53 protein-coding genes (2 of these 53 running past the window's edge) are annotated in these 57,671 nt (G+C 52.5%); 28 read left to right on the plus strand and 25 right to left on the minus strand.

Annotated elements, in window-relative coordinates:
• Nucleotides 1-37: the beginning of a type 1 glutamine amidotransferase domain-containing protein gene (locus KNP86_RS11555; RefSeq protein ID WP_034780515.1), read on the minus strand. 623 nt of this gene lie to the left of the window's left edge; the window shows 37 of its 660 coding nt (coding positions 1-37); it begins with the start codon at nucleotides 35-37; its stop codon lies off the left edge, out of view.
• A gap of 373 nt (nucleotides 38-410) precedes the next feature.
• Between KNP86_RS11555 and KNP86_RS11560 the strand changes: the two genes are divergently transcribed.
• Complete coding sequence (locus KNP86_RS11560; protein ID WP_034780513.1) at nucleotides 411-1,517, plus strand: glycerol dehydrogenase; 1,107 nt, start codon at nucleotides 411-413, stop codon at nucleotides 1,515-1,517.
• 17 nt (nucleotides 1,518-1,534) lie between these two features.
• On the opposite strand, the gene KNP86_RS11565 is transcribed toward KNP86_RS11560, so the two are convergent.
• On the minus strand, nucleotides 1,535-2,005 hold the full coding sequence (locus tag KNP86_RS11565; protein WP_214754370.1) for a hypothetical protein: 471 nt from the start codon (nucleotides 2,003-2,005) through the stop codon (nucleotides 1,535-1,537).
• Nucleotides 2,006-2,066: 61 nt separating this feature from the next.
• Nucleotides 2,067-2,285 carry a hypothetical protein gene (locus tag KNP86_RS11570; protein ID WP_034780509.1) on the minus strand — a complete coding sequence of 73 codons (219 nt, stop codon included), beginning with the start codon at nucleotides 2,283-2,285 and terminating at the stop codon, nucleotides 2,067-2,069.
• 200 nt (nucleotides 2,286-2,485) lie between these two features.
• On the opposite strand from KNP86_RS11570, the gene KNP86_RS11575 reads away from it, so the two are divergent.
• On the plus strand, nucleotides 2,486-3,325 hold the full coding sequence (locus KNP86_RS11575; RefSeq protein WP_214754372.1) for a M15 family metallopeptidase: 840 nt from the start codon (nucleotides 2,486-2,488) through the stop codon (nucleotides 3,323-3,325).
• Nucleotides 3,326-3,403: 78 nt separating this feature from the next.
• The gene (locus KNP86_RS11580; RefSeq protein WP_034780505.1) at nucleotides 3,404-3,739 is read left to right on the plus strand and encodes an antibiotic biosynthesis monooxygenase; all 336 of its coding nucleotides are present in this window, start codon (nucleotides 3,404-3,406) and stop codon (nucleotides 3,737-3,739) included.
• Here KNP86_RS11580 and KNP86_RS11585 read toward each other — a convergent pair.
• Nucleotides 3,722-4,423 carry a CBS domain-containing protein gene (locus KNP86_RS11585; RefSeq protein ID WP_214754374.1) on the minus strand — a complete coding sequence of 234 codons (702 nt, stop codon included), beginning with the start codon at nucleotides 4,421-4,423 and terminating at the stop codon, nucleotides 3,722-3,724. The two genes, KNP86_RS11580 and KNP86_RS11585, sit on opposite strands and share 18 nt — an antisense overlap.
• A gap of 112 nt (nucleotides 4,424-4,535) precedes the next feature.
• Here KNP86_RS11585 and KNP86_RS11590 point away from each other — a divergent pair, with 112 nt between their 5' ends.
• Together KNP86_RS11590 and KNP86_RS11595 are read left to right on the plus strand one after the other, a co-directional pair.
• Nucleotides 4,536-5,264, plus strand: coding sequence for an AzlC family ABC transporter permease (locus tag KNP86_RS11590; RefSeq protein ID WP_214754376.1), 729 nt, complete (start codon nucleotides 4,536-4,538; stop codon nucleotides 5,262-5,264).
• Nucleotides 5,261-5,563 carry an AzlD domain-containing protein gene (locus KNP86_RS11595; RefSeq protein WP_138860152.1) on the plus strand — a complete coding sequence of 101 codons (303 nt, stop codon included), beginning with the start codon at nucleotides 5,261-5,263 and terminating at the stop codon, nucleotides 5,561-5,563. Before KNP86_RS11590 ends, KNP86_RS11595 begins: the two co-directional genes overlap by 4 nt.
• Nucleotides 5,564-5,601: 38 nt before the next feature.
• On the opposite strand, the gene KNP86_RS11600 is transcribed toward KNP86_RS11595, so the two are convergent.
• Both KNP86_RS11600 and KNP86_RS11605 read right to left on the minus strand, forming a co-directional pair.
• Nucleotides 5,602-7,080 (minus strand): HD domain-containing phosphohydrolase, encoded by a 1,479-nt coding sequence (locus KNP86_RS11600; protein ID WP_214754378.1) that lies wholly within the window; start codon nucleotides 7,078-7,080, stop codon nucleotides 5,602-5,604.
• Nucleotides 7,081-7,193: 113 nt separating this feature from the next.
• Nucleotides 7,194-8,981, minus strand: coding sequence for a mechanosensitive ion channel (locus KNP86_RS11605; protein WP_214754380.1), 1,788 nt, complete (start codon nucleotides 8,979-8,981; stop codon nucleotides 7,194-7,196).
• A 225-nt stretch (nucleotides 8,982-9,206) separates the two neighbouring features.
• On the opposite strand from KNP86_RS11605, the gene mgsA reads away from it, so the two are divergent.
• The 4 genes from mgsA to KNP86_RS11625 all read left to right on the plus strand — a co-directional run bounded on the left by mgsA (nucleotide 9,207) and on the right by KNP86_RS11625 (nucleotide 11,935).
• Nucleotides 9,207-9,620 carry a methylglyoxal synthase gene (gene mgsA, locus KNP86_RS11610; protein ID WP_138860155.1) on the plus strand — a complete coding sequence of 138 codons (414 nt, stop codon included), beginning with the start codon at nucleotides 9,207-9,209 and terminating at the stop codon, nucleotides 9,618-9,620.
• A 129-nt stretch (nucleotides 9,621-9,749) separates the two neighbouring features.
• Nucleotides 9,750-10,520: a hypothetical protein gene (locus KNP86_RS11615; protein WP_251130509.1), complete on the plus strand. Its 771-nt coding sequence runs from the start codon at nucleotides 9,750-9,752 to the stop codon at nucleotides 10,518-10,520.
• Nucleotides 10,521-10,632: 112 nt separating this feature from the next.
• On the plus strand, nucleotides 10,633-11,148 hold the full coding sequence (locus KNP86_RS11620) for a YflT domain-containing protein (RefSeq protein WP_029596367.1): 516 nt from the start codon (nucleotides 10,633-10,635) through the stop codon (nucleotides 11,146-11,148).
• 13 nt (nucleotides 11,149-11,161) lie between these two features.
• Entirely contained in the window at nucleotides 11,162-11,935 is a 774-nt protein-coding gene (locus KNP86_RS11625) for a YflT domain-containing protein (RefSeq protein WP_214754382.1), read from the plus strand.
• Nucleotides 11,936-11,981: 46 nt separating this feature from the next.
• On the opposite strand, the gene KNP86_RS11630 is transcribed toward KNP86_RS11625, so the two are convergent.
• From KNP86_RS11630 to KNP86_RS11640, 3 genes are read right to left on the minus strand one after another with little or no spacing between them, the layout of a single operon-like run.
• Entirely contained in the window at nucleotides 11,982-12,944 is a 963-nt protein-coding gene (locus KNP86_RS11630) for a 2-hydroxyacid dehydrogenase (RefSeq protein ID WP_214754384.1), read from the minus strand.
• A gap of 49 nt (nucleotides 12,945-12,993) precedes the next feature.
• Nucleotides 12,994-14,136 (minus strand): YcjF family protein, encoded by a 1,143-nt coding sequence (locus KNP86_RS11635; protein ID WP_214754386.1) that lies wholly within the window; start codon nucleotides 14,134-14,136, stop codon nucleotides 12,994-12,996.
• Nucleotides 14,137-14,148: 12 nt separating this feature from the next.
• On the minus strand, nucleotides 14,149-15,267 hold the full coding sequence (locus KNP86_RS11640) for a GTPase (RefSeq protein WP_138860160.1): 1,119 nt from the start codon (nucleotides 15,265-15,267) through the stop codon (nucleotides 14,149-14,151).
• 81 nt (nucleotides 15,268-15,348) lie between these two features.
• On the opposite strand from KNP86_RS11640, the gene KNP86_RS11645 reads away from it, so the two are divergent.
• Both KNP86_RS11645 and KNP86_RS11650 read left to right on the plus strand, forming a co-directional pair.
• On the plus strand, nucleotides 15,349-15,735 hold the full coding sequence (locus KNP86_RS11645) for a VOC family protein (RefSeq protein ID WP_034780480.1): 387 nt from the start codon (nucleotides 15,349-15,351) through the stop codon (nucleotides 15,733-15,735).
• 95 nt (nucleotides 15,736-15,830) lie between these two features.
• A complete protein-coding gene (locus KNP86_RS11650; RefSeq protein WP_214754388.1) occupies nucleotides 15,831-16,631 on the plus strand; it encodes a formate/nitrite transporter family protein in 801 nt (266 codons plus the stop codon).
• A 53-nt stretch (nucleotides 16,632-16,684) separates the two neighbouring features.
• Here the strand turns inward: KNP86_RS11650 and KNP86_RS11655 are convergent, their stop codons facing one another.
• The 6 genes from KNP86_RS11655 to KNP86_RS11680 form a co-directional block, all read right to left on the minus strand.
• Nucleotides 16,685-18,148 (minus strand): alanine/glycine:cation symporter family protein, encoded by a 1,464-nt coding sequence (locus KNP86_RS11655; protein WP_214754390.1) that lies wholly within the window; start codon nucleotides 18,146-18,148, stop codon nucleotides 16,685-16,687.
• Nucleotides 18,149-18,506: 358 nt separating this feature from the next.
• Nucleotides 18,507-18,674 carry a hypothetical protein gene (locus KNP86_RS11660; RefSeq protein WP_200881508.1) on the minus strand — a complete coding sequence of 56 codons (168 nt, stop codon included), beginning with the start codon at nucleotides 18,672-18,674 and terminating at the stop codon, nucleotides 18,507-18,509.
• A gap of 1 nt (nucleotide 18,675) precedes the next feature.
• Nucleotides 18,676-18,879: a YwbE family protein gene (locus KNP86_RS11665; RefSeq protein ID WP_021067949.1), complete on the minus strand. Its 204-nt coding sequence runs from the start codon at nucleotides 18,877-18,879 to the stop codon at nucleotides 18,676-18,678.
• Between the two features lie 64 nt (nucleotides 18,880-18,943).
• Nucleotides 18,944-19,276: a hypothetical protein gene (locus KNP86_RS11670; RefSeq protein ID WP_214754392.1), complete on the minus strand. Its 333-nt coding sequence runs from the start codon at nucleotides 19,274-19,276 to the stop codon at nucleotides 18,944-18,946.
• Nucleotides 19,277-19,326: 50 nt separating this feature from the next.
• A complete protein-coding gene (locus KNP86_RS11675) occupies nucleotides 19,327-21,024 on the minus strand; it encodes a glycoside hydrolase family 13 protein (RefSeq protein WP_052090254.1) in 1,698 nt (565 codons plus the stop codon).
• Nucleotides 21,025-21,164: 140 nt separating this feature from the next.
• Nucleotides 21,165-21,920, minus strand: a complete 756-nt coding sequence (locus tag KNP86_RS11680) for an alpha/beta hydrolase (protein ID WP_214754393.1) — start codon at nucleotides 21,918-21,920, stop codon at nucleotides 21,165-21,167.
• Nucleotides 21,921-22,307: 387 nt separating this feature from the next.
• Between KNP86_RS11680 and KNP86_RS11685 the strand changes: the two genes are divergently transcribed.
• The 9 genes from KNP86_RS11685 to guaC all read left to right on the plus strand — a co-directional run bounded on the left by KNP86_RS11685 (nucleotide 22,308) and on the right by guaC (nucleotide 38,213).
• Complete coding sequence (locus tag KNP86_RS11685) at nucleotides 22,308-25,814, plus strand: chitobiase/beta-hexosaminidase C-terminal domain-containing protein (RefSeq protein ID WP_214754395.1); 3,507 nt, start codon at nucleotides 22,308-22,310, stop codon at nucleotides 25,812-25,814.
• A gap of 113 nt (nucleotides 25,815-25,927) precedes the next feature.
• Nucleotides 25,928-27,133 carry an NAD(P)/FAD-dependent oxidoreductase gene (locus KNP86_RS11690; protein ID WP_214754397.1) on the plus strand — a complete coding sequence of 402 codons (1,206 nt, stop codon included), beginning with the start codon at nucleotides 25,928-25,930 and terminating at the stop codon, nucleotides 27,131-27,133.
• A 50-nt stretch (nucleotides 27,134-27,183) separates the two neighbouring features.
• Nucleotides 27,184-27,846, plus strand: coding sequence for a hypothetical protein (locus KNP86_RS11695; protein WP_214754399.1), 663 nt, complete (start codon nucleotides 27,184-27,186; stop codon nucleotides 27,844-27,846).
• 111 nt (nucleotides 27,847-27,957) lie between these two features.
• Nucleotides 27,958-30,042, plus strand: a complete 2,085-nt coding sequence (locus tag KNP86_RS11700) for an alginate lyase family protein (RefSeq protein ID WP_214754401.1) — start codon at nucleotides 27,958-27,960, stop codon at nucleotides 30,040-30,042.
• 109 nt (nucleotides 30,043-30,151) lie between these two features.
• A complete protein-coding gene (locus KNP86_RS11705; RefSeq protein ID WP_214754403.1) occupies nucleotides 30,152-32,161 on the plus strand; it encodes a catalase in 2,010 nt (669 codons plus the stop codon).
• A gap of 120 nt (nucleotides 32,162-32,281) precedes the next feature.
• On the plus strand, nucleotides 32,282-33,538 hold the full coding sequence (locus KNP86_RS11710; protein WP_214754405.1) for an MFS transporter: 1,257 nt from the start codon (nucleotides 32,282-32,284) through the stop codon (nucleotides 33,536-33,538).
• A 139-nt stretch (nucleotides 33,539-33,677) separates the two neighbouring features.
• Nucleotides 33,678-34,862, plus strand: coding sequence for an MFS transporter (locus KNP86_RS11715; protein WP_214754407.1), 1,185 nt, complete (start codon nucleotides 33,678-33,680; stop codon nucleotides 34,860-34,862).
• A 107-nt stretch (nucleotides 34,863-34,969) separates the two neighbouring features.
• Nucleotides 34,970-37,030: a PAS domain S-box protein gene (locus tag KNP86_RS11720; RefSeq protein WP_251130510.1), complete on the plus strand. Its 2,061-nt coding sequence runs from the start codon at nucleotides 34,970-34,972 to the stop codon at nucleotides 37,028-37,030.
• A gap of 199 nt (nucleotides 37,031-37,229) precedes the next feature.
• Entirely contained in the window at nucleotides 37,230-38,213 is a 984-nt protein-coding gene (gene guaC / locus KNP86_RS11725; RefSeq protein WP_214708298.1) for a GMP reductase, read from the plus strand.
• Between the two features lie 28 nt (nucleotides 38,214-38,241).
• Here the strand turns inward: guaC and KNP86_RS11730 are convergent, their stop codons facing one another.
• The 4 genes from KNP86_RS11730 to KNP86_RS11745 are packed head-to-tail and all read right to left on the minus strand — an operon-like array spanning nucleotide 38,242 to nucleotide 43,484.
• Complete coding sequence (locus KNP86_RS11730; RefSeq protein WP_214754409.1) at nucleotides 38,242-38,679, minus strand: GNAT family N-acetyltransferase; 438 nt, start codon at nucleotides 38,677-38,679, stop codon at nucleotides 38,242-38,244.
• Nucleotides 38,679-39,539, minus strand: a complete 861-nt coding sequence (locus KNP86_RS11735; protein ID WP_214754411.1) for an MBL fold metallo-hydrolase — start codon at nucleotides 39,537-39,539, stop codon at nucleotides 38,679-38,681. The genes KNP86_RS11730 and KNP86_RS11735 overlap by 1 nt, the downstream gene beginning before the upstream one ends.
• A complete protein-coding gene (locus KNP86_RS11740; protein ID WP_214754413.1) occupies nucleotides 39,526-40,287 on the minus strand; it encodes a P-loop NTPase family protein in 762 nt (253 codons plus the stop codon). Before KNP86_RS11740 ends, KNP86_RS11735 begins: the two co-directional genes overlap by 14 nt.
• Nucleotides 40,288-40,301: 14 nt before the next feature.
• Complete coding sequence (locus KNP86_RS11745; protein ID WP_214754415.1) at nucleotides 40,302-43,484, minus strand: EAL domain-containing protein; 3,183 nt, start codon at nucleotides 43,482-43,484, stop codon at nucleotides 40,302-40,304.
• 152 nt (nucleotides 43,485-43,636) lie between these two features.
• Here KNP86_RS11745 and KNP86_RS11750 point away from each other — a divergent pair, with 152 nt between their 5' ends.
• Nucleotides 43,637-43,948, plus strand: coding sequence for a hypothetical protein (locus KNP86_RS11750; protein WP_214754417.1), 312 nt, complete (start codon nucleotides 43,637-43,639; stop codon nucleotides 43,946-43,948).
• 39 nt (nucleotides 43,949-43,987) lie between these two features.
• On the opposite strand, the gene KNP86_RS11755 is transcribed toward KNP86_RS11750, so the two are convergent.
• Nucleotides 43,988-44,980, minus strand: a complete 993-nt coding sequence (locus KNP86_RS11755) for an LLM class flavin-dependent oxidoreductase (protein WP_214754419.1) — start codon at nucleotides 44,978-44,980, stop codon at nucleotides 43,988-43,990.
• 275 nt (nucleotides 44,981-45,255) lie between these two features.
• On the opposite strand from KNP86_RS11755, the gene KNP86_RS11760 reads away from it, so the two are divergent.
• Nucleotides 45,256-46,632: a YjiH family protein gene (locus KNP86_RS11760; RefSeq protein WP_214754421.1), complete on the plus strand. Its 1,377-nt coding sequence runs from the start codon at nucleotides 45,256-45,258 to the stop codon at nucleotides 46,630-46,632.
• Nucleotides 46,633-46,705: 73 nt separating this feature from the next.
• Nucleotides 46,706-47,365: a C39 family peptidase gene (locus KNP86_RS11765; RefSeq protein ID WP_214754422.1), complete on the plus strand. Its 660-nt coding sequence runs from the start codon at nucleotides 46,706-46,708 to the stop codon at nucleotides 47,363-47,365.
• Here the strand turns inward: KNP86_RS11765 and KNP86_RS11770 are convergent.
• Complete coding sequence (locus KNP86_RS11770; protein WP_214754424.1) at nucleotides 47,353-48,162, minus strand: hypothetical protein; 810 nt, start codon at nucleotides 48,160-48,162, stop codon at nucleotides 47,353-47,355. The genes KNP86_RS11765 and KNP86_RS11770 overlap by 13 nt on opposite strands.
• Nucleotides 48,163-48,257: 95 nt before the next feature.
• Between KNP86_RS11770 and rluF the strand changes: the two genes are divergently transcribed.
• A complete protein-coding gene (rluF, locus tag KNP86_RS11775) occupies nucleotides 48,258-48,968 on the plus strand; it encodes a 23S rRNA pseudouridine(2604) synthase RluF (protein WP_214754426.1) in 711 nt (236 codons plus the stop codon).
• Nucleotides 48,969-48,996: 28 nt separating this feature from the next.
• Here rluF and KNP86_RS11780 read toward each other — a convergent pair whose 3' ends face one another.
• Nucleotides 48,997-49,416: a hypothetical protein gene (locus tag KNP86_RS11780; protein WP_214754428.1), complete on the minus strand. Its 420-nt coding sequence runs from the start codon at nucleotides 49,414-49,416 to the stop codon at nucleotides 48,997-48,999.
• 115 nt (nucleotides 49,417-49,531) lie between these two features.
• Between KNP86_RS11780 and KNP86_RS11785 the strand changes: the two genes are divergently transcribed.
• The gene (locus KNP86_RS11785) at nucleotides 49,532-49,858 is read left to right on the plus strand and encodes a hypothetical protein (RefSeq protein ID WP_214754429.1); all 327 of its coding nucleotides are present in this window, start codon (nucleotides 49,532-49,534) and stop codon (nucleotides 49,856-49,858) included.
• A 50-nt stretch (nucleotides 49,859-49,908) separates the two neighbouring features.
• Here the strand turns inward: KNP86_RS11785 and KNP86_RS11790 are convergent, their stop codons facing one another.
• Together KNP86_RS11790 and KNP86_RS11795 are read right to left on the minus strand one after the other, a co-directional pair.
• A complete protein-coding gene (locus KNP86_RS11790) occupies nucleotides 49,909-52,533 on the minus strand; it encodes a S8 family peptidase (RefSeq protein WP_214754430.1) in 2,625 nt (874 codons plus the stop codon).
• A 221-nt stretch (nucleotides 52,534-52,754) separates the two neighbouring features.
• Complete coding sequence (locus KNP86_RS11795) at nucleotides 52,755-53,504, minus strand: SDR family NAD(P)-dependent oxidoreductase (RefSeq protein ID WP_214710772.1); 750 nt, start codon at nucleotides 53,502-53,504, stop codon at nucleotides 52,755-52,757.
• Between the two features lie 122 nt (nucleotides 53,505-53,626).
• On the opposite strand from KNP86_RS11795, the gene KNP86_RS11800 reads away from it, so the two are divergent.
• Nucleotides 53,627-54,253 carry a TetR/AcrR family transcriptional regulator gene (locus tag KNP86_RS11800; RefSeq protein ID WP_214754431.1) on the plus strand — a complete coding sequence of 209 codons (627 nt, stop codon included), beginning with the start codon at nucleotides 53,627-53,629 and terminating at the stop codon, nucleotides 54,251-54,253.
• A 26-nt stretch (nucleotides 54,254-54,279) separates the two neighbouring features.
• Here KNP86_RS11800 and gloA2 read toward each other — a convergent pair whose 3' ends face one another.
• On the minus strand, nucleotides 54,280-54,660 hold the full coding sequence (gene gloA2, locus KNP86_RS11805) for an SMU1112c/YaeR family gloxylase I-like metalloprotein (RefSeq protein ID WP_214754433.1): 381 nt from the start codon (nucleotides 54,658-54,660) through the stop codon (nucleotides 54,280-54,282).
• A 287-nt stretch (nucleotides 54,661-54,947) separates the two neighbouring features.
• Here gloA2 and KNP86_RS11810 point away from each other — a divergent pair, with 287 nt between their 5' ends.
• Both KNP86_RS11810 and htpG read left to right on the plus strand, forming a co-directional pair.
• On the plus strand, nucleotides 54,948-55,859 hold the full coding sequence (locus KNP86_RS11810; RefSeq protein ID WP_214754435.1) for a hypothetical protein: 912 nt from the start codon (nucleotides 54,948-54,950) through the stop codon (nucleotides 55,857-55,859).
• Between the two features lie 170 nt (nucleotides 55,860-56,029).
• Nucleotides 56,030-57,671, plus strand: partial view of a molecular chaperone HtpG gene (gene htpG / locus KNP86_RS11815; protein WP_214754437.1) — the 5' portion only. It continues 227 nt past the right edge of the window; the window shows 1,642 of its 1,869 coding nt (coding positions 1-1,642); the start codon lies at nucleotides 56,030-56,032; the stop codon falls past the right edge of the window.

Genomic DNA, 57,671 nt, shown 5'->3' on the forward strand with positions numbered 1-57,671 from the left:
TCGCAGAAGTCGTGACAATCAGTACATGTTTAGACATTGCAAATTCCTCCTTCTAAATTAAGCATACGAAAGAGTTGTTCCCGCTGTGAGTTCATTCAAACCTTGTAACCCGTAACGCTACTCTTTTTTTGACCCGGTCCTATTTTTAGAACGGCAGAAATCAATCCACCATCTATACTGGTCTCATCAGCTGGCAGGAGGGAACGACCGTGATGAAGCATGTACTCGACTGGGGATTTCTTGCCGTCGTCGCTTTGATTGTGGTACTCGTGATTATTGGCGGGTTGTGAAGGAAGTCCAAAACAGTTTCACCGAGATGTCACATGTAGGACTGTTTGAAGGAGGGGCTGTATCGGGAACAAACCTACTGTTGTCCTGTCGTCACTGTTACTTTAGAAAGGATGTTGAATATGTCAGAACGCGTATTTATCAGTCCGGCCAAGTACGTGCAAGGAAAAAATACAATCGATCGCATCGGGGAACACGTTAGCCATTTTGGATCACAGGCTCTCTTGATTGCCGATGACATCGTCTGGCGCTTGATTGGGGAACGGGTGACCGATTCACTCAAGTCGAGTGGCGTGAACGCAGAAAAGGCCGATTTTGTCGGGGAAGCGTCACGTCACGAGATTGAACGGATCGCCAAAGCGGCAGCAGAGAGCCATACTGCTTTCGTCATCGGAATGGGCGGCGGAAAAACGCTCGACACGGCGAAAGCTGTCGCCGACGAACTCGATGCCCGCATCGTCATCGTCCCGACCATCGCCTCAACGGATGCCCCGACGAGCGCCTTGTCCGTCATCTATACGGATGAAGGAAACTTTGAAAGCTATCGCTTCTATAAAAAAAACCCGGATTTGGTCCTCGTCGATACGAAATTGATCGCCGAGGCCCCGGCCCGATTCCTTGCCTCGGGGATTGCCGATGCGCTCGCGACATGGGTCGAAGTCCGGAGCGTCCTCGCCTTCGGTGGCAAAACGATGGCGGGTGGTGTCCCGACGATTGCGGCGGAAGCCATCGCCAAACGCTGCGAAGAGGTGCTATTCGATTACGGAATCCCTGCTTATGAATCGGTGAAGGCCAAAGTCGTCACTCCGGCACTCGAGTCCGTTGTCGAGGCGAACACACTTCTAAGTGGTCTCGGTTTTGAAAGCGGCGGGCTCGCAGCGGCCCACGCCATTCATAACGGCTTCACCGCCCTCCACGGAGACATCCACCATTTGACGCACGGGGAAAAAGTCGCGTTCGGCACACTCGTCCAACTTGCGCTCGAAGGCCGAACGCAGGAAGAGTTCGACCGCTACGTCGCCTTGTATATGGCGCTCGAGTTGCCGGTCACACTCGAAGACGTGAAGTTGAAAGACGCTTCCCGTGAAGACATCCTAAAAGTCGGTCAAGCGGCAACGGCGGAAGGTGAGACGATTCATAGTGGGTTCGATGTGACCGCTGAACAAGTGGCCGATGCCATCATCGCGGCCGACCGGTACGCTCGTCTCTATCAAAACAAATTGCAGTGAACAAGAACGAGGAACGGCTAGTTGAGCCGTTCCTCGTTCTTTTGTTTTCGCGTGACGAAGGAAAACGCTACCCCGATTGCCATGAAACTGACCGTCAAGACGAAAAACGTCAATTGGTTCGCATAAATGATGTTCGTGAACTGGTTCCATCCTGAGGCGTACGCCGCATTCTCAGAAGCACGGATTCCAGCCCGGAGCGAAGCCGCTTGACCGGCGTTGATATATAGACCGATTCCCGCCATCACGAGGCTCCCGGCTAAAAGACCGACTCGTCCCAGGCGATGAACCGATTCGACCGCACGCCGAGCAAGCCGAATCGTAATCCAGATGAACAACAGGACGAACGGCCAACCGATGAGCAAGACGAGCACGTAGGGATTCCCTTCACCCGCCGTTTCTGTATAGGCGGCAGTCATCGTCTCGCCGAGTTTGAATAATACAAACGTTATGAGCGTGATGATGAACCACGCCTTGATCAATTTCTCCATGACAACACCTCACCCCCAGTATAGCAAAAAAACACCATGCGCTTTCGCACACGGTGTCAGGTCAGGCTTTCGGACGGACTGCATAGTAAATCAAGATGACGAGCCACGTCCAAACGCCGGTGAAGATCCCGATAATCCCGACGATAAAGAACCCGAGCGGCATCATCGATTTCGTCCGATCATAGTCTTTCCACATGTTCGATAACCCTTTGATGTTGAAATACAAAAAGGCGAAGAACAAGACGAGCAACAATAACGGTAAACCAAAAATGAGTTCCATACGCTCACTCCTTTCTAGTCTCAACCATTCTCTTACATCCAGTGTACTACTTCCCGCTCTCCATCACATCGGGCTCGCGCAGTACAGGAAGCAGGTCAAGAGGCGGAGACAGTCCTGTTCACTATTCCCCAATTTTTCTTCTTTTCATCCCCTTAAAAACCGGGAAAAGAAGACTATCCAGCAAAAAGGGGGTCTTTCCTGTGAAGCTCATCCGTGTACTCCTCGTCCTGTTGCTCGTCTTCCCCACCACGTCCACCTTTGCCGCGACGCCTTCACCTCAGCCAGGCTATACCATCAAGACGACGAAATTGTATTGGCGGGCGATGCAATCGTCTCCGGTCGCCAAGACGCTTTTGACCAATACGCCTGTCCGCTACACGACCTACAACCGAAGCTGGTCGAACGTCTACATTAATGGCACACGCTACTACACTCCGTCTAGTAATTTGAAAGCCGGGATCCCAAAACTTACGGCCACAGAACGGCTTCGACTCGTCAATAAACAACACGGACTATCGAGCACGTATCGCTCTCGTCAACTCGTCACGTTGACCATCCCGACCGTCTATACAAAAGGAAGCGAGCGCACCCTCATGGCCGCTGAAGCCGCTCACGCCCTCGCTCGTCTCTATTATGCCGGGCGAAAAGAAGGACATACGCTGTATGCGCTCAGCGCCTATCGCTCCTATGCCACGCAAAAATCGCTTTACACATATTGGGTCAATACCCGCGGCACGGCATATGCCTCAAAATATGTCGCCCGTCCCGGCCATAGCGAACATCAGACCGGACTCGCCGTCGATATGACGAGTGCACGGATGCGGATGGGGCTCTATGCCTCGTTCGACCAAACCCCTGAAGGAAAATGGATGCTCCAACAGGCACACCGTTACGGGTTCATCGTTCGCTATCCGAAAGGCAAAGAGAAAATCACCGGCTACAATTATGAACCGTGGCATCTTCGTTATGTCGGTGTAAAAGAAGCAACGATAATCAAACAACAAAACTGGACGTTCGAGGACTGGTGGGCGAAACGTTGACGCGAGCATCTCGAGCGATTCATTGAATGCGTTCAAGGTATAATGGACGCGTACGATATCGCAGAGGAGGACATGTGCATGTGGATTGTCATGAACAAACTAGACGTTGAAAAAGGGAAAGTCGCTGCGGTCACGGCCCGTTTCCAGACGACGAAAGGCATCGAGTCGATGGATGGGTTCGTTCGGATGCAAGTGTTGACCGATACGTCGGACGAGACGAAAGATCAAGTCGTCATCATGACGACATGGCGCGATGCGGCGAGCTTCGAAAATTGGCGTGATAGCGGAGCGTATAAACATGCCCATAAAAAACGGGACGACGGTACTTCTGAAGTGAAGCCCATCGTCCTTGGAAACACGGTCACCCAATATGAGGTCGCCATCGAGCACGGCGCCTCAACCGATGACGTATAAAATATCTTGCGGCCGGATGATCCCGAGCAAAGGTTCATCTTCTTGTCCTGTCTCGGTAATCAATAAGGCATCGAGCCGAACTCCGTCTTTCATGTTGATGAAATGATGATGCGCCTCGATGACCGACGTCTCTTTCGCGATAAACCGATACCGTCGCAGGTGCGGGTCGTGATGGAGCACGTGCTTGACCTGCACGCCTTCGAGTGACACACGAGGCCCGTCGACCGTTTCGGCGAGCCAACTGGTCACTCCTTTTTTCGTCAATAATCCGCGCCACGACCCGTCATGATTATAGACCGGGAACTGCGAGTAGTTCTTATCCCGAATCTCACCGAGCACGTCGACCAACGAGTCGTCGGCGTCGAACGTCGTCACGATTTTACGGAACATCGGAATGACTTGACGCGGGTGAAGCAACTCCCGTTCGACTTCAAGAATCAACTTGACAATCGATTCATGCGGTTCGGCGATAATGAAATCCGGCTCACGCCGCTCGTGGACGATGGCGTTGCGCAACTGACTCATCTGATGTAAATCTTCTTTATAGCGTTCGATAATGGGATTATGTTTGGCGAGACGATTGACCATGTTGCTGAAACTGAAATGCTGGCCGTCCCCCATCTCGCGACTCAAATGATCCTCGATCCGGTGATACGATGCGATAAATTCTTCTGCACGACTCATATATTCACACTCCTTATCGCCTATATATACCCTATTTTTTTCGGGTTCGAGCAGGAAAGCGTGACCCAATCTCGAATCCACAACTAATCATCTCTGAAATGGAGGGGTTCTCATGGCAACTCCGGTCTCGCAAATGACACCGATCCCGAATAAGGACGCCTTCCGTTCCGGCATGCGGGCCGGTATACCGGTCGCTGTCGGCTATATCCCGATTGCCATCGCTTTCGGGCTGCTTGCGAAATCATTCGATATGCCAAACGTCATCACGCTCGCCATGTCTTTATTCATTTTCGCCGGCGCCAGTCAATTTATTGGCGTCCAACTGATCATGGCCGGTTCGATGTATTGGGAGATTATCTTGACGACGTTCATCCTGAACTTGCGGCACTTCCTTATGTCGGCGTCGTTGTCCCAGCGTCTCGAGACGACCTCGAATCGATTTCTGGCCGCCATCGCGTTCGGCGTGACCGACGAGACGTTCAGTGTCGCCTCGACGCGTGACGAATCGACGCGCGGCCACTTTGTGCTCGGGTTGAATATGATCGCCTTTCTCGCTTGGAACGTCGGAACATGGATTGGCGTCTTTCTCGCCTTCGGCTTGCCCGCCTCGGTCCAAGCGAGTATGGGCATCGCCTTGTACGCCATGTTCATCGGCCTACTCGTCCCATCCCTTACCCGCAAACCGGTCATCGTCGTGGCTGCAATCGCCGTCTTGACTCAAGCCATTCTCTACTTCGGCGTCTCTCCATTCATCCCGCTGTCGTCCGGCTTGAGCATCATCTTGGCCACGATTGTCGCCGCTGGAGCCGGAGCCTTGCTGTATAAGGAGGACGAAATATGATCAGCCTCTTGTTGCTCGTCCTTGCCATGGCGCTCGTCACATATATCCCGCGACTCGTGCCGCTGCTTTGGCTCCGGGACTTGAAATTACCTCCGCTCTTGAAACGGTTTTTACTCTTCACGCCTTATGCGGTGCTCGCCAGTCTCATTTTCCCGGGCATCCTGCAGGCAACGACCAGTCTTACGTCAGCTTTAGCGGGTGGGGTGGTCGCCGCAACGCTCGCATTCCTTCGGGTCAACTTGATGCTCGTCGTCATCGGCGGCATCGTCGGGGTGTATCTCATTGAAACGTTCCTTTAACAATCAGGTCCGCCCAATTGTGGGGCGGACCTGTTTGTTTAAGCAGAGATGGCCTGACGTCGTAACCTAATGAATACATCGACGAACGCCGGATCCCACTGTGTACCGCGACCGCTCTCTAAAATCGATAGAGCCTTCTCGACTGGCATCCCGTCCCGATATGGACGGTCAGAGGTCATAGCGTCATATGCGTCGGCGATTGCCATGATACGACCGAAGAGCGGAATCTTCTCTCCGACCAACCGATCCGGATATCCGCACCCATCAATCCGTTCATGATGGGACCGGACACCTGCCAATATCGGTTGTAACGCAGCCGGTAGGGAAATTTGATTTAAAATATGAATTCCGATGGTCGGGTGTTCTTGAATTTGCGCGAACTCATGATCCGTCAGCTTCCCTTCCTTCAACAACACATCGTCACGGATACCAATCTTCCCGATATCATGGAGTAGCGCCGATTTGCGGAGCAGCTCGATTTGTCCGGCCGGCAACTGGAGCGCCTGTGCCAACTCGACAGAATAGGCGGCGACTCGCTCGGAATGCCCGGCCGTATACGAATCCCGGGCATCGAGTGTTGCAGCGAACAAGACGAACAGACTGTTCAACAGTTGCTCGTTTTCCGCATCTCGATACGTGACGTTCGTGACCATCTGATTAAAGCCCGTGACGAGTTGGGCGAACTCATCCGAGTAAGGGTTATCAATCTGATTCAATCGTCCGGCATCTAATGCGGCGACCCCTTCGGTTAATGCACTGATTGGACGTTTGATGTTGTCATACAGCAAAAAGCTGCTAAACGTCGCGACCCCGATGATAACGACTAAAATCACAGCCGCCCACTGCCAGTATGCATCGACCTGATTGACAGTCGACAGTTGCACCCCGGACGCGAGGATGAACAATGCGACCGGGAACACACCGATGACGAGCATGCTGATCAATAGTTTCGTCCGGACGCTAATGGAGCGATACGTCGCTTGGAGCGGCCGCCCGTACAAGTTTCCGCTCATCTCCTGCAACTGAAGCAACAACGGTTCAACCGAGCGATAGGTCAAAAAGAATTCAATCAACGCATGCAAGATGGCGATTAAAATAGCACCGAACGCCGCCAAGCCAATCAACCGATACGGCAAGTCAATCCACCTTTGTTCGATGGCGAGTGCCGTCATACTCATCGCCGGCACGGACAAGCCGAACAAATGTGGACCGAGAATCCGTTTCACCGTCAACGTAGGAAAGTGACTCGTTTGATCGAACGCCTGTTGAAGCTCCTCATACGTTAGTGTCTCTGTTTGAAACACACGACAGATCGGCCGGATGTGACGCCGATAAAGGAGCAGTTCAAGCCCAATCATCATCATCCCGGACAGCCCCATGATAGCCAAGAGGATGAGTATCTCCGTCTTGGATAAATCGAGCGTCTGAAAGATGAACAGCCCCCCGACACCGAACACGGCGATACCTGAACCCCATATGTAATTCATGATTAATGTGTGTTGAAATCGTTGAAACATCTTCCCCTCACTCCTGCCTTTTCGTCGACCTCTTTCTTATTATATCGACAAAAGTGACACTTTTTTACAGAAATACAAAAACGGGCCCCTTTTTAGGGACCCGTCCTTCACCGTTACGGACGACGTGGACCTTCGTTGTCATCAAGTGAACGATTGTCTTGATCTGGCGTGACGTTTTCATGGAACGGGTTCGGTTCTGGACCGTCCACGTTCGTCACGTCAGATTGTGAGGCTTGCGGACGATTCGTTTCACGTTTCAACTCTTGTTTCGTTTGATCCGCTTCACGCTTCGACTGCTCCATACCTTGTTTCGCCTGTCGCTTCGCAGCCTCGGCTTCTTGGTTCATTTGGGCTTTCTCTTGCTCGAGACCTTCTTTCGATACTTCTGTCTCATCGATTCGTTTCTCAGCTTTCTTCAAGTATCGAGCCGCTGTCTCACGTCCGCCAAGACCGAAGGCAAGGCCGAAGGCGAGAGCAACCGCACCGAGGATGAGCAAGAATGCCGTATTGACGATTATCGGTGCGATGCCGAGTTGGCTGATCGCCATGAAGAAGGCGATTCCAAGAATCGCGTACTTCGCGACGTAGCGCAAGACGCTCGGTTGACCAGCTCCATCTACGAGCACACTGCCGACGAGACGCTCTGCCATGTTCGCGAGCCAGAAACCGACCGCCAAGATGACGATGGCTGCGATGACCATTGGCAAGTAAGCAAAGATTGCTGTTGCGAGTGAAGCCATAAAGTCGAGGTTCGCGACTTGAAGTGCTTCCGATACGAACAACAAGATGATGATGATTTGAACGATTGTTCCGATCACTTGTGCGATTGATGTCGATGACGACGAGCGACCACCGAGACCCATCTTACTAGCGAGTGAGTTGACGCCTAAGTTCTCAAGGAGAGACACAACGACGCCTTTCAACCATTTAGCAAGGAAGACACCTGCGAGAATCAAGACGATGGCCACGATGATATTTGGAATCATTGCCAAGACGTCGTTGAGCATCGAGATGGCTGGATCCGAGATTCCGCGAATATCGAGCGCTTCAAGCGCTGAAATCGTGACCGGGATCATAATCAAGATGAAGACGATCGTACCGACCACTTTCGCGAGACTTGACCCTTTCACGTAATCAGCCAAGTGAAGTTTCTCGGCGAAGCGGTTAAGACCTGCCGCTTCCAAGAACTTCGTCAAAATATCGCGGACGATTTTCGCAACGACATAACCAATCGCGAAGATAAGGGCTGCAGCGACAAGTTTTGGAATGAAGGCAAGGAAACTGTTCAACAAGTCTTCAAACGGACCGCTGATGCCTCGTAACCCAAGCGCATCGAGTACCGCTGGAAGAGCTAACAATAGGACGAGGTAAAAGACGATATTGGCGACCGTGTCGACCCATTTCGTCTGATTGACGCTCGTCGACTCTTGGCCTGTCTTCTCCATCAACTTGTTCAAGTTGAGACGATGACCTGCCATTTGAATCCCTTTTTTCAAGAGCGTGGCGATAATCCATGCGACGAGCAGGATGAGACCTGCTTTAATCACGCCTGTGATCAAGCCAGAGAAGCCGGCATAGATTTGACTGAACGGTTGAGCGACAGCTGGTACGTTCAAGAATTCAAAGATAATTAAGAATGCGAGAAGCAGTACGCCGAAGAAGACGACTTTTGCGATGATGCGTTCAGGCGTCCACCGCTTTTCCTCTCTTGCAGGCTTTCCGGGTTCACCTTCTTGTTTTACCCCTACACGGTCGTCAAGGCGTGCTTTGCGAAGCGCTTTGCGCGTCACGTTTTCTAGAACTTTCGCCAAAATGAATCCGACGACAAGAATGACCAAGGCAAGCAAAAGCTCAGGCAGCCATGACATGAACGTGTTGAAATTATAAGTAGTATTGTTCATTTAACATCTTCCTCCAATCTCTTTTTGAAATGATTTCATTTATTTGACTCTTTGTATAAATACCAACATTTGCAGTTGCCTAAACCTTGCCAGTTCTTATTCCTCTATACATGATTCAAGTCAAAACGTTTTTTTAGAAAGTGATTCTAGTAAGAAAGAAGTCGTGTCTTTCTCAAGTAAATGTGATACGAATTAAAAGAAGAAGTCTTTTGAGGAGGAATCAAGATGAACATCGCCCTGATTGCCCACGATAAGAAAAAAGATGATTTGATCGTGCTCGTAAAAGCTTATGCCCACGTCTTGCAAAAGCATCAATTGTTCGCGACCGGCACAACCGGGAAGCGCGTCGCCGAAGCGACCGGTTTGCCGGTCCATTGTTTTCAATCCGGTCCGCTGGGCGGGGACCAAGAAATCGGCGCCGCCGTCGCCCGCGGCGAGATGGACATGATTATTTTCTTCCGCGACCCGTTGACGGCCCAGCCACACGAACCCGATGTGAGCGCCTTGATGCGTCTCTGCGACGTGTATTCCATCCCGTTGGCGACGAATATGGGAGGCAGTGAGATTCTCATCCGCAGCATCGAACAAGGTGATTTCGAATCATTGACGCTGTCGCATAACGACCCACCCCCGAAATAATCTAACTATGAGAAGAGAGGAATTTTTCTGAAACCACACGTATCGAACGACCCGGTCGTTCAACAGTTTTACGATCAAGTCCGTACGCATTTAAACGACTTATTAGATGACAAGCAGCAAGCCGATCGCTTGCTCGACAGTTTAGCCGGCTATATTCAACAGGCGGAAAAGAACGGGCAGCCTCTCGAAGGACTCACGAAACAAAACGCGCACGACTATGCTCGATTTTTAATTGAACAACCGGCGACAAACGAAGAATACCAACGTCGCTACCATATGATGATTGAGGCGACGGATGAATTGAAACCTCATGAGAAAGCGCAGGCGAATCGGGAATTCGATTGGGCGATTGAGCGGCTCAACGAAGTTCAAGTCAAGCTCCAGGATGTCGAGATGCGTGATGTCTCCTTTTTAGCCTATACGAAAATTGAGGCAATCAAGTCATCTCGTCGCGTCTGGAATCAATTCGGTTGGCTACTCGGTATGATTTTGGCATTCGCCTACGCCAACTTATTGCTTGTAATGGATGATGTGTTCAGTCTGCGCTTGTTCACGGCACCCGCTACGCCTTACCCGCTCGATTATTTCGGCTTCGTCCTCCCTGTTCTATTGACCGGTGCCATCTTTGGCCTACTGACCCGTTTCCGTCACCACTTCCAAACGCTTGGACGGCGGATTCTATTTGCTTTGCTCATCATTGCCGTATACGTCGGGTTCGTTTTATTGACCCAACCTATCCTGTTCTCGCTCGGATGGTCGTTCTTGATTCAATTGACGCCTGTGTATGCACTCATCCTGCTTGCGATCAGTGGATTCATGGCCATGTGGACGCTCGTCGAGTTCGTTTGGAAGAACACGCGATGCCATCTTGGAAACGAAACATTGATGATTTATTATTGATCACGCCATTCTCTCTAGGAGATGGCGTTTTTTGTTTGAACCTTTGCTAGAACGGAAATTACTAATAGCGTGACGTCAATTAAAAATGAAACGAAATCGAAGGAGGCACAACATGTCGGATCGCAAAATTATTGGGTTGTTCCATAACGAGCAAGAAGTAATGGATAAGGTGAACGAACTCAAACAAGCTGGGGAAGCAGAGAAAAACATGCATGTCGTGGCCAAGCGGGACGGGGAAATTTCCGCCTTGCGCTACCATACCGATGTGAACGCCGAATCGGGGATTCGTGATGTCAACTGGCTGGACCGTGTGAAAGCGTTCCTTCACGGCAGTGACCGCATTCGTGATGAATTGCGGAACATGGGACTCAGTGATGCGGAGGCTGAAGAGTATTATACGTCGATCGATGCCGGCAAATTATTGCTTTACATCGATAAACACTCATACGAACGCTATCCGAATATGTATAAGAAAGATAGTGAACTCGACCATGATAAAGGGGAAGAAGCGGATGGCATCGCCTTCGACGCGAAGCCGTTCAATGATCACGACGAAGAACCTCGCGGTACGAAAGAGGACCCGATCGTCCGCGGACATTCCGGTCTAGAAGACCACCGTCGATTATAAGGAGGAAACGAAGATGAGTGAGAAACGGTTTATCAGCATGTATGACACACAGGACGCGGCACTCGGAAAAGTCGAGGAGTTGCGTGCGAAGGGCTATAAAGACTCAGACATCTATGTCGTCGCCAAACATGAAGATAACGTCTCGATTTTGCGTCGTCAAACGGACGTCCATACCGAAGCAGCACACCACGCCGGCTGGTTTGATAAGGTACGGGCTTTCTTGAGCGGACATGAGGATGTCCATGCCGGACTTCGCAATATGGGCTTGAGCGAGGACGAAGTGAAGCGCCACTACAGCGATGTCGAGGCTGGAAAGATTTTAATCTATGTGGATGAAGACTTCGAGCGTCGTCATAATGAAGGGCTGACGATCGATTCGTCACCTTATACCGACTCGAGACACGATACGAGTCACCAAGGCCACCATACGGCCGATGGGCTTGAAATCGATTCGACGCCGTATAATGATCCGAAACCTGACACGACCCGTTCGACCCGCTCAGATCATCACACGTCCGATGGTGTGGAGATTGATTCGGAGCCATACAATGACCCGAAACATCGTGACGCGAACCGGGACGATCGCCATACGTCTGATGGTGTAGAAATCGATTCGAAACCGTTCAACGAATCGACGGCCGACAATCCGAACCGGGCCGTCGACCCTGAGCAGGACAAATTGGATAAAAAATCCGAGTTGACTGACCGTGAGAACAAGTTGCGTGGACTCGATGACCGGGCCCTCCGAAACGATTACGAAGATCCAGACAATATCCGCCGTTTCTAATCAAGATGCAACAAGGACCTGACCGCAACCCGGTCAGGTCCTTGTTTTACGTTAATCGGTTTTTCGGCTCTTCTCCTTCGAGCACGTTCACGATGGCTTCCCGATTGAGCGCCATCATGGCAAGCCTTGTCTTGATGGAGGCGCTGCCGATATGCGGCAACGTCGTCACGTTCGGGAGCGTCAAGAGTGGATGGTCCATCGCCACCGGTTCTTTAGCGAACACATCAAGTCCCGCCGCCCAAATCCGCCGTTCCTTCAGTGCTTCATAGAGCGCCGTCTCATCGATAATCTCGCCACGAGCGACGTTGATGAAGACCGCTGTCTCTTTCATTTTCGCGAACTGCTCTGCGCCTAACATCCCACGTGTCTCTTCGGTGAGCGGCGCGAGGACGACGACGACGTCGGACTGTTCGAGCAACTCGTCGAGTTCCGCATAGACGAAGCCATACATCGATTCCGATTCATGGCGACGCGTCCGATTATGGTACAACACATCCATGTCGAAGCCGCGGGCCCGACGTGCGACTGCTTCCCCGATTCGACCCATGCCGATGATCCCGAGTTTGGCCCGGTACAAGTCCATCCCGACGTAACCCATCGGCGTCCACGATTTCCATTCGCCGTCTCGTAAATCGCGTTCTGCTTCCCCGAGCCGACGTGCCGTCATCATCATCAATCCGAACGCGAGATCGGCCGTCGTCTCTGTCAACACGTCCGGCGTGTTCGTCACGACGATGCCGCGTTCCTTGGCCGCTCCAATATCGATATTGTTATAGCCAACCGCCAAGTTCGAGATGACTTCGAGTTGCGAGGCCTGTTCAATCACTTCCCGGTCGATTGTATCACTGAGCATCGTCCAGAGCGCATGCGCTGACGCCGCTTCTTTCAACAAGACGTCGCGCGGGACGCTCTTCGCTTCTTCTTCCCACATGCGGACCTCGTACTTGTCTCGCAGTGGCGCCACTGCTTCTTCCGGTAACCGTCTCGTAATGTAAATGCGTTTCTTCATTCCGTCTCCCCCTATGTCTTGTCTCGACCAGTTTATCAAACGTGTCGAATCAAGGTTTCTTTTTCGTTACTGGATTTTGCTCCATGAACTGCTCGAATAGCGAGCCGAAGTCACTGTTGAGCAGTTGCTCGATTGTTTTCGATGAGTCCATCGCGTTCCGGTACGCAACTTCGTTGATGGCGAGCCCAATCGCCCAGGTGATGCCTGACGCGACAGTCGCATTGATGACACTCGCGGCGGCGTTTGCCCCTGGGAAGAACTTCATGACGTTCAATAAAATCGTCTTCGAGAGCGCCCGACCGATTTGAGGGATGATGGTGCTCCCAATCAGCGTCTTCAACATATCGTCATTCGCTTTCACACCCCAATAACGGAACAAGTGAACACTCATCGTCACTTGAATCGGCGTGAGCGCGATCGCATCGGCGAATGGGAGCGGGACCGCCGCCGCCGTCCCGGCACTGGCGACATAACCCGAGATGATCCGGTTCGCTTTCTTCCGTTTCAGCTTGAGCATCGCCTCGCTCTCTGCGTGAATCTCCATGAGCAGTCCTTCTTGGAGCGATTGGTCGAGTTGTTCGACAGACCAGGTGACGAGACGCTCCCAATCGAGATGGTTCCGAAGTTCTGGATCGTTCAACAGCTCTTCAGCGACACTGACTTGGAACACGGCCTGTTCCGGGACGACGTCCACTAACTCATTTCGGAGCGCCGTCAGTTCATCTAGGTCGACTTGATCGATTTGCGTCAACAAGACCGCGACCGACGTCGCTTCGTTCAATTGTTTGATGAGCGCCCGATCAAGCGGCGTGACCCGTTTCATCGAGGCGTTGATGGCATACCAGACAAGATGAATTTGTTCGGCCGCCCCTTTCGTCTGGGCCCGTTCGACGAAACCGATGACTTCATCAGCATATGCTTGTTGCCGGGCACTCCCAATCTCATACCCTTCACTGTCATAAAGCACGATGGCGATGTCGTCACTCATGAACTGATGGATCCCGCGCGTCACCGGCTCGCCGGCGGCGACTTTCGTCAAGTCACGACCGAAGACGTGGTTGACGACGGAACTTTTGCCCGACCCGGTCGCTCCCGCGATCAAGATGTTCGGTTTTTTTACTTTTCCGCGCAACCGGTCGAGTTCTTCTTTTAAATCGTACGTATCCAAATTGAATGGGACTTTTTTCTCCATGTCAGTTCCTCCTCATTGATTGAGCGTTCGGCCAAGCCGTCGCATCTCTTCCTCGAAACCACGGCGCACATCCAGCTCAATCGTCTGTTTGACCAACTCGTATTGCTGATCGACAGCTTTTTTGATACCTCGCTCCGCCGTCCTCCGTTTGAACGCCCAATAGATGAAGTGGACGCCCGGAATCATCCCGAGCACCATCTTCCGAACGGTGCGATTGAATGAATAGTCAAACCCGAGCTCGACCCGGCGTGTTTTGAACACAAGGTCAGACGGGGCACCGACGAGCGGATAACGCTCCATCAGTTGAATGTAGTGACGAACACCTTGGGCCATCGCGGCCTCTGTGGTCTCGGCGGCCGCTTCGAGTGTTTGTTCCAAGTCTTTTTCGATTTGGCGGGCTTTCCAGCTGATCATCACTTGCGGGGTGATCATGCGGATTGTTTCAGCCGAACGATAGCTTCGGGCGCGCCACGCCTCTAACTCGGTCAATAAATGACGCGTCAAGTTGTGTGGCAGTTTTCGTTCGACGTCTTTCCAGAGGTTGGTCCGATTACGTTGCCACACTGCCTCATATCCGATATGCGGCACGACTTGTCCACCGAGCAACTTCTTTTCGACACTGTTGACGCGAATCATCGCATCCCGTGAAATTCCGAGCTCACGCATGAGGACTGCTTCCATCGCCTCCGCCTTCTCGACGTTCATCGCACTGTCCGGGTTATAGTTCGTCAAGATGATCGTGACGTTGCTTCGTTTCGCATAGAGCGGTTTTAAAATGGCTTCTAACTCGTACGCCTCGACGCGTCCCGAGTTGATGGACAGTAAGTAATAGATCGTATGGAACCAATCGGCGATATCGAGTGCACCTTCCCGTTGATTGACGATGGACAATACCGCTTCATGCCATTCGTCGGATCGGTCCGCCTCAAGTCCCCATGTATCGAAGAAACGGAACAAGATGCCTCGCTCAAGGTCATAGTATTCATATTCATGCAGCCCTTCCGCCGTCACTGGGCTGCCGGCACGTGACTCGGCCACATCACGCCCGTAAATATAATTTAAAAAAGCGCTCTTGCCGACCCCGGTCTTCCCCGCAATCAATATGTTCGAGACAAGCCCCGTGTTGTCCATATGGTTCCCCCTGCATTCGTTATATAATAACCATTATACTAAACGGACAAATTTGAAACGTCCGACGGAAGGATGAGACCGATGTTACATCATGTCGAACTGTACGTTTCTGATTTGAACAAGAGCCTCATGGCGTGGGACTGGCTCCTCACTGAGCTCGGCTATACCGTTTACCAACAATGGGAAGAAGGAAGGAGTTATCGTTTCGGCGATACGTATCTCGTCTTCGTCCAAACCGAGGCCGATTATCTCGAGCCGCCGTACCATCGCAAGAAGACCGGGTTGAACCATCTCGCCTTCCACGCCGAGTCGATTGAGCAACTCGTAAGTTTCCGTGAAGAACTGACACAGCACGGATTCACCGAGCTCTACGCCGATCGGTTCCCGCACGCCGGAGGACCGTCCTACACCGCGCTTTACTTTGAAGATCCGGACCGGATGAAAGTCGAACTCGTGGCAACGATGTGAACAGTTGAAACGGCTTTCAAAAAAGTTTGTGAAAACAATTGCAAACTTTTTGTAGACCTCCTAGACTTAAGTTGTCTAAAGGAGGCCGTGTTCAAATGGAAAAACAAGCTGTCAAGTATATGGAAGAAGCCGCCTATAAAAAAGCGACGTTGTTGCGTCACGCGTTCGGTCACTACGCACTCCGCTCCATCGTCGCCGGTTTTCTGATTGGAATTGGGGTCGTCTTTGCCTTCTCCGTCGGAAACATGTTCATCGATGTGCCAGGAACGATGCTGTTCGCGGGGATGAGTTTCTCGGTTGCCCTCGTCTTCATTGTTTGGACGGGCGGAGAGCTGTTCACGAGCAATACGATGTATTTGTATACGGGCGCGAAACGCGGACGTGTCGACTGGCGCGATTTAACGGCCGTATGGGGCATCAGCTGGCTCGGTAACTTGGTCGGTGCGCTCATCCTCGTCGGGCTCGTCATCGGTGCCCATAGCATGGGCGATGTCAGTGCCGACCACCTGTTATCGGTCGTCGCCGCGAAAAAAATGGGCGGAGACGTACTCGCGATTTTCTTGAAAGGGATTTTGTGCAACATCCTCGTCTGTATCGCTATCTTTATGCCGTTGAAGACGAAAAATGACGTTGCGAAGATTATGCTCACGATGCTCCCGGTCGTCGTCTTTTTCGCCGCCGGTTTCGAGCACTCGATTGCCAATATGGGCATCTTCGGGCTCGCGCTCTATTACGCCCCATCTGAGGCGATCAACCTCGGGCTGGCGTTGAACAATCTTTTGTTTGCCACGCTTGGCAACATCGTCGGAGGCGCTTTGTTCGTCGCCGGGACGTACGTCCATTTGAACGCGAAACCTGCCGAGAAAAATATTGAATCGATCCGTCAAAACGCATAAAAAGACAGGGGCCCCGATGCGCAGGGCCCCTGTTATTGCTTGATTGAATGAAATTAAGCTTTAGATGAGTCGGCAGCAGCCGCTTGGACCGCTCCTTGTGCGACTTCTTCTTCTTCGACATCCCAGCATTCCGTGTTCTCGATGCCGAGTTTGCGGGCCGAGAAGCGCGGGTTGAGACCTTGGGCACGCTGTTCTTCGTAGTCACGAAGGACTTTGAAGGCAACGCCGCCGAGAAGCGTGATGGCTACCAAGTTGATTAACGTCATCCCGGCCATGAACAAGTCGGCAAGGCTCCAAACGAACCCGAGGCTTGCGACAGATCCAAGGAAGACGAAGCCCATCGTGAGAAGGCGGAAGCCGAAGACGGCACCTTTACTCTTCTTGATGAACTCGATGTTCGTCTCACCGTAGTAGTAACTACCGACGATCGAGCTGAAAGCGAACAAGAAGACACTGACAGCGATGAAGGCCGGAGCCCATGAACCGATTTGTTCAGACAATGCGTTTTGAAGGAGTGCGATTCCTTCGCCATTCCCTGCCGCATAGCTGTCAGAGAGAAGGACGATGGCTGCTGTTGCTGTACAGACGATCAATGTGTCTAAGAAGACACCGAGTGTTTGCATGAAACCTTGTTTGGCTGGGTGTGACACTTCTGCCGTCGCTGCGGCGTTTGGTGCCGAACCCATACCTGCTTCGTTCGAGAAGAGACCACGACGGACACCCATCATGATGGCTGCACCGACCGATCCACCGAACGCTTGCTCGATACCGAATGCGCTCTTGAAGATCATACCGAGCACAGCTGGTATTTCTGCGATGTTCACAACGACCACGTAAAGCGCGATCACCAAGTAAAGAACAGCCATGATTGGTACGACGATTGCTGAGACGTTGGCGACACGTTGGACGCCCCCAAAGATGACGAGTCCAGTCAAGACGACGAGTGCAATTCCACCAACAGCGGCTTCAAGACCGAAGGCGTTATCGAACGCTGCCGCGATTGTGTTCGATTGGACTGAGTTGAAAATGAGACCGAATGTGAAGGCAATCAAAACCGCAAACACAATACCGAGGACACGATTGTTCAAACCTTTTTCGATGTAGTAAGCAGGACCGCCGCGGTATGCGACATCGTCTTTTACTTTATACACTTGCGCGAGTGTACTCTCGATCATCGCGGTCGCTCCACCAACGAGAGCGACAACCCACATCCAGAAGACCGCCCCTGGTCCACCGAGCGTGATTGCAACTGTGACACCGGCCAAGTTCCCTGTACCGATCCGTGTTGCCGCTCCAATGAAGAACGACTTCGCCGAGCTGATGCTCTTACTGTCTGTGACATCTGATTTTTCGGTGACGACCCGGAACATCTCTTTTAAGTAACGGAACTGCATAAACCTTGTTTTGACCGTAAAGTAAATCCCGGCCCCGATCAATCCGACGATGAGCACGTACGACCATAAAATGTTGTTTAAAAAGTCGACGCTTCCTTGCAGCAAGTTTTGTACAGCTTCCATGAATAAGTTCCTCCCTGTTGTGTGAATCTAAAGTTGAAATGTTTTATGATGTCTTAGTTCTGAATTATACAAAGATTCTGACAATTAGCAATAATTTTTTTATAGGTCAGTTCACACAAACTTCATATGTTATATAACAAAAAGTGAGTGATAGCTTTATTTAAAGCGCTTACAAAGTTAAACCTAAGAAATAATAAATCTTTATTTCCCTACTAATTTTTGATGTCTACATTCAACTTGTTTCAAACCATTCGCTTTATGAATAGGTTTGATTGTATAACAGATACTACTTTTATTTGGACTACACATCTAGATAGCGGGAAATAAAAAAGGCAGTCGCTCACTGAGCGGCTGCTTTTTAGATGCCCGTCCGTTTCTTCTGGTTGTTCGGCTTCTTCGTCAACTGGTTCGTCAACGGTTTCTGCTTCGTCCCACGAAGTCCTGTCGGCACTTTCGTATCGTTTTGTTTCTTCTCGGCGAGCTTTTGCTTCATCGCCTCTTGAAAACTTAATTTCTTTTCACTCATGTCATTCACCTCCAGCTTCGATCACTTTCACCCGACCGACCTGTCCATCGCTTAAGCGTACTTTAATGCCGTGCGGGTGACGCGGCGAGTTCGTCAAAATGTCTTTGACGACGCCTGACGTCAACTTCCCACTCCGCTGATCTTGTTTTAGGACAATCTGGACGTGGAGCCCTGGGCGAATGTCCGCGCGTTTTGTGCCATCCATACCCGACACCCCTTTCCGTATAGTCAACCTCTATCATATGCTCTTTTCCCGCGTTTGTCACAATCTATTCCACGATGCCGATTTGACTGACCGTTCTCGTCAAGTAACTTTGATCGGTCCTCAATCGACGCTTCGTTTGCCCCCACGCCGTCTCGACCTCGACCCGGCCGCGTTCAAATGAGATTGTCAAAATGTCTCGCCCGTCTGCATTTTGAAGCCTGGCTGCACCGTTCAACTCGTGATAGACGCGAGTCAAATCATTCGCGAACTGGACGTAATCACTTGTCCGGACCGTTTCTGGCTCCTGGTCGTGAACGAGCCGCAACGTGGTTCGTGACGCTTCCGAGATGACGAACCGGAATGTCGTCTCCTCGTTTCTAATCTCGAAGTGATGCATGATCCCACCTCCTAGAAAAAGACACCTTCGACGTGAAGGTGCCTTCTCAATTATAAACGATACAACCTTGCTTCGAACGGCCGCATCATAAACGTGTCCGTCTCGATCGTCTCAGGATCCATCTCATTCGTCAAGACGAGCGTCGCTTTGTCGAGACCAGGAAGCGTCGCCTCGGCAGGGTTTGCCGTCAAGTTGACGACGACATAAAATGTCTGTTCTTCAAACTTCCGTTCATAGGCGAACACTTGCAGATGGTCCGGCAGCAAATCACGGTAACTGCCGTACGTGAACGTCTCTTCGGCCCGACGAAGACGAATCATCGCCTTGTAGAACGATAGAATCGAGTGGGCATCCTTCGATTGGGCGTCGACGTTAAGCGTCTCATATTCTTCGTGGATTGGCATCCACGGCTTCGTCGTCGAAAAGCCCGCGTTCGGTGACGCGTCCCATTGAATCGGGGTGCGGACGTTGTCGCGCGACGTGCCCCATACGTGCTGCATCGAATCGATTTCGCTCATCCCGTTGGCAATCCGTTCGAAATATTCATTTTTTGTCGCCACATCGTCATAGTCATGAATCGAAGGGAGCGGTACGTTTTTCATGCCGATTTCCTGACCTTGATAGATGAACGGCGTCCCGTGCATGAAGAAGTACATCATGCCAAGGGCGGTCGCGCTTTCGCGCCAGTAATGGTTCTCATCCCCGACGAGCGAGACGGCGCGCACCATGTCGTGGTTCTCGATATAGAGAGCGTTCCATCCCGTCTCGAGCAGGCCTTGTTGCCACTTGTCAAAGATTCGTTTCAATTCGACGACATCGAGCGGTGCCAGGCGTGACTTGCGCATGATGTCGACGTGGTCAAAGTGGAATGCCATGTTCATCGCCCCGTTGTCCGGCCCCATCCATAAGTCGGCCGCTTGCGGTTCAATCCCGTTCGTTTCGCCGACCGTCATGATGTCGTAATTGGCGAATGTCGCTTGTTTCATCTCTTGAAGATAATCGTGGATGCCGTCGATATTCGAATACATCGAGAACGCCGTGACGAACGATTTGCCGTCTGGAGATGGCAACATCGTCTCGGTCGGCATCTTCTTGATGTGGCTGATTGCGTCGACCCGGAATCCATCGATACCTTTGTCGAGCCACCAATTGATCATGTCATAGACGGCGCCGCGCACTTCTTCATTTTCCCAGTTCAAGTCTGGCTGTTTTTTCGAGAAGACGTGCAAATAGTATTGTTCGGTCGTTTCATCATATTCCCAAGCCGAACCACCAAAGATACTCGCCCAGTTGTTCGGGGGTCCCCCATCCGTCCCGTCGCGCCAGATGTACCAGTCGCGTTTCGGGTCGTCCTTCGAGCGCTTCGACTCGACGAACCACGGGTGCTCATCGGACGTGTGGTTGACGACGAGGTCCAAGAGCAACTTCATGCCGCGTGCATGGACGGCCTTGAGCAAGGCGTCAAAGTCTTCCATCGTCCCAAACTCTTCCATGATGTCTTCATAGTCTGAGATATCATAGCCGTTGTCATCGTTCGGGGACTTGTACATCGGACATAGCCAAATCACATCGATGCCAAGGTCTTCTAAATAATCGAGCTTCTCGATGATGCCACGGAGATCACCAATCCCATCCCCATTTGAATCCTTGAAACTGCGTGGGTAAATTTGATACGCAATCGCTTCTTTCCACCACGTGCGGGTGACCGTTTTCTGTTTCTCTTGTTGTCTACTGACCATCGACTCCATACGCCGCCTGCCTCCTATATGTCATGATTTCTAGTTATATACTTGAACAGCAATACCTGTTTTAGGCTCAATCTAATCCTACAATAGCACTTGTGCAAGCGTTTGCAAATAATGAGATATAAAAAAATGTAGTCCGGAGACTACATTTTCGGGGCTGTCGCAACTTGTTCACAAAACGCACCGATGACGTCGGCCAACCGCTCGCGATCATAATCCATCGTGGCCACATGGTACGAGCGTTCGAGCACTTCCCGTTGTTTCGGTGCTTGTACTTGTTCGTAGAGCCATACCGAATCTTCTGGAGGGACGACGTTGTCGATGGCGGAATGGATGACGCACGTTGGGACGGCCACCTCAGCCACCATCGGGCGCACCTCCTCGATGAGCGCGAGCAGTTCACGGATGGCTGAGGTCGGGACTTTGTCATAGACGATCTCATACACGCCCGGTGCACAGATGTCCGGTTCGTCTTCATCGATGAAGCGACAGACGTCATCTGTGGCGTGACAGGCATAGCCCGGGACCGACAACGCCGCATTGATGGTGACGATCGCATCGGCATGACCGGACAAGGCCGCCTTCATCGCCAGCGTTCCACCCATCGACTGCCCGACGACGATGACGTGTCGACATCGCTCGCGCAAGAGACGGATGCCGGCTTCCATCGACTCGTACCAGCAACGGCGCGTCGAGTGCCGGAACTCTTCCGGGTCCGTCCCATGTCCTTTGAGCCGAGGCGCATAGACGGTGAATCCTTTCTCCATCAAGGCGATCCCGACATCACGCACACTTTGAGGCGTCCCGTTAAAGCCGTGACACAATAAGATTCCTATTTCATTTCCTTCATAATAAAACGCGCCCGCTCCCGGGATGACCGGATAAGTAATTGTCGTCATTCGTTTCCTCCCTATTTAATCCACAGTTAACCGATATACTTAATTGTATTAATGAATTGTAAGAGTTGGACGACGTCCCGTCAACCCGATTGACCTCTGCCTTGTTTTCTTCTGGTCTGTAATCAAACTGTAATATGAACTTCGCAATAAGTGGATTGAGTTCTGACGTCTGCTTGGTTATGTTTAACATGTAGTTGAAAAGTTGGTAAATGATAGTGGAATCCGTCAATCGATGGAGGGAATACGAACGCATCTTCCTTACATCAAGTCGAGTAATGTAAGCGCTATCATTTTGTTTTGGCCTAAAGGGGGCATCCGCTCAAGCAAGTGACCACACGAACTGGGACATCGTATCGGCCATCTACATAATCAAAGGGAGACTAACACATGGGGAAACCACAAGCACGTTCATTCAAACAAATGACCGGCCTCGCTTTATCGGCTGGACTCATCGTCAGCAGCATGACGCCGATTGCGGCAAACGTACACGCAGAGACGTTGAACGCTACAGATTTATTCATTTCGGAATATGTTGAAGGCTCTAGCAACAATAAAGCGATCGAACTGTTCAATGGAACGAATGCGGCCATCGACCTCTCGGCCTATAAACTTGAACTGTATTCAAACGGCGGGACGGCTCCAGGCACGACCCTCAACTTGACAGGTACGCTCGAGCCAGGTGGCACGTATGTCATCGTCAACGCCAACGCGAGCGATGCCTTGAAAGCGAAGTCGAACACGACAAGCGGTGTGACGAACTTTAACGGCGATGACACGCTCGTCTTGAAAAAAGGCGACACGGTGCTCGACGTCTTCGGTCAAGTCGGATTCGATCCGGGTACGAAATGGGGAACTAGCGTCGCCACGGCTGACCAGTCGTTAGTTCGAAAAGATACGGTCACGACAGGGGATGCGAACGGCGCCGATGCGTTCGACCCGGCCACTGAATGGAACACACAACCAATCGATACGTTCACGAACCTCGGAGCCCACACGTTCCAAGGCGTCGACTACGGCGATGGCGGTACAGTAGAACCACCGGCGGCGGTCACTCCGATCTCGATCAGTGACGCCCGTACGAAAGCCGAAGGTGAAACGGTCACGATTAAAGGCGTCGTCACGGCGAAACTGGCCAACACGATTTCGATTCAAGATGCGACAGGCGGCCTCTCGGTCCGTCCGACGTCACTCGCCGTCAACGTCGGGGATGAAGTCGTCGTCACGGGTGCGATCGGTTCGTATCGTGAACTGCTTCAATTGAACAGCGCCGTCGTCGTTTCAAAACAAGCGGCGAGCGTCCCGGCTGCGCAAGTTCTCACTGGCGAACAGATCAATGAGGACGTCGAGTCTGAACTCGTCACCGTCAATAACGTCACGCTCTCGGGCAGTGGTCAAAACTTGACGGCCACGGACGGAACGAAAGAATTCGTCGTGCGCGATGAGCGCGGCATTCTCGATTTACAGACGGACGTCAACTACTCGTCAATCACAGGAATCGTGCAACAGTTCGATAACACGTATCAAATCATCCCGCGTGACGCATCTGACACGGTCATCGACGCGTCGGTACTCCGTCCGGCAACTGCGAAGCCAGGTGCGGGCACGTTCGTCGGTCCACAAAACGTGACACTCTCGACGACGACAGCGGGCGCTGACATCTATTACACGCTCGACGGGTCGGACCCGAAAGTGAACGGTACGCTTTATACATCACCAGTCCGCATTGAAGAAACGAAGACGCTCAAAGTGGCCGTCAAATCAGGTGATTCGTTCAGCGCCGTGACGACGTTCGACTATAAAATCACGGACAAGATCCGCATCCACGACATTCAAGGCGCGAGCCACACGTCGCCGATGAACGGACAGACGGTCGAAGGTGTCGAAGGAATCGTCACGTACTCGTTCGTCTCGAACGGAACGACGTATTACTACATTCAAACACCTGACATGGAAGCGGACCAAGACGCACGCACGTCAGAAGGAATCATCTTGTATGGTGGCCGTTCGATCCCCGGCATCCAAGTCGGAGACCTCGTCAGCGTGAAAGGTCTCGTCAGCGAGTACGCCATCGAAGGATATAGCGACCGTCAACAGACAGACATGAAGATGACGCAAATCGATACACGTAACGGTGGTGTTGACGTCATCAAGAGCGGTGTCGCCCTCCCGACGCCAGTGAAAATCGACGAGTCGAACTTGCCGACCGAGTTCATCGACAGCGACGCCCTCGCCGTCTTCAACCCGGACAAAGACGCCATCGACTTCTGGGAGAGCCTTGAAGGGATGCGCGTCGAGACGGGCAACCTTAAATCTGTCTCCCCACAACAATACGGCGACCTCGTGACCGTGCTCGAAGGAACACCGACGGAGACGTTCAACGGTGGTGTGCTTCTTAAAAAAGATGACGCCAACCCGGAACGGATCCAATTCCGTCTCGAACCAAACGCGGAAGCGCGTGAATTCGATGTCGCGACCGGTGACCGATTCAACGGCCCGATCGTCGGAATCGTCGGATACTCGTTCGGAAACTACAAGATTCAAGCCTCACTCGACGAAATGAAAGCCGCCTTCGTCAAAGGCGATGCCAAGCGCGAGACGACGTTCATCGAAGCCGAAGAGGACAAATTGACGATCGCCTCTTACAACCTCGAGAACTTCTCGAACAACGTGAAGGAAACATCGGATGAGAAGGCACTTAAACTCGCGAAAGCGTTCGTCGAGGAATTGAACAGCCCGGACATCATCGGCGTGACCGAGGTTCAAGACAACAACGGTGAGGGCACAGGCGATTCTGCGGCCGACCAAAGCTATCAACGCTTGATTGACAATATCGTCTCGATCGGCGGCAAATCGTACAAGTACGTCAACATCGACCCAGAAAACAACAAAGATGGCGGTGCACCGAACGCCAACATCCGTGTCGGCTTCTTGTATGACCCGGAACGTGTCTCGCTCACAGAAGGCATCCCTGCCGGTGACGCGACGACAGCTGTCGGTTATGAGAACGGCAAGTTGACGCACAACCCGGGCCGCATCGACCCGCTCAACCCGGCGTTCAACAGCTCACGTAAACCGCTCGCGGCGCAATTCGACTTCCAAGGCGAGAACGTCGTCGTCATCGCCAACCACTGGAACTCGAAAGGTGGCGACACTGGCTTCTTCGGCTCGAAACAGCCGGTCGTTCTTGGCAGCGAAGTCCAACGGAAACAAATCGCACAAATCGTCCATGATTTCGTGGCCGATGTGAAGACGGACAACCCGGACGCAAACGTCGTCGCCCTCGGTGACTTTAACGACTTCGAGTTCTCAGACGCGATGCAAATCTTCAAAGGCGACTTGATGACGAACATGGTCGAAAAAGTACCTGCCGTCGACCGTTACTCGTACGTCTACCAAGGGAACTCGCAAGTGCTCGACCATATCCTCGTGTCGAACCACTTAGCGGCGACGACCGAGATCGATATGATCCACGTCAACGCGGACTTCACGGAAATGTCTGGTCGCGCAAGTGACCACGATCCGGTGCTCGCTCAAATCGACCTCACTCCGGAGCCGGAAGTGGAATTGACACGTTACACGGTCGAAAATAACCGTGCTGCTCGCCTCGTCCTTCAAGACGACTTCATCGGCGTGACGATCGGCAAGGGCACGAACTTCAAGAACGGTATCTTCGTACGTGGCGCTTACACGGAGTTGACAGGTGACCCGCTTAAAAACATCGTCGTTCAAGTGAAACCGAAAGAAGCCGGTGCCATCATCGACTTCGACGGCGCAACTGTCAAAGAAGTCATCGTCGACGGCACGAACTTGGCCGAGATTCGTGGAGCCGAAAATGTGAAACGAATCAGCTACACGAAAGGCGCATCCGCTAGCACGGTCGTCATCAAGAAGTAACGAACACACATCCGATTTAAAAAACCGCAGACACGTCGTCTGCGGTTTTTGGCGTTTTCAATCGTGAAATTCGGGGATTAAGAAGGAGATGCTGATTATCGGAGGATGACGTCATGGAAATGCACAACGGGAACTTATATTGGCCGATCACGGAATCGGAACAGATTGTCTTACAAAAACCAATCAAAAAAGAACGCTACGACGTACTCGTCATCGGCGCCGGCATGTCCGGAACGCTGACGGCCTATACCCTTCACAAGGATGGTGTCGATTTCGCCGTTATCGACCAAGGGAAAGTCGGTGCCGGGAGCACGGCCGCGAATACCGGGCTCATTCAATACTCGAACGACATCATGTTGCATGAACTCGCCGAGCAAATCGGCGAAGAGGATGCCGTCCGCTTCTATAAATTGTGTGCCGAGGCGGTCGATGCGCTCGACGAGGTCGCCGAGACGGTCGATGCCAAAGACGTCTACATCCGGCGCGACAGCCTTTGCTTTGCCAGCAGTGAGGCAGATGTCTCCAAATTGAAACGGGAGTATGAGATGCTGACGAAACATGAGCTTCAAGCCGAATGGCTCGACCGGGAGGCGTTACGCGCACGCTATCCGTTCGACAAACCGGCCGCCTTGATCACGAACGGGGACGCCGAGGTCAATCCGCTCACACTCAGCCGCCAAGTCGTCCGTTACTTGTCGACACAGGACGTCCCCATCTTTGAAGAGACGGACGTTACGGAAGTCGTCGCCGACGGAGACGACTGGCTCGTGCTGACTCCAGCAGGAACGTTCAAGGCGGGTCACGTCATCTTCGCGACCGGCTATCGCCCGGCCCCGCTCCTCGACACGCATCGAATCGAACTCAACCGTTCTTATGCGATTGCGACGAATCCCGTCCCTGATTTTAAAGAATGGGATGGCCAGGCGCTCATTTGGGAAACGAAACGGCCGTACCTCTATTTACGGACGACCGTCGACGGCCGCATCATCGCCGGCGGGCTCGATGAAGAGAAACCAGAGACGCCGCATAGCGAGGCGCTCATTCAAAAACGGGCCGAGCGGTTGCGCCAAGAAGTCGAGGCTTTGTTCCCGATGTATGATTTGACAGTTGAATACGCCTGGGTAGCCTTGTTCGGTGAGTCAATCGACCAACTGCCCTTTATCGGGGAACACCCGGACCGCCCCAATCTCTTTTATTTACTCGGATACGGGGGCAATGGAACGGTGTACAGCATGTTAGGTTCTAAAATTTTGAGTGAGCTGGTTCGTGGGATCGACAGTCCCGATTCTCGAATCGTACGGCTCGACCGCACACGTTAATCCCCTGACATCAGGGGATTTTTTTATACATAAGAATTGGAGTGATTTAAATGACAACGAAACGTAAACCGAAATGGGTGTATCGTCTAAGGCGCAGTCTTCTCTTCATCCCCGCCATGATCTTGACCGCCTATGTCTGGCCGCATGAGTCTATCGAGGAGGAACGCGATGGCGCGATCACCCGAACAGAGGCGACACATGAGGAGGGACGCTATACGATCGAGACGAGGCAGGCCGTGAAGGAAGACGAGGCCGTCCGCTATGCATATGACGTCATCGTCCACGGCCAACCCGACGTCGAGACACTCCAATCGATCAGCCAGGATGTGATCGACGAGGTGGCCGTACAAGACACGTTCCAAGCCGCCCTCATCCGTTTTTATGACCACGAAGCCTATATCGGTACAGAATCTCCGCTCGGCGAGGCCGTATTTGCGCCTGGTGGAGATTGGAGCCTTGCTGATACGGTAAAAGCCGGTTCTTATGAAGACATGACGTTCGGGTGGCAGTTGAAAGAAAAAGAATGGGGCACGCAACTTTCGGACAAGGAAGCACGTGTCTGGCAAGCATGGAATCGTGTCTATGAAGCGGAACAGTCGGACGATCCTGACTTGAAAGCGAAGGTGACACGCACCATTTCCACGAAATACGACTTGAATCCGGAAACTGTCCAACAAATTGTATTAAAGCAGAATGTTTGGGCCGCTTTATAACCTGAATCCTCCAGGAAAATACATCGAATTTTCCTTTCTTTGGCTAAATATATAATTGTATACTAATTGTATACACGTAACTGGTTGAACGGCCAAAGAAAGGAAGACGTTATGAAACGATTGATGATTTTGTGGGTGCTGTTGTTCGTGATGGGTTCTACTATGACGCCACAGTCCGCCGCGGCCGCGACGACACCCCCTTATGAGGTGAGCGTCCCTTCCGGCACAACGCTTTATCAATTTGTCGGCAAGACGCTCAAGCCGAAAGCGACGTTGCGAACAGCAAAGCGGTTCAAGGCGCTCAGCACGTCCGGTTATTACTATAAAGTCCAGGACGGAAGAACCATCTATTACGTGAAAAAGAAAGCCGTCAAACTAGTGGCGACAAACCTGTCCTTGACGACGTTTTCTGGTTCGACCTATGCACGTCTGACCCACGAATATATGCGCTCGCTCACCCGCGGCCAGACGCCGTACTACTATGATGAGTTGACAGCCAAGACCGCCGTCATCCGGGCTGACGCAGCGATGAAAGGGAACTGGTATATCCCCTCCCCGCCCTATCAGCTGCGCGTCCCGAACATCGATACATACCGCTTCGACGTCAGCGTCCCAGAGGTCGACTCGAAGTCGTTCAAGTTCCAAATCCATTACTTCACGACGTTGAACCAGTTGACACAAGCATACGCCGCGACCGGAAACACTGAGTATCTCCGTTACGGAAAGCGGATCGTAACGAGTTGGACCAAGCAATATCCGGTTGGGAACTACAAACGCTATCCATGGCCGTATCACGACCACGGCACGGCGATCCGGACGTTCCATCTGCTCAACTTCTGGAACGAGTTCCGCTCGTCCACGGTCAACACCGACCCAGCGTTCTCGCAACTGTTCGCCAAGACGCTCTATGAGCACGCGACGCTCCTCGCGACACCGAGCTTTTATAAGCCGAACAATAACCATGGCATGTTCCAAGACATGGCGTTGACCGCTGTCGCGGAGACGCACCGAAGTTTCTATCGTTCGTCGTCATGGCGTTCGCTGGCGACGAACCGGCTCACCCAGCAGTTGAACCATAGCTTGAGCACGGACGGGGTCCACCTTGAGCACTCACCGTTCTATCAGATTTATTTATATGACACGCTCGCCCGTTTCAACGACTGGGCCGCCGCTAACCGGTTCGCCTTGTCGAGCCGGATGGGAGACGTCAAAGACATGCCTGGTGCGCTGACGTATATGTTGAAGCCGAACGGGACACTCCCGATGTTCGGCGACACCCCGTCCATCGTTCACCGTCCGGACGCGATTCCCTATGTCGAGCGTTATCCACACTTGTATTATGCGATGACACAAGGGAGATCTGGGGCGCAACCGTCGACACGGGTCGGCAAGTTGTCGAACCAGTACGCCTTCTTCCGTCAGCATTGGGGCGGAGCTTCTGGTCCGTTCCACGACGCGGTCCAAGTGATGATGACGGCCGGCTATCACAGCAACATCCATAAACATGCCGACGATTTATCGATCGACCTTTACGGTTACGGACGCGACTTTATCGTCGAGAGCGGTCGTTACGCCTATACGAATCGACCCGAACGAAAGGTCGTCATGCAGGCAGCGGCCCATAATACCGTCCATGTTGCCGGACAGAACTTCAAATTGACGCCGAGCAACTTGCGACGCAGTCAAATCACTTCGGTCGGTGCTTCATCGACACAGTGGACGGCAGCCGGGACGAGCGGACTGCTCGGCCAGGGGATGACGCACACCCGTCGCCTCGCCTACGACCGCGACGGAACGGTGCTCGTGTACGATGACATCACGAGTCCGACCACGACCTCGTTCGTCCAGCGGTTCCATCTTGGGACCGGTTTGAACCGGGTCTCGAGCGGAAGCCGTCATGCCATGTTTAAAGACAACCAGAACCGCTCCATCCACTTGTTGCAACTCGAGGTCGGCACGACCCCGAAAGTCGCCGTCGGTGCGAGTTACGTGTCATACCGAGATTATGACTGGCAACGCCGCAATCAAGTCGTGACGACAAAGCGCGGCAAGCAAGTCGAGTATTTGACGCTGATCCATATCGGCGAAAAGGCGACGAAAATCACGTCCGCTACGGTCCAGACGACATCGCGCCACTACGTCGTGCGCTACAAACTGTCGGACGGCAAGACGAAAACCCTATCCATGTTACGCTAACCTCCATTTTAAAAATGGGGGTTTTTTCTCGGTCGGTTAGGGAAAACTCGTTAAGTAGGCCAAAACGTGGCTTACAGCGCGTGTGCATACTTAAAGGGGAGGCAATAACATGGGGAACAAGAAAGAAGAGCAATTGAAACAACATATGATCGATAACGAGCAGCAAGCCGGGCTCACGACGAACCAAGGTCTAAAGATGGCGGAGGATGAGTTTTCGCTCAAAGCCGGGCGACGCGGACCGACGCTCATCGAGGACTTCCATTTCCGTGAGAAGATGACGCACTTCGACCACGAACGGATTCCTGAACGCATCGTGCATGCGCGCGGCGTCGGGGCCCACGGGGAGTTCCAAGTGTACGAGTCGCTCGCTGACTATACGAAAGCCGACTTCTTGAACGACCCGTCGAAAGTGACGCCTGTGTTCGTCCGCTTCTCGACGGTGCAAGGCTCGCGCGGTTCTGGGGACACCGTCCGCGACGTCCGAGGCTTCGCGACGAAGTTCTATACGGATGAAGGGAACTATGACCTTGTTGGGAACAACATGCCCGTCTTCTTTATCCAGGACGCCATCAAATTCCCGGACCTCGTCCATGCCGTGAAACCGGAACCGCACACGGAAGTGCCGCAAGGCGGAAGTGCCCACGACACGTTCTGGGACTTCGTCGGTCAAAACCATGAGGCGGCTCACCACGTGATGTGGGCGATGAGCGACCGCGGCATCCCGCGCAGCCTGCGCATGATGGAAGGGTTCGGCGTGCACACGTTCCGACTCGTCAACAAGGAAGGCAAGGCACATTTCGTCAAATTCCATTGGAAACCAAAACTTGGCGTCCATTCGCAAGTGTGGGACGAAGCACAGAAAGCGCTCGGGAAGAACGCCGACTTCCACCGTGTCGACTTGTATGAAGCAATCGATAAAGGCGATTACCCGGAATGGGAACTCGGGCTTCAAATCATCGCGGAAGAAGATGAGTTCAAGTTCGACTTCGATATTCTTGATCCGACGAAACTTTGGCCGGAAGAAGACGTGCCCGTCAAACTTGTCGGCAAGATGATGCTCAACCGCAACGTCGATAACTTCTTCGCCGAGACCGAGCAAGTCGCGTTCCACCCTGGCCATCTCGTGCCTGGGATCGACTTCTCAAACGATCCGCTCCTGCAAGGACGCCTGTTCTCGTACACCGATACCCAGTTATCACGTCTTGGAGGACCGAACTTCCATCAACTCCCGATCAACAAACCGGTCTGCCCGTTCCATAACAACCAGCGCGACGGGATGCATCAGATGGCCGTTCATAAAGGACAGACAAGCTACCACAAAAATGCGCTCAACAACAATCAACCCGAGCCTGTTCCAGCCGAGCAAGGTGGGTTCGAGCACTATCAAGAGAAAATCGACGGGCACAAGATTCGTGGTCGAAGCGACAGCTTCCTCGACTTCTATTCGCAAGCGAAGCTCTTCTATAACAGCATGACCGACGTCGAAAAGCAGCACATTCAAGACGCTTACAGCTTCGAGCTCGGCAAATGTGAGTCGGACATGGTCAAAGAGAACGCCGTCGATTTGTTGAATCGCATCGACCGTCACCTCGCCTCTGTCGTCGCTGACAACTTAGGCGTCGAGCTTCCGGACGAGAACAATGAAGTCGTCTCGGACAAGACCTCACCGGCGCTCAGCATGGCCAATACAATCGCGAAACCGGACACGAAGAGCGTCGCCGTCCTGCTCGCCGGAGACGTCGATGCCGCGCAAGTGAAGGCGTGGGTCCAGGTGTTCGCTGACAACAAGGTCAATTACAGCCTCGTCGGGAAGAAGTCGTATACGCTCGGCGACCTTAAAGTGAAAGAGACGTATGATACGGTCGATTCGAGCCTGTTCGATGCCGCTTTCCTCGTCAGCACAGCGACCTCAGTCGAGGACGACGTGCTCGAATTCATCGAGAACACGTATAAGCACTTCAAGCCACTCGCGCTACATTTGCACCACGATGAAGTGCTCGACCGCTGCCGGGTGAAGACAGATCAACCAGGTGTCTACACGTTCAAACAACATAGTCTCGATGGTTTCGATACGTTTATCGACGGCATCGCGCAAGGACGGTTCTGGGACCGCGCCTAATGTGAACAGTTCAAGGATTCGACCCAAAACGGTGGGTCGAATCCTTTTTACGTGCTTCCCTTCCCCTCCGCTCTAGCGATATACTAGGTGGGGTATATAGCGTAAAGGAGGAAAGACTGGATGCGAAAAGAGTTTGCTACCTATGTGGAAAACCTTGAACTGCAACGACAGTTATACAAACGAACGTTAGTTACTGTCGTGCTCTCACAAATATTTGGAGGGGCCGGCCTCGCCGCCGGGATCACGGTCGGCGCCTTGCTGGCCCGTGATTTACTCGGGACCGACGCATATGCGGGCGTTCCGACGGCACTGTTCACGCTCGGTTCCGCCGCCGCCGCCTTTTTGATCGGGTTGATGTCACAGCGGGTCGGACGCCGCTTCGGACTGGCGACCGGGTTCTTGACCGGTGCGCTCGGAGCGGTCGGGGTCATCATTGCCGCGACGCTCGAGAGCGTACCGCTCTTGTTCATCTCACTCCTTATCTACGGGGCGGGGACAGCGACAAACCTCCAAGCCCGTTACGCCGGGACAGATTTGGCGAATGCGACGGAGCGAGCGACCGCGGTCAGTATCGCGATGGTCTCGACGACGTTCGGGGCTGTCGCCGGACCGAACTTGGTCGAGCCGATGGGACGTGTCGCCGACGGGCTCGGCTTGCCGACACTATCAGGACCGTTTTTGCTTGCGGGGGTAGCCTATCTCTTCGCCGGCCTCATTTTGCTCGTATTCTTGAACCCTGACCCGCTTCTCGTCGCCCGTGCCATCGAGGCGAAACGGCAAGAAACCATCGACACATCAGTCCATCCGGTTGAATCGACGCATGACCGCCGTAGTGTCTATGTCGGTGCGTTCGTCATGATCCTCAGCCAAATTGTGATGGTCGCCATCATGACGATGACGCCCGTTCATATGCGCCACCACGGACACGAGCTCGGTGCCGTCGGGCTCGTCATCGGGTTCCATATCGGGGCGATGTACTTGCCGTCCCTCGTGACAGGCGTGCTCGTCGACCGGATCGGTCGTGAAATCATGGCGATTGCCTCGGGAGTGACCTTGTTCTTCGCCGGGGTCGTCGCCGCTTTTGCCCCAGCCGACTCTCTCTTCTTGTTGATTGTCGGGCTCGTCCTGCTCGGTGTCGGGTGGAACTTTGGTCTCATCAGCGGGACCGCCATCCTCGTCGATGCGACGTCGACGGAGACGCGCGCGAAGACACAAGGCTCAGTTGATGTTTGGATTGCCTTAGCCGGCGCATCAGGAGGGATGCTCTCGGGCGTCATCGCCGCCCAGTCGAGTTATCTGACCTTGTCACTGCTCGGCGGCGTCATCTCCCTCGTGCTCGTCCCGCTTGTCCTCTGGTATCGCCGTCATCTAGCCTGACGACCGACCGATGCGTGAACGCGCATCGGTTTTTCTAGTGACAAGCGTCTGTTCGGACAAACCTCCATCCTTTTGTTATACTCCTTTAGTTATGTTTGTTAACTATTTAGAATCAAATGGATAAGGAGGCGGGCCGACGATGCAACTGACCGCACAAAAACTATGGACGAAAGATTTTCTCATCATCTCCCTCGTCAACTTCTTCTTGACGCTCATCTTCTTCTTACTAATGGTAACCATCGGCGTTCATGCCGTTTCCACATATGGGGCTTCGACGAGCGAGGCCGGGCTTGTCACCGGCATTTTTATTATCGGGACGCTCGTCGGGAGACTCTTCATCGGACGCTTGATCGATTCGATTGGACGGCGTAAGACGCTTCTCATCGGTCTCACCTTCTTCACGGCGACAATTTTGCTCTATTTTATCGACCTCGGCGTTGGCTTTTTACTGTTCACCCGCTTCGTTCACGGTCTCGGAATGGGACTGTCGAGTACGGCGACCGGAACAATCGTCGCCCAGGTCATCCCCGGCTCTCGAAAAGGCGAAGGCATCGGCTATTACAGCATGAGCTCGACGCTCGCCACCGCCATCGGCCCGTTCGTCGGCTTGATGATGAGTCAGTACACGAGCTTCTCGGTCATCTTCCTAACTTGTCTCGTCGTCGGACTCATCAGTCTAGGAAGTGCCTTGTTCGTGAACGTCCCTGAGGCCGACAATCCGGAAGTTGTTCGGGGCTTGTCACTGAGTGCCTTCGTCGAACCAAAGGCGTTGCCAATTGCACTCATCATTGGCGTCGCGGCCCTCAGTTACTCGAGCGTGTTGTCTTATATCAATTTCTATGCGAGTGAACTCGATCTCGTGGAAGCGGCGAGTATTTTCTTCCTTGTCTATTCTATTGCGGTCCTGATCTCGCGGCCGATCACCGGGCGCCTGATGGACGCGCGAGGGGCCAACATCGTCATGTACCCGGCCATCGCCTTCTTTGCGATCGGCATGCTCGTCTTGAGCCAAGCAAACAACGCAGTCATGCTGTTACTCGCCGGGGCGCTAATCGGATTAGGATTCGGGAATATCCAATCCGGCACACAAGCGATCGCCGTCAAAGCGGCGTCCCCTCACCGGATGGGCATGGCCACGTCGACCTTCTTCATCGCCTTGGACGCGGGTCTAGGATTCGGGCCTTATTTTATTGGCTTGCTCATTCCGTTGACCGGTTTTTCAACGCTCTATCTGTTGCTTGCCGGCGTCGTCTTCTTTACGTTGTTCCTCTATTACTTGATGAACGGTCGCCACGAGCGATCCGAAATGAAACAAGCTGCCTGACAGGACTTTTTACAGTCCTGTCTTTTTTAGAATGTTCACACATTTCATCGTCACTTACGGTAATATGAGAATGACGCGCCGAAAAGTTTTTGATTGAAATGAGGGACATGATGCACGCCGACCAGACAATCCAACACTATTCCTCCGTCCTCCTCCGAACGTTCGACAAAATCTCTGATTTTGTCTTCTTCATGGAAGTGGACGGTTCAACTTATCGCTATATATTTGTAAACGAGCCGGGGAAGCAGGCGATCGGCTGGACAGATGCCGATATCGGGAAACGTGTCGAGGACATGGTCCCGCCCGAGACAGCCGCTCTCGTCACACGACATTACGAGGAGGCTGTTCGGGAGCGAAAGAGTATCGTCTTCGAAGACTACCGCCTGGCCGAACCTTCTTACTCGGTCCAACCCGTCTCACATGAGATTCAACTACCGGTTCATTACTACGAATCCGAGGTGACCCCGGTCTTCGACGAGGCAGGCGTCTGCACACACGTCATCTCGGTCGTCCGGGAAGTGACGGAGCGGAAGCGTCGTGAACTCGAACTGTCGATTCTGAAAGACCAGCACGAGTCGCTCCGGCGCTACTCGCCGCATGGCATCTTCGTCCTCGATGACGCGTTTCGCGTCCAATCGATCAACCCCGCTGCCACGCAAATCACGGGTTACGGAGAAGATGATTTGTTAGGCGAGTCATTTTTAGCATGGTTGCCAGAGTCAGAACGAATGCTCGTCGACGACGGTCTCCGCTTTGCCTTGTCCGGCACCCCGCACAAATACGGGATCACGGCGCTTCAAAAGACCGGGGATTTCCTCGACTTGGCCATCTTGAATATTCCGATTGAAGTCGGAGGCCGAATCACGGGTCTGTTCGCCATCATTATTGACCATACTCCGGAGAAAAATGCCGAGCGTGCGACCCAAGAGAGCGAGCGTCGCTATCGCCAACTGATCGAGACGATTCCGGAAGGGATTATCGTTCATAAAGACGGCGTCATTCTATACGCCAACGCCCTAGCGCTAGAAACGATCGGGGCGACGAATATCGAGCGCGAATCAATCTTTAAATTTGTCGCCTCGGAATTTCATGAGACGACAAAGGCGCGCCTCCAAGCCTTACGGCAAGGTGATCCCGTTCAAGACACGGAAATCGTGCTCCTCACGCCGGGAGGACGAAGACTACATATGGACATCGGCAGCCTGCTCATCGATTACGAAGGCACGACTGCCGTCATGACTTTGTTGCGCGACGTCACCGAGAAGCGTGAGATGGAGCGCGCCCTGCACCAAAGTGAGACGCAATATCGCCTCATTACGGAGAACATGAGCGACCTCGTCTGTATCCTCGAGCGTGACGGTCAAGTGCGCTATGCTTCGCCGTCTCACAAGACCGTGCTTGGATATGCGCCCGAGCTTTACGAGGGTAAAAATACGCTCGACTTCATCCATCCGAATGACGTCGAGTCCGCGAGACGACAACTCGACACGATGACAGCGTCGAGCGAACCGCTCACCCTCGAATTTCGTCACCTGCACCAGGATGGACGTTGGATTTGGCTCGAGACGAAGATTCAAGCGATTTACGACGACGTCGGCCAGCTGCTGCATTATTTGACGGTCACGCGTGAGATCATGAAACGCAAAGTATTGGAGAAACAGCTCAAGCACCTGGCTTACCATGATACGTTGACCGACTTGCCGAATCGGCGCTACTTCCTCGCCTACTTGGAAGAGACGTTGGTGCGATTGGATGAAGGAGACGAGTCTCTCGCCGTCCTCTCGCTCGATATCGACTGCTTCAAACAGATTAACGACACACTCGGACATGACATCGGCGACGAACTGCTACGCCAATTCTCTGCTCGCCTGACCGATGTCTTGCGAAACCAAGACGTGATTGCAAGGTTTGGCGGTGATGAGTTTTCGGTGCTCATCCGCTACACGGAATCCGATGCCCCGAGACGAGTGGCCGAAAAGCTTGTCACCGCGCTCCAACTTCCGTGGTTAATCGAAGGACATACGTTCGTTACAACCTCGAGCGTCGGGGTCGCCCCTTACCGACCAGGAATGTCGACGAAACAATTGCTCAAACACGCGGATTTGGCACTATATGAAGCCAAGGCCAATGGACGAAATCAATATGTCGTTTTTAAAGACCGCTCCTGAGCGGTCTTATTTCACGTGAAACACAGAAGACAGTACCTAAACACGAACATTAAAGAGGATTAACCAGCGATCATCAAGAATTTTTATCTTTTATCGCTATATCCCTTTGACATATGCTCTAATTTACGTTACATTACCGAATGGGCGAAGTATTTATCATTCAACGAATCTAATTGTTCGTAAATAGGGGTGTGACAACATGGATAAAGTATTTGATTATGAAGATATTCAATTGATTCCCGCAAAATGTATCGTCGACAGCAGGTCTGAATGTGATGCGAGCGTGACGCTTGGGGGCTTTACGTTCCGACTTCCGGTCGTGCCTGCCAATATGCAGACGATCATCGATGAGAAAGTCGCCTTATCGCTGGCCGAGAACGGTTACTTCTACATCATGCATCGCTTCCATCCAGAGACGCGGCTCAAGTTCATCGAAGACATGCATGGACGCGGGTTGTATGCATCGATCAGTGTCGGTGTGAAAGAAGATGAGTATCGGTTCGTCGAGATGCTGGCCGAATCCGGGCATACGCCGGAGTTCATCACGATCGATATCGCGCACGGTCATTCGAACGCGGTCATCCGCATGATTCAACACATCAAACACCACCTTCCAGGCTCGTTCGTCATCGCCGGCAACGTCGGGACCCCGGAAGCAGTCCGGGAACTCGAGCATGCCGGGGCGGATGCGACGAAGGTCGGTATCGGACCGGGCAAAGTCTGTATCACGAAAATCAAGACAGGCTTCGGCACGGGCGGTTGGCAACTCGCCGCGCTCCGTTGGTGTGCCAAGGCGGCGACGAAACCGATTATCGCGGATGGGGGCATCCGGACACATGGGGACATCGCCAAATCGATTCGCTTTGGGGCATCGATGGTCATGATTGGTTCGTTGTTCGCCGGCCACGACGAGTCACCGGGCGAGACGTTCGAACAGGACGGGAAGTTGCTCAAAGAATACTTCGGGTCGGCTTCTGAATTCCAAAAAGGGGAACGGAAAAACGTCGAAGGCAAGAAAGTGTTCGTCGAGCATAAAGGGGCGCTCCAAGACACGTTGACCGAGATGGAGCAAGACCTCCAATCGGCCATCTCTTACTCGGGTGGGGACAATCTCGATGCATTGCGCACCGTCGATTACGTCATGGTGAAAAACTCAATCTTCAACGGGGATAAAGTGTACTAAAAAAAGCGGCTCGCGTGAGCCGCTTTTTTTATGCATCAATCAATCGTTTCGTCATCATATAGTAATCAGAGCCAGGCGGATAGTCGTATAGGACGCCCGCTACCTCATAACCGAAGCGCTCATAAAACGTCTTCGCCTGAAACGAGAACGTCGTCAACTTGACGCGCGTCGCCCCGAGTTCGCGGGCCAACCGCTCCCCTTCCTCGAGCAGACGGCTTCCCAGGCCTGTTCCCGCATGTTCTGACGCGACCCATAACCGGTCCAAGTCGAACCAGCCCCAATAGACGCTCCCAAACAACCCTGCGATCATTTCCCCGTCGTGTTCCACTTTCAGCTGAACGACCGGGACGTCAGCATTGCGGATCTCGCGATGGTGCATCGAGTGAGCGTCATTGAACGTTCGCAACCGACTCGTCAAAAACTGTTGAAACGTTTCGTCTTCGTCGTGAATCCGTTTGATTTCCATCACGCTTCCCCACTCGAGCCGTTCACGAAGAACGAAATCAGCTCTTGTTCTTCCTCGTCGACCGAGCGCCCCGTCAAACGTTCGTACTGTGCGGTTATCTTTTCCTTATTTCCTGGGAAATCAATAGTGATTTGGGCCAAACTCCGTAATATGTCTCGGTCTTTCTCGTACTCGAGACGGGTCACGACTTGACCGTGCGACCAGACGTACGCCTCGGCCTCGAACTGGTCGAGCACCTCTAAAAGGCGAAGCGTCTGGGCCGGCGTCATCCGCCAAGACGGCGCGTACAAGTTCGCATAGAGGGCATCCCCTAAAAACAGTACCTTTTCCTCTGGTACGTAAGCCACGACCGCATCGGCAGCATGATCTCCACCGACATGCTTTAAGAGGACGTGGACCCCGCCAAGGTCGAGCGTGATTGTATCATCGAACGTCGCGGTCGGTAAGACGACACGCATCGACCTGTCTTCACCGTATTCGAGTTGGATCGCCTCCGCGCAAAACGCGATTTCACGTCCGTCCTCGACCCGTTCGGCCAACGCCTCATCGTCCCACGTGTAGGGAAACAGTCGCTCGATTCCGGCTTTTGTCGCCGTGCTTGCAATCGAGACAGTATCGGTCAATGCCGACAATCCAAAAACATGGTCCCAGTGCCAATGCGTCAACGCCACGAGCGTTGGGCGCTTGATTCCTTGTACGGTCAAGGCGTCTAAAAATAAGTTCGTATGCGCCTCGGAGTTCCCTGCATCAATCATGAGTGTATGCGTGTCACCGACAACAGCTCCTAAAATCGGACGATCGGTCTCGGCGACAGGGGTCATGTACCAAAAGCGGTCGGAATATTGTTTAAGCGTCTGCATGACCGGCTCCTTCCTTATTCCATAATTTGTCGAACGCTTCGAGCGCTCTCCGTTCGTCATTGACGATTCGAATCGTTCGTAGCGGCAAATGACTCAACACCTTCAATTCACGTTGTTGCCGTTCTTCCAGAAGTCGAATCGTTCCTTCGATTCCAACCAATCCGTTCGCCCGGCCATACGCACGAGTCGTATAGTAGTCGACGAAACCTTGTTGCCACTCGGGCGGACGTTCCGCATACACATTACGAAACACAGCCGGGACATCGTTCGTCTCCAAGTACACAACCGTCGGATCAAGCGTAGTGATCAGGCCCGCCACGGTCTCAATATAACGCTCAATCTGTTCGTTCGGAACGTGTTGCGACACCATGCCGATCGTGAACGGATTTTGAAGAATGGCACACTCAAACACATAGTCTACCTCATCCCTTTGTGCACGTTCCACGAACCGATGCCAACGGCCGATCATGAGGTCGACATGTTTCTCGAACGGTAACTCATAGACGTCCGTGCCATAGATGGCCTCTCCAGCCCGATAGCGGACGAATCGACCATCTCCATCTTGATCGATGACATCTCCCTCGAACCGTATGTCCCCTTCGACCCAATGGACGTCATGCAAATCGACCGGGTGGGATGCATCGATTTCCGAATAGAATTTGTAGGAACTCCCTCTCGCCACAAACGTTTCGGCGAATGTCGTCTTTCCGCTCCCAGGCAACCCTTCAATCAGCCACAACTTCCCCATCGTCCGTCTCCTTTTCAGTGTTCTTGATATGAGTCGTACACGTAGTATCCGTCCCCGCCACAGTTTTTCGCGACGTACATGGCCGCGTCCGAGTGATGGATGATCGCATCAAGGGATGCTTGGTCCATCCTAGAGTAGGCGACACCGACACTGGCTGATAATCTAAGTCTCAAGCCGTTCCCGACCGTCATTTCCTGGGAAATGACATGATTCAACTCGCCAAACACGGTTGGATCGAGCGCTTCCGGCTCTGCTTCGATGACGATTAAAAACTCGTCGCCCGCAAATCGGTACGCTTTCCCTGAAACCGTTTGGCTGAACGTACGGATTCGTTTCGCCGTCTCGATGAGCACCTCGTCCCCGATCAAATGACCGTAGGAATCGTTTACTTGTTTAAAGTCATCTAAATCGATAAATAGCAGAGCGACCGTTTGCTTCCGATTCATTTTCTGTCTCAAATCGGTCATGAGCGAATGCCGGTTCGCCAGCTTCGTCAGCCCATCTTGGGTGATGAGCTCAATCACTTCTTGATGCTTGCGTTCACGTCGAATCTCGTTCTCCATCCAGCGGGTCACGAGCAGGATCGTATCGGTCATCTCGTTGATCGTCACCGTGTCGACGACATCGTCCAAGCTGCCTTGTTCAGCCAAAAAGACGACCCATCCGAACGTCTTCCCTTCATTCGCTAGTGGCAGGCTGATCATCGAGGCAAACTCGATTCCATCGATGACGAATTCGTTTCGACCCAGCTTTTGATGACCGATCGTCGTCAACGCGTGTAGTTGCTGCAACTCGTCTCCCGTCCAATCGAGTTTGCTTTCCCCATCCTCTGATAAGACGCGATAGGTGGACTCCGTCGAGAAAACGAGTGCGTGGGAATATCCAATCCAGTCACGGAGCACCGTCTGAATCCGTTTCAATTTATCACTGAACGGTTCGTGAATGGCCGTCACTTCATAGAGCGACTCGAGCGTCTGTTGCCGTCGGGCTTGCGCTCGCGCTTGCTCGGTCAATTCGATTTCCGCCATGACCCATCTGGCGAAATCTTCGAGCGTTTGCAGCGCCTCGGTATCGAAGCGACGTGACCGTTCGTCGGTCACGCATAGCGTACCGATGACGTGGCCGCTTCGTGTCAAGAGCGGCACGCCGGCATAAAAACCAATCCCTTCGAGTAACGGATTGTCCGACATCGCCTCGGCCGTCCGTACATCCTCGATGACGAGCGCCGATTTTCCTGTCACGACACGGTCGCACAACGTCCACTTCCGCTCCACGCTCGAATTTTCAAGCGCGACCCCTTGGCACGATTTGATCCATTGTTGATCCGTCGTCAAAATCGAGATCAGTGCGACCGGCATGTCCAACGTCCGGGCGACAAGCCGTGAGATCCGATCATACCGTTCTTCTCGCGGGGTGTTCAAAATTTCAAGCCGAAGGATTGTCTTCAGTCGTTCGGCCTCCGTCTCATCGAGTGACGTCACCGCCATGGCTTTATCTGACTCGCCCTGACGCAACGCCGCATGTTGTGAGACGAGCGCTTCAAGCGCCTGCTTGAGGTCAGAGGGTGGAAGGGGTCGACTGAAGAAGTATCCTTGAACCTCGTCACATCCGAGCTGATCAATCGCACGATACTGTACTTCAGTCTCAACACCTTCAGCCGTGACCTCTAAATTCAATTTCTTGGCGAGCGAGACGATCAGTTTGACGATTTCGTACTCTTTCAGCCCGTTGTCTTTGTCCAATTGATTGATGAACGAACGGTCAATCTTGATGCCATCGATATCAAACATTTTTAAATAGTTGAGCGACGAATAGCTGACCCCAAAATCGTCAATCAAAATCCGGAACCCCTTCGCTTTCAAATAATCGACTGTTTGAATGCCGAGGAGCGGTTCTTGCATGAGCGTATGCTCTGTGATTTCAAATTCGAACTGTTCCGGCAGCAGGCCATACGCCGAGAGAATCGGTAACAACTGCTGAATATAATCTTGGCGGAACAATACCGGCGAGACGTTGATTGCGACACGTCGGCCTTCAAACAAGTCCGGCTGGTCAATCATGTCACGGCAGACCCGATCAAAGACGAACTCGGTAATATCCTCGATCAAAAGTGACTTTTCGGCAATCTTAATAAACGTTTCCGGCGAGACGTTCCCGAGTGCCGCGCTTTGCCAACGCACGAGCGCCTCGAAATGAACCGTTCCGTCCTGACAGCCGACTTTCGGCTGGTAGACGACGCTCAATTCATCCGCCTTCAACCCTTTGACGAGTTCCATCTCAATCGTCATCTCATCGATGTAGTGCTGCACGTAGTCATCTTTCTCGTACACTTTGATGATTTGTTTCCCAGCCTGTCTGGCCTCCAGGAGTGCTGTTGACGCGTTCATGATGACCCGGTCTGCATCCTCGGTTCCCGCACTGATTCCGAGGCAGCCGGACAAGGCGAATTCCGTCTCGGCAACTTGGTACGTGTAGTCGGCAATCGCCGCGAGCAGGCGCTCCCCATGCATCGTCGCCGTTTCGACCGACGTGTATGGTAAGACGGCGATAAAATCCTCCCCGTCGACGCGACCGATGATTGAGCCTTTCGGCAATAGGTTCGACAAGTGCCGAGTCATCTCTTTAATCAGGCGATGTGACCGCTCCACGCCTTGGAGGGACAGAATGATTTTGAATCGATTGATGTGCAGCCGCATGACGCTCGTCGCTTCCGTTTCTTGTTTCAGGAACAACTTCTCGAGTTCGAGCTTCACTTTCATCAAGTTCGGCATCCCGGTCAAGTAGTCAATATTCTCGATGCTACTCAACAATTTCATTTCCGCCTCTTCCGATAAGTCCGTCGTCAAGCCGAGGACGTAACGCACCTCTCCCGCCTCGTTCTCGAGTGGCATGAGGACGGATGAGGCGAATCGGGCCGTGTTGGCGTCGATGTTCATCTTCGACATGAAATAGACGGGTTCATGCGAGGCGACGACTGCGTCGTAATGCACAATCAGCTCGTTGGCGACCTCGGCCGCGTACATGTCATGCAGATAACGTCCCCCTACGTCTTCCGGAAGTGAGGACGCCAGTTTCCCCTGCTCACTGACGCGCACATAACGGTAACCGTCAGGCGTCACTTCCATCAAAAACACCATCCGGTATAAATGAACGAAAACATCAAACAAATAATACGGGTCGATCTTCATCTGCTGCATACTGTACCTCCAGGCAATCTCCGTTTCCTCTAGTTTAGTTGTTTTAGACGATGTTGTTCACGAAACCGTTCAAAAAAAGGGGAAGCATTTTTTGAGATGTACTTAAAATCGGGTATAGATAGGTAAAAGTTGAAAAAGCGAGGTGAACCATCATGCTCAGTCGAAACGTCTACCCACAGACACGTCCAGGGAAATGGTCGGTCCTCTTGTTGCTCGCTGTGTTCTTTCTCTTAATCATCTCTGCCCTCATTGTCCAGTCGGGTCAACCATTCAATTTCGACACCCTATTCGACAACACGTGGGCTGCCGTCGTGTCGATATCGGCCGTCGTCGCCGCGTTCGGTGCGTTTGTCATTGGACTTTACACGATTTTCCGCAACCATGAGCGCTCGGTCGCCGTCTTCTTTACCGTCTCACTCGGTGGACTGGTCGCCCTGTTCGTCATCATGCAACTGTTTCTCTAATCGAAAACGCACCTATCCGTTAGGACAGGTGCGTTTTGGTCAGAGAAGCTCTTTGGCGAGGAGGCGGTAGACGTTCAGACGACTCTCTTGCGTATGTTGGATGCTGCAAATCATCGCCTCATCAAATCCATAATGGGCCGACTCTTCTTGTAGCTGCGTCGCGATTTGCTTCGGTGTCCCGACAAGATGAATCTTGCGGTTGTTGGCGATTTGAATCTTATCGACTTCGGTGAGGGGGTAATCGTGCGCCGCTTCCGGACTAAGCAGTTGACGGAGCTGGCCTTTCATCAAGAACAAGCGCGACAAATCCGACGGACGGGCCAAATACTCGGCTTCCTCTTCTGTCTCGGCCGTCGTGACGAGATACGTGACGCTAATGTCGGGCTTCTCCATGAACGCGGATGGGGTGAAGTGATGGCGATATGCGTCGAGCGCATCGACGCTCAGTTCACCGTTGAAAAACTGGGCGAACGAATAGCCGAGCCCCATCCGCCCTGCTTGAACGGCGCTGTTTCCGCTCGATCCAAGGAGCCACGCCTCAGGAAGCGTCACCCCGGTCGGAGCGGCCGGCGTGTTCTTATACCATCGCTCTTCCGGGGTCTCGTCGTTAATCAGTTGCAACGTCGTTCCAAGTTTTTCATACAAACCGTCCATCATCGGTTTTTGACCTTGTGACATCGCGTAGATGGCGTTAGGGTCTCCCCCCGGTGCCCGGCCGACCCCGAAGTCGATACGGCCCGGTGCGAGCGCGCTGAGTGTCTTGAACACTTCGGCCATCTTGAGCGGCGAATAGTGCATCATCATGATGCCACCCGACCCAAGACGAATCCGTTCCGTCTTCGCGGCGATATACGCTGCGACGACTTCCGGGGCCGAGCTCGCGAACGACATGCCTCCGTGGTGTTCGGCCATCCACATCCGGTAATATCCTAGTTCTTCTGCCACTTGGGCGAGTTCGACCGCGCTTTGCAACGCGTGTTCTGACGTATGGCCGGATGTCACCGGCGCTTGATCGAGTACACTTAATCTCATCTGTATCGCTCCGTTCCTAAAGTATATATGGTGAATATCTCGAATTTGTAAGACTCGCCGTCATCATACTAAAGTGAGCCCGAGAATACGAGCAGTTCGCTCGTGTGACCGTTTTCTTTTTTTCAGAAAATTGCAACGAGTTGTTGCCTGCTACGTATCCCCTTCTCTATAATGAACGAGAAGAAACTATTCTTTCATAGCGATTCACTCACGCATGATGGGGACATGCGAGTGAGGCGCGCCAACTACTTTTTCGGGGAAAAGGGGTAAAACACATGAATCAGACACCAAACAAGCCTGACCAAGGCGGGACGTCATTCACGTCCAACGACTTTCTGAAATTCTTAATTCCTTCTTTGATCGGCCTCATGTTCTTCATCGTGCCCGTTCCGACCGAGGACGGATTTACGATTCCGGTCGCACTCTTGTCGAATCAGTTGATCGACCTCATCGGCGGGATCGTTCCGACGCTTGCCGTCATCATGATGGGCATCTCAGTGCTTGGATCATTATGGACGTATTTGGCTAAACCGGCGTTCATCCTAGAACGGCCACACTTCAATTCCCTGTTCAACGTCACACCGTTCTGGTTCGGGATGCGAGTCGTCGGTTTTATTGCCGGGGTGATGACGCTTCTCGTGATCGGACCGGAGATGATCACATCCGAATTCACTGGCGGACTCTTGTTGTATGATTTGATTCCGATTTTATTCGCGACGTTTTTATTTGCTGGGATGTTGCTCCCGCTCCTCTTGAACTTCGGTCTGCTCGAGTTTGTCGGGACGATGCTCATCAAAGTGATGCGCCCGCTCTTCAAACTTCCGGGCCGGGCCTCGCTCGACTCGCTCGCATCTTGGGTCGGGGACGCGACGATCGGGATTCTTTTGACGACGAAACAATATGAGAACGGCTATTACACGAAACGAGAAGCTGCCGTCATCGCCACGACGTTCTCCGTCGTCTCGATCACATTCACCATCGTCATCTTGTCGTATATGGAGCTCGACGCTTACTTCCTGCAATACTATGGAGCGATTGTCTTATCAGGGATTGTCGCAGCGCTGATTATGCCTCGGATTTATCCGTTGTCGAAAAAGGCTGATACACCGTACGAAAAAACTGAACTAAAACCGGAAGAACCGGTGCCGGCCAACGTGAAGATGCGGACGTGGGCGTTGCGCCAAGCACTGTTGAAGTCGAAATCTAGCAAAGGTGCCGTCGCCACGTTCAAGGATGGTTTCCAAAACGTGCTCGACATGTGGCTCGGTATCTTGCCGGTCGTCATGGCCGTCGGGACGATTGCGCTCGTCATTGCAGAATATACACCGCTCTTCACGATTCTCGGTAAACCGTTCGAACCGATTTTGATGTTGCTCCAAGTTCCTGAAGCCGAAGCGGCTGCTCAGACGATGGTCGTCGGGTTCGCCGATATGTTCTTACCGGCTGTCCTCGGGAGCGGGATTGAGAGTGAGCTGACGCGGTTCGTCATCGCCACTGTATCGGTCACGCAGCTCATCTTCATGTCGGAAGTCGGGGGACTGCTGCTCGGATCGAAACTGCCGATTTCATTCTTTGACCTCGTCCTCATTTTCTTACTCCGGACGTTTATCACGTTACCTATTATCGTCGGGATCGCCCACTTGGTCTTTTGACGACACAACGCCTCTTCTCGTAGTTTCCTGAGAAGAGGCGTTGTTTGTATACTAAAGAAAAAGGAGGTGCGTCATGGAACATCATTACGCAGGTCAGCTCGAGGTCGCGAAAAAAGGCTATGCCGGGATCGTCGACCCTGTGGCTTATGTGAACGACCGCTATCACGGCCATTGGACGATCAAAACCGAAAAGCGGATTGAAGGAGTTCCGGCGCTCCTGCAAAAAACGTTCAACGGCGGCAAAAACAATTGTACGCTCACTTCGATGACGGCCGTCTTTCGTTATTACCGTGACCAAGGCTATGACCAAATCCCTGAGGACGTGTTCAAGATTCAACAAGATGCCCGCGAGATCGCCCTCGCCCATCAGTTCAAAGACGAGAAAGGCACACCCCCGACCCGCATCGCGACAATCGTCACGAAACTGTGGGCCCACTACGGCTACAAAGGGCATAGCAGCTCACGTTATCTATGGAAATGGTCGACGTTCGAGCGCGAACTCGCGGCCGACCGTCCCTTCATCTTGAATATGGCGAACGGGTTCTATAAAAATCACTCTGTGACCGGAATCGGGTACATCATCTTCCGCAAACCCGGCTTTCCCGACGTCATCTTGCTCGAGGTGCTCGATAATCGGGTACGTGACGTCCGTTATATCGATTTCAACGAGTTCAACTTTTGGGGCAGCATCACGCGCGTCCATCCGCCAAAGCTTGACGTTCAGGCAAAATAACGACGAGCGCTCGTCTCGATGGCTGCCCCGATTCGAATCAGATGGTCTCGCTTCGCGTACGAACCGTGATGGAGTCCGAATACGTCTCGACCGTTCCCGAGACCGACGAACACTTCGGATGGTTTGAAATGCAGTCCGACCATCGGGACACCGAGCGTCGTATGATAACCAAGCTCGAACCGGGCACTCGGATACGCCTCGATTCGCTCACTGTAAGTGAATCCTTCAAACGACGCGCAGTTGTCCCGCCCAAGGACAATCAGACGAGACGGGTTCACATAACGGATCGTCCGTTGCAGCAAATCGAGTGACGTCGGGTGATCCATCCATTGTCGTCCCGTCCGCAACCGGCCCATCTGACGCCACGTCGCATATTTGAAGAAGTCGACATGGAGCGCGGACCCGTCGTAGAACGAGCGTCCCATGCCCTCCAGCAACGCTTCCAGTTTCGCCCCACCCCGCTTGCCGAACCAACTCGTCGTCGCTCGTCCGGCCTCAAAATAGGCCGCGGCGTGTTCAAGCGTCGCTTCGTGCGCCCTTTCGTCTTGAAGATAGGCATCGAGTGATTGGTCACGCCAATAAAATTTTTGCGACTCCCCACTTCTGACGCTACCGTCCCGTTCGAAAAACTCTCCGCGCGACGGGTTCGTCCCGATGGTGAGCCATTGTTCCTCCGTCGGTCGCCCGTACCATAGAACCGGGGACGCCCCATCAATCAGCTCTGCCTGAAACGACGACGTCATGAGCGCTTGTTGAAATCGTATCGCGTCTTGCAATAGCACACGTGCCTGCTCCATCGTGCCACATCCTCTCTACTCGGTCGTTTCCCGCTTTCAGGCACATGTAAAATACGTTATAGTGAGAGGACGAAGCCAAAAAAGGACGTGGATCTATGCGTATCAACAAATTCATCAGTGAATCCGGCAAGGCGTCCCGCCGCCAAGCCGACCGCCTCATCGAAGAAGGACGGGTCACCATCAACGGGAAGAAAGCGAAAATCGGCGACCAAGTGAACCCAGGAGACGAAGTGCTCGTCAACGGTTCGGCCGCCCGCGTCGCACGAAACAACGTCTATATCGCCGTCCATAAACCGGTCGGCATCACGAGCACGACCGAGAAAAAGGTCAAAGGCAACTTGGTCGACCTCGTCAACCACCCGCTCCGCATCTTCAATATCGGCCGTCTCGATAAAGACTCGGAAGGACTCATCTTGATGACGAACGACGGTGATATCGTCAACGAGATCCTTCGCGCAGAGGGTGAGCACGAGAAAGAATACATCGTCTCGGTCGATAAGCCGATTACCCCGGAGTTCGTCGAACAGATGGAAGCCGGCGTCAAAATTCTCGGCCAGAAGACGTTGCCGTGTAAAGTCCACCAACTGTCGAAGTTCGATTTCAACATCACGCTTACGCAAGGACTCAACCGCCAAATCCGTCGCATGTGTGAAGTGCTCGGCTACGAGGTATACCGTCTTCAACGCGTGCGTGTCATGAACGTCACGCTCGGTAAGCTCCCGCCAGGACAATGGCGCGACCTATCGAAGAAAGAGCGCGAACAGTTGTTCCGCGAATTGAATTACGAACCGAAAGAATGGTATTGAAAAGCAGCCTGAGACATCTCGGGCTGCTTTATTCTGGTCGGAGCGATGCGACATGGTCGGTCTCACGACGGATGAAACGTTTGAGCTGGGCGCTCAGATCATCGAGCTGCCCCATCGTCGTCTCGAACAAGAAGGACGCGTTCATGTCTCCCCCATCGCCTTTCATTTGTTCGACCACGGCGTTGACTTGCACGGTCCCTCTCGCATTCGCCAGTTCGAACGTCAAGGAGACGTGGACGAGCGGAACATTGAGTCTCCACGTCTGGGGCGACTTCCCGTTCCGGGCATTGAACGCCCGTAACGTGGAGACGAGTGATTCGATGTCGGCGTCTGTGACATATTCGTCCACCGTGACCTCGCACCATTTCCCTTTCAGCGTCAATACGACTTCCATTTCCAACACGTCTTCCCAAATCCGTCTCAGTTTGAACTGTTCCACCATAGCCATCCCTCACTCTCTCATTTCGACTATATCATGTCGTTTCAACGAAATCCGTCAACATTTCGCCAAAACGGGAATAGTCCTATACAGATGATTTTGTAACGAAAAGAGGTGAATCGTCATGAATGGCGCCTTGTTCCCTCGTACCTCGGTCGGCAAGTGGTCGATTATCCTCATCGGCTTGTTCCTTGCCATGTACGTGCCGTTCCTCCTGCTCGATAACTTTGATACGACCTTCCATTCGACGCTCTGGAGCGACAACGCCGCGAACATGCTACGGCTCAGCTATATGACCACGTTCTCCGTCCTCGGGCTCGGAGCGTTCGTGACCGGCTGGTGGGCCATCTTGAAACAAAAAGAGTACGCCGTGCTCGTCTTCTTCGCAGCCGTCCTTGGATCCGGATTGTTCGTTCTATTGGTCATGGAGCTTCTCGGTGTTCTCGAGTAGAAGACAAAAACAAGGAGTTCGCGGCGGCGAACTCCTTGTTTCATGTGTACTTATTTGACGGTGACGTGCTTCATCTGGCTCGCGCGACCTTTCGCGTCCTCGATGTGGATCGAGAGGCGCTCCCCTTTTTTAAGGGTGCGTGTCTTCGTGACGAACGTTCCCGTGAGGCCGGTCGTCCCTTTTCCGATGACGCGGCGCTTCGCGTCTCGGACGATGACCGTCATTCCCGCATCCGCGCGACCCGATACTTGCTTCGCGTTCGCACGTGGTGTCGAGACGGTCGGTTGTTTCGCACGGGCACCTTTCACAACGAGAAGGCGTTCGCTCGAGACGAGCTTCCCGTTGCTATAGACGACCCGGAGAACCGTGCCTGCTTTTTGAGCTCCGATATTCAATGCGACACGAGCTTGTTTCGATGTTCCGGTCGCGAGACGTTTCTCGCCGTTATAGACCGTCACTGTCGTCCCGCTCTGCACGCTAGCAGCAAACACCGTCGAATTGTCACGGACGACGCCTGGCTTGGCGTAGAGACGTAGCATCGAAGCCGCATGGTGCACATTAACCTTGCCATAGCCGCTGATGTAGTCATAGTTGAACGGAAGTTCTTCCTCCGAGTCTTCCATGAAATAATCAAGGCCGTCTTCATAGCTCATTCCACCTGTCGCATCCCCGCCAGAGAAAGCAAGCGGCTCTGCCGTACGATGGAGCAACTGACGAATCTCTTCGACTTTGAGTGCCGGACGTGTCGATAGCAGTAATCCAACGACGGCTGAGACGTGTGGCGTCGCCATACTCGTGCCGTCCATATAGACGACGTTTCCGTTCGGGACGAGACTCGCGACTTTCGTGCCCGGCGCCACGACATCGACCCCATAGCCATAGTTCGAGTAATCCGAGACGATGCCGAACGTGTTCGTCGCACCGACCGAAATCGTATACTTCGATGAAGCTGGGTAAGAGAGACTTGAATCGCCATCATTCCCCGTTGCCGCCACGACGACGACACCGCGGTCATAGGCGTACTTCAACATGTAGCCGATCGTCCGGCTCTCGCTGCCGCCAAGGCTCATGTTGATAACTTTCGCACCAGCATCGACGGCATATTTGATTCCGAGCGCGATTTGTTCCGTATCCCCAGAACCGCTCGCGTCGAGCACTTTGACTGGGAGAATCGAGACAGCAGGCATCATCCCGCGCATCGATGTCCCGTTGTTTTGAATCGCACCGATGACGCCGGCCACGTGTGTCCCGTGTCCGTGATCGTCAAGCGCGCTGCCTTCCCCGTTCGGGTCGACAAAATTTTTCTCGTTGGCGATGTCGACCCGTCCTTTGAAATCAAGGAGGCGATAGTCGACACCCGTATCGAGGACGGCGACTTTCACCGAACGGACCGGCAATTTGAGAGCCTCATACGCATCGATTCCGATTCCGGCTTCCTGGAATGGCTGCAACACCGATTTCGAGTTGAGTGACCATTGATAGTCGTAACTCGTGTCGGCCATGAACGCTTGATACGTCTGGACCGGCTCGATGAATTCGACGTTCGTGTCACGCTCGAGCGTCGTCTTGGCCGTCGCCTGCGTTTTCGTGCTCGCCGACTCGACATCGACGACCGCGAAGTGGTCACCTGGGCGACCGATATCGATCTGTTCTGCCGAGACGTTCGACAATGCGTTCATCTTGCCGAGCGACTTGCTCGGTGACGACTTGTATTTGACGATATAACGCGGGGCATCATCAATTTCAATCGATACTCCGAATTTGACCATCACATCTTGAAGCGGTGTCCCGGCAAGTGTACCTGTGCCGAGTGTGGCTGCTACTTTGTTTACTTCTGCCTGTAACGCGGTCGGGACGTTTGTCGTCACGAAGGCCTGCAAGCTCTTGATGGCAGCCTCATCCGCTTTCGTGAGCGTGTACGCCTTGCGGTCGACGAGCGCGTTCATGAGTGGCTGTAGCGCCTTCAAATCATTGTACGCTTGTTGACGTTTGGCTCCGTCTTTCACAATCGCTTTGATCAAGTACGGAGACGTGCGATAGTACAAGGCGGCCAAATCGTTCCCGGCCTCAGACTGCGACAACACTTCCGTCTGAATGCGACGGATGAGCTTCAACATCGAGTCGCGCTCCGGTGTCGGATTCAAAATCGACTCGACGGCACACATGCCGGCCTCAGTCTCGATGTTCTCATATTTGACCGGCAATTTGACCGGGTTGTAGACGAGCTTGATGTCAGACGCAGCGGCCTCCTCCGCGTCTTCTGTCATTGGAAGGTACTCCACTTTGATGTAGTACGGGCCTTCCCATGCATACGGGAGACGAATCGTCGCCGCCTGTTGTTCTTCCTCTTGTGTCGCGCTCGAACGATATTGTTCGAACGTCTCATCTTTCGCTGCCATGTCGGCGCTCGGATAGACCGAGATGTTTGCGAGTTTTGTTGACTCGAACTGGATTTCCATATGTGTCATTGATGACGGGGCACCCCGCTCCATCTTGAACCAATATGTATTCGTTGCGTCCGTCCCGGTCTCAAACGCGACCTCCACTCCCGGGCTGAGCGTCTTCGCATCTTGCATGCCCGCTCCTGCATCCGCGCTCACGTGGGGCGGGATCAAGGCCAAGACGAGCATGAGCACCGTGACGAATGATAATACTTGTTTCCATGTTGCTTTCATCTGTTTTCCTCATTTCTACATGTCCATAGCTACGACCGACGGATCCGTCAATTCATGTATGCGAGATAATGGCTTGAAGGTTCCAACAATTAACTCCAAAAAATCACTTCATTTCATTATTTTAGGAAACGCTCAATTTGTCTATCTCTAATATGGTTTTTTCAAAAAATAATATGAAAAAGGTCAGAGGAATTTCCTCTGACCTGGACAAATGATTTTTCTTATTTGGCCGTGACACCCCCGTCGACGGGTAGTTCGATTCCGGTGATGTGGTTCGCCTCGTCCGATGCAAGGAACAAGACAGCCGCAGCCACTTCCCCCGCCTGACCGAGATTCGGCAAAGCGATTTGATTCAGGAAATGCTGTTTATAGTCCGGGTGCTCCATGTGCGGCGCGCTCATCGGCGTCACGATATAGCCCGGATGGACCGAGTTGACGCGAATATTGTGCTTCCCGTAATCGACGGCCGCAGCCTTCGTAAGTGAGCGAACGGCCCCTTTTGAAGCCGTATAGGCACCTGCCCCGGCCATACCGGTGAGCGCCGAGATTGACGAGATGTTGACGATTGAACCGCCGCCATTTTGCTCCATGAGCGGGATGGCATACTGCGTCCCGAGCATGACGCCATCGATATTGATTCGATACGTCCGTGCCCAGTCGTCCTCGGTCTGTTCCAAGAACGGTTTTGCAAGCGCGATGCCCGCATTGTTGACGAGAATATCAAGCTTCCCGCACACCGATTGCACTTCATCATAAATTCTTTCCCAATCACTGCGCGAAGTGACGTCGTGCTGAAGTGCGAGCGCCTCTCCTCCGTTCGCCCGGATCGTTTCGACGACACGTGTCACCGCGTCTACATTGATGTCTGTCGCGACAACCGTCGCTCCTTCGCGTGCGAACAGTTTGGCCGTCTCTTCACCCATACCGCTGCCTGCCCCCGTAATGACCGCTACTTTCCCCGTTAACCGCATTGTTCCAGCTCCAATCTTAAATTATGATAGTCTAACTATCATAATAGTAGTCGATGCACATTCGATTCTCAACGAAACTGCTTCAAAGCGTTATAATGACAAGAGAACAAAGAGGTGATGATATGAGTAAACGTCAACAAAACAAAGAAGAACGATTAAATCGCATCATCAGTCAGGCTGAAATCCTGTTTCTGAAAGACGGATTCGAGCGCGTCCAAATGCAGGATATCGCTGATGCCGCCGAAATCGGGGTCGCGACACTGTTTCGCTATTTCCCGAAAAAAGATCAGTTGATTGTCGCAGCAGCTGTCCGTAACTTGGCACCGACGCTCGACGCGTTCAAGGAATTGACGAGCCGGACGGGAGATGCGTACTCGCGACTCGAGGCGATCATTGACTATTTGCTCGAACAACAAATGAAACGGACGAGTCACTCTCGCTTCCGTGAAGCGTTCGAGAGTCATGCCTCGTTCGTCGTAAGTCCCCTTCCCGGAATCGATAACTACATCGGACTACAGCGCGAGATTATGGAGACGCTCGAACCGCTCATTGAGCACGGGAAGACGGACGGCTCACTTCGAAGTGACATCGACGTGAAAACGACCGTCGTCACCGTCATCAACGCGTTCGGTACGTTCGGCAACAATATCATTTTGAAGTCTCACATCAGTTATTTAGAGGACGATATCGAACCGCACATCCAACAACGGGTGTTGCGAGAGATGCTCTTGTCGTATGTGCGCCCATAACGAAAGCCCCTTCGCGTGAAGGGGCTTTATTCATGTAGCTCGAGTGGCAGACCGTCTGGGTCGAAGAAGAACGTCATCTTCTCGCCCGTGAACGTGTCATACCGAATCGGTTCCGTCGTGACACCGTGCGTATTCAGTTCGGCGACGACCGACTCGATGTCGTCGACTTTAAAGGCGAGATGACGGAGCCCACACGCCTCCGGAAAGCTCGGCCGTTTCGGGCTATCCGGTTTGATGAACAGCTCGAGCTCGTACGCGCCGAGCCGCAGGTCGATCTTGTGATCGCCTTTGTCCGGACGATGATGCTCGCGGATGACGTCGAAACCGAGGATATCGATGTAGAACCGCTTCGCCTCGTCATAGTTCGAGGCGATAATCGCCACGTGATGGATTGTATGTAACTCCATAAAAATCCCCCATATACAAAAAAATGAGCACCTCTCACTAGAGGTGCTCTCGAAAAGTCTACCGCGTCGAACCACGCTCCACAACGTGCTCCCGAAGGAATGTCCGCCGTCTTACATAGACCAGCTCATCGCATGTACTCAACAATATACGTTTACATGAATCACGTCAAGAATAATTGTTCACAAATTTAGAATATCAATTTCAATTAATTGGATGTTATAATTTGATTTGTGTTTTTTTGATTTCCATACAGATTAATCATTTCCAAAAATAGGAGGAACAAGTTTTGAAAAAAGGATTAACCATGTTGGCCTTATCATTTTTACTGGTAGGATGTAATTCCACGGAAGAACAAGCTGTCACTGAGAGTAAAGACCTAGTAGATTCGACAACAGAAACACCAGTAGAAACAGAGACTGATTCAAGCACTGAACCAGTTACAGAAGAGACGGCTAAGGAAGCAGATGCAACAAACGTGGATGATTCTGAAGCTATTGCACATAATTTCAAGCTTACAGAGCTGAAAGGGAACGATATCAATCAAACTCTGCGGAAACCGGCAGACTATACAGGAAAAGAATTTTCCTTCATCGCACACGTTTACAACACGCAAACTTCAGAGGCTGGGATTCAAACACTTACCGTTCGAGTTCGCGATTCTGCCAATGAGCATACTGCCATCCTCGAATATAACCCTGCTTCATTTAATAATGAACGTATTGTAGAAAATGATCTTATCGCTGTGAACGCCACTTTTGAAAAAATCGAGAATAGTGAATTCTCAGAAGGCGATGCACCTAAATTTAACGCCATTGCTAAAACACGCGTCATTGATTATTTATCCATGTTAGGTGTAGCCACTTATTACGAAGGTTTAGGAATTTCTGTTGATCAGTTAAATATTAATGTGGAAGACGGATCTTCAATTGATTCGATTGAAAAGACGATTTCGCTGCCAGTCGATGAGAATAGCAAAGTTCTCATCGAAGATGCAGGATCTGACAAGTTATCATTTTTGTCGACTACTTCGAACGATACGAAAATGTATTGGGTCGGGGAGTATGATGACGAATTCGGAATGGAAGAATACGAATTCACGACTCAACTTTACGTTTACTTTGGAAAGGCTCAATCTGAAGCAAAAAGTTTTTCGTTTGATAACTTCGAACAATTATACGTGGACTATTGGTCCGAATAATTTAGGATTTTCATAATAGACTAGGTGAAGCAATCCCTTCATCTAGTCTATTTTTATATTTCATACTTTAGTAAGCACCTTGACATCTTCCTAAAAATTAGGATAATCAATAGTGTTAGCACTCTTATTGGGAGAGTGCCAAAATCGAACAAATAAAAAGGAGAACGATCATGACAAAGAAACAGTTTCAAGCCGAATCGAAACGAATTTTAGAGTTGATGGTCCACTCAATCTATACGCATAAGGACATCTTCCTCCGTGAGCTCATCTCGAACGCGAGTGACGCCATCGACAAGATGTATTACCGGGCCTTGTCAGATGAGGCGATCGACTTCAACAAGGACGACTATTTCATTAAAGTCGAGTTCGACAAAGACGCCCGCACAATCACCATCCGTGACACCGGAATCGGTATGACGGCCGATGAGCTCGAATCGAACCTCGGGATCATCGCCAAGAGCGGCTCGCTCGCGATGAAGCAGGCGACGAAGATGGAAGAAGATCACAGCCTCATCGGTCAGTTCGGTGTCGGCTTCTACTCGGCGTTTATGGTTGCCGACCGTGTGACGGTCCGCACCCGCTCGGTCGACAGCGAACAAGGCTACTTGTGGGAGTCGGAAGGTACGGACGGCTATACGATTGAGCCGACGGATAAGACCGACATCGGGACTGAGATCACGTTGCACGTGAAAGCCGACACGGACGACGAGACGTACTCATCATTTCTCGAAGAGTACGAGATCCGTTCGCTCATCAAGAAGCATTCGGACTTCATCCGCTATCCGATCAAGCTCGACGTGACGAAGCACCGTCAAAAAGACGACTCAGAAGAGTACGAGGACTATATCGAAGAAGAGACGGTCAACAGCATGGTGCCGATTTGGCGCAAACGGAAGAGCGAGCTCTCGGACGAGGACTACAAGGCGTTCTATCACGAGAAGCGCTACGGCTTCGACGAGCCGCTCAAACACCTTCACTTGAACGTCGACGGCTCCATCCGGTATCAGTCGATTCTCTACATCCCATCGACGGTCCCGTTCGACTATTACACGAAAGAGTTCGAGAAAGGGCTCGAGCTGTACTCGAACGGCGTCTTGATCATGGAGAAGTCGCCTGACCTGCTCCCGGACTATTTCGGTTTCGTCAAAGGGATGGTCGACTCGGAAGACCTTTCGCTCAACATTTCCCGGGAGATGCTGCAGCAGGACCGCCAACTCCGCGTCATCGCCAAAAACGTGAAGTCGAAAATCAAAGGCATGCTCGAGAAGATGCTCCAAAATGAGCGCGAAGACTACGAGAAATTCTTCGAGTCGTTCGGCCGTCAGCTCAAGTTCGGCGTCTACGATCAGTTCGGTGCCGCCAAGGACGAGTTGAAAGACTTGCTCTTGTTCCACTCGTCGAACGAGAACAAACTCGTCACGCTCAAAGAGTATGTCGAGCGCATGAAAGACGACCAGAAGTACATCTATTACGCGACGGGTGAATCGATTCACCGCATCGACCTGTTACCACAAGCGGAGCGCTTGAAAGAAGAAGGATTTGAGATTCTCTATTTCACCGAAGAAATCGACGAGTTCGCCATCAAGATGCTCCAGTCGTATGACGACAAAGAGTTCAAGTCAATCGCGAGCGGTGACCTCGGGCTCGATGACGAGGCGGCCCATTCCCTCAATGAGGACAACAAGGACTTGTTCGCCTTCATGAAACAAGAACTGGGCGACCGTGTTAAAGAAGTGCGCGCATCGACACGCCTCAAGTCACATCCGGTTTGCTTGACGGTCGCCGGCGACGTCTCGATCGAGATGGAGAAGA

It is taken from the genome of Exiguobacterium sp. s16 (genome assembly GCF_018618115.1).
Taxonomy (GTDB): domain Bacteria; phylum Bacillota; class Bacilli; order Exiguobacteriales; family Exiguobacteriaceae; genus Exiguobacterium; species Exiguobacterium mexicanum_A.

Excerpts from the sequence above, each read along its gene's own strand:
- KNP86_RS11560 (WP_034780513.1), top strand. The coding sequence starts at position 411 with ATGTCAGAACGCGTATTTATCAGTCCGGCCAAGTACGTGCAAGGAAAA.
- KNP86_RS11565 (WP_214754370.1), bottom strand. The coding sequence starts at position 2,005 with ATGGAGAAATTGATCAAGGCGTGGTTCATCATCACGCTCATAACGTTT.
- KNP86_RS11570 (WP_034780509.1), bottom strand. The coding sequence starts at position 2,285 with ATGGAACTCATTTTTGGTTTACCGTTATTGTTGCTCGTCTTGTTCTTC.
- KNP86_RS11580 (WP_034780505.1), top strand. The coding sequence starts at position 3,404 with ATGTGGATTGTCATGAACAAACTAGACGTTGAAAAAGGGAAAGTCGCT.
- KNP86_RS11585 (WP_214754374.1), bottom strand. The coding sequence starts at position 4,423 with ATGAGTCGTGCAGAAGAATTTATCGCATCGTATCACCGGATCGAGGAT.
- KNP86_RS11590 (WP_214754376.1), top strand. The coding sequence starts at position 4,536 with ATGGCAACTCCGGTCTCGCAAATGACACCGATCCCGAATAAGGACGCC.
- KNP86_RS11595 (WP_138860152.1), top strand. The coding sequence starts at position 5,261 with ATGATCAGCCTCTTGTTGCTCGTCCTTGCCATGGCGCTCGTCACATAT.
- KNP86_RS11600 (WP_214754378.1), bottom strand. The coding sequence starts at position 7,080 with ATGTTTCAACGATTTCAACACACATTAATCATGAATTACATATGGGGT.
- KNP86_RS11605 (WP_214754380.1), bottom strand. The coding sequence starts at position 8,981 with ATGAACAATACTACTTATAATTTCAACACGTTCATGTCATGGCTGCCT.
- mgsA (WP_138860155.1), top strand. The coding sequence starts at position 9,207 with ATGAACATCGCCCTGATTGCCCACGATAAGAAAAAAGATGATTTGATC.
- KNP86_RS11620 (WP_029596367.1), top strand. The coding sequence starts at position 10,633 with ATGTCGGATCGCAAAATTATTGGGTTGTTCCATAACGAGCAAGAAGTA.
- KNP86_RS11625 (WP_214754382.1), top strand. The coding sequence starts at position 11,162 with ATGAGTGAGAAACGGTTTATCAGCATGTATGACACACAGGACGCGGCA.
- KNP86_RS11630 (WP_214754384.1), bottom strand. The coding sequence starts at position 12,944 with ATGAAGAAACGCATTTACATTACGAGACGGTTACCGGAAGAAGCAGTG.
- KNP86_RS11635 (WP_214754386.1), bottom strand. The coding sequence starts at position 14,136 with ATGGAGAAAAAAGTCCCATTCAATTTGGATACGTACGATTTAAAAGAA.
- KNP86_RS11640 (WP_138860160.1), bottom strand. The coding sequence starts at position 15,267 with ATGGACAACACGGGGCTTGTCTCGAACATATTGATTGCGGGGAAGACC.
- KNP86_RS11645 (WP_034780480.1), top strand. The coding sequence starts at position 15,349 with ATGTTACATCATGTCGAACTGTACGTTTCTGATTTGAACAAGAGCCTC.
- KNP86_RS11650 (WP_214754388.1), top strand. The coding sequence starts at position 15,831 with ATGGAAAAACAAGCTGTCAAGTATATGGAAGAAGCCGCCTATAAAAAA.
- KNP86_RS11655 (WP_214754390.1), bottom strand. The coding sequence starts at position 18,148 with ATGGAAGCTGTACAAAACTTGCTGCAAGGAAGCGTCGACTTTTTAAAC.
- KNP86_RS11660 (WP_200881508.1), bottom strand. The coding sequence starts at position 18,674 with ATGAGTGAAAAGAAATTAAGTTTTCAAGAGGCGATGAAGCAAAAGCTC.
- KNP86_RS11665 (WP_021067949.1), bottom strand. The coding sequence starts at position 18,879 with ATGGATGGCACAAAACGCGCGGACATTCGCCCAGGGCTCCACGTCCAG.
- KNP86_RS11670 (WP_214754392.1), bottom strand. The coding sequence starts at position 19,276 with ATGCATCACTTCGAGATTAGAAACGAGGAGACGACATTCCGGTTCGTC.
- KNP86_RS11675 (WP_052090254.1), bottom strand. The coding sequence starts at position 21,024 with ATGGAGTCGATGGTCAGTAGACAACAAGAGAAACAGAAAACGGTCACC.
- KNP86_RS11680 (WP_214754393.1), bottom strand. The coding sequence starts at position 21,920 with ATGACGACAATTACTTATCCGGTCATCCCGGGAGCGGGCGCGTTTTAT.
- KNP86_RS11685 (WP_214754395.1), top strand. The coding sequence starts at position 22,308 with ATGGGGAAACCACAAGCACGTTCATTCAAACAAATGACCGGCCTCGCT.
- KNP86_RS11690 (WP_214754397.1), top strand. The coding sequence starts at position 25,928 with ATGGAAATGCACAACGGGAACTTATATTGGCCGATCACGGAATCGGAA.
- KNP86_RS11695 (WP_214754399.1), top strand. The coding sequence starts at position 27,184 with ATGACAACGAAACGTAAACCGAAATGGGTGTATCGTCTAAGGCGCAGT.
- KNP86_RS11700 (WP_214754401.1), top strand. The coding sequence starts at position 27,958 with ATGAAACGATTGATGATTTTGTGGGTGCTGTTGTTCGTGATGGGTTCT.
- KNP86_RS11705 (WP_214754403.1), top strand. The coding sequence starts at position 30,152 with ATGGGGAACAAGAAAGAAGAGCAATTGAAACAACATATGATCGATAAC.
- KNP86_RS11710 (WP_214754405.1), top strand. The coding sequence starts at position 32,282 with ATGCGAAAAGAGTTTGCTACCTATGTGGAAAACCTTGAACTGCAACGA.
- KNP86_RS11715 (WP_214754407.1), top strand. The coding sequence starts at position 33,678 with ATGCAACTGACCGCACAAAAACTATGGACGAAAGATTTTCTCATCATC.
- KNP86_RS11720 (WP_251130510.1), top strand. The coding sequence starts at position 34,970 with ATGATGCACGCCGACCAGACAATCCAACACTATTCCTCCGTCCTCCTC.
- guaC (WP_214708298.1), top strand. The coding sequence starts at position 37,230 with ATGGATAAAGTATTTGATTATGAAGATATTCAATTGATTCCCGCAAAA.
- KNP86_RS11730 (WP_214754409.1), bottom strand. The coding sequence starts at position 38,679 with ATGGAAATCAAACGGATTCACGACGAAGACGAAACGTTTCAACAGTTT.
- KNP86_RS11735 (WP_214754411.1), bottom strand. The coding sequence starts at position 39,539 with ATGCAGACGCTTAAACAATATTCCGACCGCTTTTGGTACATGACCCCT.
- KNP86_RS11740 (WP_214754413.1), bottom strand. The coding sequence starts at position 40,287 with ATGGGGAAGTTGTGGCTGATTGAAGGGTTGCCTGGGAGCGGAAAGACG.
- KNP86_RS11745 (WP_214754415.1), bottom strand. The coding sequence starts at position 43,484 with ATGCAGCAGATGAAGATCGACCCGTATTATTTGTTTGATGTTTTCGTT.
- KNP86_RS11750 (WP_214754417.1), top strand. The coding sequence starts at position 43,637 with ATGCTCAGTCGAAACGTCTACCCACAGACACGTCCAGGGAAATGGTCG.
- KNP86_RS11755 (WP_214754419.1), bottom strand. The coding sequence starts at position 44,980 with ATGAGATTAAGTGTACTCGATCAAGCGCCGGTGACATCCGGCCATACG.
- KNP86_RS11760 (WP_214754421.1), top strand. The coding sequence starts at position 45,256 with ATGAATCAGACACCAAACAAGCCTGACCAAGGCGGGACGTCATTCACG.
- KNP86_RS11765 (WP_214754422.1), top strand. The coding sequence starts at position 46,706 with ATGGAACATCATTACGCAGGTCAGCTCGAGGTCGCGAAAAAAGGCTAT.
- KNP86_RS11770 (WP_214754424.1), bottom strand. The coding sequence starts at position 48,162 with ATGGAGCAGGCACGTGTGCTATTGCAAGACGCGATACGATTTCAACAA.
- rluF (WP_214754426.1), top strand. The coding sequence starts at position 48,258 with ATGCGTATCAACAAATTCATCAGTGAATCCGGCAAGGCGTCCCGCCGC.
- KNP86_RS11780 (WP_214754428.1), bottom strand. The coding sequence starts at position 49,416 with ATGGCTATGGTGGAACAGTTCAAACTGAGACGGATTTGGGAAGACGTG.
- KNP86_RS11785 (WP_214754429.1), top strand. The coding sequence starts at position 49,532 with ATGAATGGCGCCTTGTTCCCTCGTACCTCGGTCGGCAAGTGGTCGATT.
- KNP86_RS11790 (WP_214754430.1), bottom strand. The coding sequence starts at position 52,533 with ATGAAAGCAACATGGAAACAAGTATTATCATTCGTCACGGTGCTCATG.
- KNP86_RS11795 (WP_214710772.1), bottom strand. The coding sequence starts at position 53,504 with ATGCGGTTAACGGGGAAAGTAGCGGTCATTACGGGGGCAGGCAGCGGT.
- KNP86_RS11800 (WP_214754431.1), top strand. The coding sequence starts at position 53,627 with ATGAGTAAACGTCAACAAAACAAAGAAGAACGATTAAATCGCATCATC.
- gloA2 (WP_214754433.1), bottom strand. The coding sequence starts at position 54,660 with ATGGAGTTACATACAATCCATCACGTGGCGATTATCGCCTCGAACTAT.